Origin of the sequence: Pseudomonas vranovensis DSM 16006, from assembly GCF_000425805.1 — a bacterium.
Classification (GTDB): domain Bacteria; phylum Pseudomonadota; class Gammaproteobacteria; order Pseudomonadales; family Pseudomonadaceae; genus Aquipseudomonas; species Aquipseudomonas vranovensis.
Genome location: NZ_KE384456.1, coordinates 114744 through 171802 on the forward strand (window position 1 = coordinate 114744; position 57059 = coordinate 171802).

The 57059-nt window shown below is 61.6% G+C and carries 49 protein-coding genes, 1 tRNA gene, 1 pseudogene and 1 riboswitch (2 of these 52 cut by a window edge); of the genes and pseudogenes, 35 read left to right on the forward strand and 16 right to left on the reverse strand.

Annotated elements, in window-relative coordinates:
• The 4 genes in view from H621_RS0123045 to H621_RS0123060 are tightly spaced (at most 53 nt apart) and all read right to left on the reverse strand, a layout consistent with a single transcriptional unit that may run on beyond the window.
• Positions 1-483, reverse strand: the 5' portion of a protein-coding gene (locus H621_RS0123045) for a hypothetical protein (RefSeq protein WP_028945640.1). 480 nt of this gene lie to the left of the window's left edge; 483 of the gene's 963 nt are visible here — the first part of the coding sequence; its start codon is at positions 481-483; its stop codon lies beyond the left edge, outside the window.
• A gap of 47 nt (positions 484-530) precedes the next feature.
• Positions 531-1340 (reverse strand): aldo/keto reductase, encoded by an 810-nt coding sequence (locus H621_RS0123050; RefSeq protein ID WP_028945641.1) that lies wholly within the window; start codon positions 1338-1340, stop codon positions 531-533.
• The gene (locus H621_RS0123055; protein WP_028945642.1) at positions 1337-2512 is read right to left on the reverse strand and encodes an NAD(P)/FAD-dependent oxidoreductase; all 1176 of its coding nucleotides are present in this window, start codon (positions 2510-2512) and stop codon (positions 1337-1339) included. The genes H621_RS0123050 and H621_RS0123055 overlap by 4 nt, the downstream gene beginning before the upstream one ends.
• Positions 2513-2565: 53 nt before the next feature.
• Positions 2566-2898 carry a DMT family transporter gene (locus H621_RS0123060; protein ID WP_028945643.1) on the reverse strand — a complete coding sequence of 111 codons (333 nt, stop codon included), beginning with the start codon at positions 2896-2898 and terminating at the stop codon, positions 2566-2568.
• A gap of 87 nt (positions 2899-2985) precedes the next feature.
• Between H621_RS0123060 and H621_RS0123065 the strand changes: the two genes are divergently transcribed.
• Both H621_RS0123065 and waaA read left to right on the forward strand, forming a co-directional pair.
• Positions 2986-3876, forward strand: a complete 891-nt coding sequence (locus H621_RS0123065; protein WP_028945644.1) for a LysR family transcriptional regulator — start codon at positions 2986-2988, stop codon at positions 3874-3876.
• A gap of 14 nt (positions 3877-3890) precedes the next feature.
• A complete protein-coding gene (waaA, locus tag H621_RS0123070) occupies positions 3891-5165 on the forward strand; it encodes a lipid IV(A) 3-deoxy-D-manno-octulosonic acid transferase (protein ID WP_028945645.1) in 1275 nt (424 codons plus the stop codon).
• Positions 5166-5225: 60 nt separating this feature from the next.
• Here the strand turns inward: waaA and H621_RS0123075 are convergent, their stop codons facing one another.
• Positions 5226-6659: a TolC family outer membrane protein gene (locus H621_RS0123075; RefSeq protein WP_028945646.1), complete on the reverse strand. Its 1434-nt coding sequence runs from the start codon at positions 6657-6659 to the stop codon at positions 5226-5228.
• A gap of 142 nt (positions 6660-6801) precedes the next feature.
• A riboswitch (TPP riboswitch) is annotated at positions 6802-6906 on the forward strand.
• 158 nt (positions 6907-7064) lie between these two features.
• On the opposite strand from H621_RS0123075, the gene thiC reads away from it, so the two are divergent.
• Entirely contained in the window at positions 7065-8954 is a 1890-nt protein-coding gene (thiC, locus tag H621_RS0123080; RefSeq protein WP_028945647.1) for a phosphomethylpyrimidine synthase ThiC, read from the forward strand.
• A gap of 151 nt (positions 8955-9105) precedes the next feature.
• Positions 9106-10398 carry a putative hydroxymethylpyrimidine transporter CytX gene (gene cytX, locus H621_RS0123085; RefSeq protein WP_028945648.1) on the forward strand — a complete coding sequence of 431 codons (1293 nt, stop codon included), beginning with the start codon at positions 9106-9108 and terminating at the stop codon, positions 10396-10398.
• Here cytX and H621_RS0123090 read toward each other — a convergent pair.
• Positions 10367-11113, reverse strand: coding sequence for an RsiV family protein (locus H621_RS0123090; protein ID WP_028945649.1), 747 nt, complete (start codon positions 11111-11113; stop codon positions 10367-10369). The two genes, cytX and H621_RS0123090, sit on opposite strands and share 32 nt — an antisense overlap.
• Positions 11114-11299: 186 nt before the next feature.
• On the opposite strand from H621_RS0123090, the gene H621_RS0123095 reads away from it, so the two are divergent.
• From H621_RS0123095 to H621_RS0123135, 9 genes are all read left to right on the forward strand, one after another.
• Positions 11300-11917: an NUDIX domain-containing protein gene (locus H621_RS0123095; protein WP_028945650.1), complete on the forward strand. Its 618-nt coding sequence runs from the start codon at positions 11300-11302 to the stop codon at positions 11915-11917.
• Entirely contained in the window at positions 11908-12360 is a 453-nt protein-coding gene (locus H621_RS0123100; RefSeq protein WP_028945651.1) for a DUF1249 domain-containing protein, read from the forward strand. The genes H621_RS0123095 and H621_RS0123100 overlap by 10 nt, the downstream gene beginning before the upstream one ends.
• A gap of 84 nt (positions 12361-12444) precedes the next feature.
• A complete protein-coding gene (gene cpdA, locus H621_RS0123105; protein WP_028945652.1) occupies positions 12445-13257 on the forward strand; it encodes a 3',5'-cyclic-AMP phosphodiesterase in 813 nt (270 codons plus the stop codon).
• A gap of 102 nt (positions 13258-13359) precedes the next feature.
• On the forward strand, positions 13360-13968 hold the full coding sequence (locus tag H621_RS0123110) for a YqiA/YcfP family alpha/beta fold hydrolase (protein WP_028945653.1): 609 nt from the start codon (positions 13360-13362) through the stop codon (positions 13966-13968).
• A gap of 36 nt (positions 13969-14004) precedes the next feature.
• The gene (parE, locus tag H621_RS0123115; RefSeq protein ID WP_028945654.1) at positions 14005-15909 is read left to right on the forward strand and encodes a DNA topoisomerase IV subunit B; all 1905 of its coding nucleotides are present in this window, start codon (positions 14005-14007) and stop codon (positions 15907-15909) included.
• Positions 15906-16892: an esterase-like activity of phytase family protein gene (locus H621_RS0123120; protein WP_028945655.1), complete on the forward strand. Its 987-nt coding sequence runs from the start codon at positions 15906-15908 to the stop codon at positions 16890-16892. The genes parE and H621_RS0123120 overlap by 4 nt, the downstream gene beginning before the upstream one ends.
• Positions 16889-17407 carry a retropepsin-like aspartic protease family protein gene (locus H621_RS0123125; protein WP_028945656.1) on the forward strand — a complete coding sequence of 173 codons (519 nt, stop codon included), beginning with the start codon at positions 16889-16891 and terminating at the stop codon, positions 17405-17407. The genes H621_RS0123120 and H621_RS0123125 overlap by 4 nt, the downstream gene beginning before the upstream one ends.
• A 10-nt stretch (positions 17408-17417) precedes the next feature.
• A complete protein-coding gene (gene parC / locus H621_RS0123130; protein ID WP_028945657.1) occupies positions 17418-19676 on the forward strand; it encodes a DNA topoisomerase IV subunit A in 2259 nt (752 codons plus the stop codon).
• A gap of 176 nt (positions 19677-19852) precedes the next feature.
• Positions 19853-20557: a PqiC family protein gene (locus tag H621_RS0123135; protein WP_028945658.1), complete on the forward strand. Its 705-nt coding sequence runs from the start codon at positions 19853-19855 to the stop codon at positions 20555-20557.
• 219 nt (positions 20558-20776) lie between these two features.
• On the opposite strand, the gene H621_RS0123140 is transcribed toward H621_RS0123135, so the two are convergent.
• On the reverse strand, positions 20777-22279 hold the full coding sequence (locus H621_RS0123140; protein ID WP_028945659.1) for a HAMP domain-containing protein: 1503 nt from the start codon (positions 22277-22279) through the stop codon (positions 20777-20779).
• A gap of 134 nt (positions 22280-22413) precedes the next feature.
• Between H621_RS0123140 and serB the strand changes: the two genes are divergently transcribed.
• A complete protein-coding gene (gene serB, locus H621_RS0123145; RefSeq protein WP_028945660.1) occupies positions 22414-23628 on the forward strand; it encodes a phosphoserine phosphatase SerB in 1215 nt (404 codons plus the stop codon).
• Positions 23629-23809: 181 nt separating this feature from the next.
• Here serB and asd read toward each other — a convergent pair whose 3' ends face one another.
• Genes asd through H621_RS0123160 form a run of 3 tightly spaced genes read right to left on the reverse strand, consistent with a single transcriptional unit; the run spans position 23810 to position 27082 of the window.
• On the reverse strand, positions 23810-24673 hold the full coding sequence (gene asd, locus H621_RS0123150) for an archaetidylserine decarboxylase (protein ID WP_028945661.1): 864 nt from the start codon (positions 24671-24673) through the stop codon (positions 23810-23812).
• Positions 24674-24690: 17 nt separating this feature from the next.
• Positions 24691-25500 carry a rhodanese-like domain-containing protein gene (locus tag H621_RS0123155; protein ID WP_028945662.1) on the reverse strand — a complete coding sequence of 270 codons (810 nt, stop codon included), beginning with the start codon at positions 25498-25500 and terminating at the stop codon, positions 24691-24693.
• Positions 25501-25546: 46 nt separating this feature from the next.
• Positions 25547-27082, reverse strand: a complete 1536-nt coding sequence (locus H621_RS0123160; RefSeq protein WP_028945663.1) for an HDOD domain-containing protein — start codon at positions 27080-27082, stop codon at positions 25547-25549.
• Between the two features lie 129 nt (positions 27083-27211).
• On the opposite strand from H621_RS0123160, the gene motA reads away from it, so the two are divergent.
• Both motA and motB read left to right on the forward strand, forming a co-directional pair.
• The gene (motA, locus tag H621_RS0123165; protein ID WP_028945664.1) at positions 27212-28063 is read left to right on the forward strand and encodes a flagellar motor stator protein MotA; all 852 of its coding nucleotides are present in this window, start codon (positions 27212-27214) and stop codon (positions 28061-28063) included.
• 3 nt (positions 28064-28066) lie between these two features.
• Complete coding sequence (motB, locus tag H621_RS0123170) at positions 28067-29083, forward strand: flagellar motor protein MotB (RefSeq protein ID WP_028945665.1); 1017 nt, start codon at positions 28067-28069, stop codon at positions 29081-29083.
• A 67-nt stretch (positions 29084-29150) separates the two neighbouring features.
• Here motB and H621_RS0123175 read toward each other — a convergent pair whose 3' ends face one another.
• A complete protein-coding gene (locus H621_RS0123175) occupies positions 29151-29633 on the reverse strand; it encodes a toll/interleukin-1 receptor domain-containing protein (RefSeq protein ID WP_028945666.1) in 483 nt (160 codons plus the stop codon).
• Positions 29634-29898: 265 nt separating this feature from the next.
• Positions 29899-30930, reverse strand: coding sequence for a small ribosomal subunit biogenesis GTPase RsgA (gene rsgA / locus H621_RS0123180; protein ID WP_028945667.1), 1032 nt, complete (start codon positions 30928-30930; stop codon positions 29899-29901).
• A gap of 91 nt (positions 30931-31021) precedes the next feature.
• On the opposite strand from rsgA, the gene orn reads away from it, so the two are divergent.
• Positions 31022-31564, forward strand: coding sequence for an oligoribonuclease (orn, locus tag H621_RS0123185; protein ID WP_028945668.1), 543 nt, complete (start codon positions 31022-31024; stop codon positions 31562-31564).
• A 100-nt stretch (positions 31565-31664) separates the two neighbouring features.
• Positions 31665-32276: a trimeric intracellular cation channel family protein gene (locus tag H621_RS0123190; protein ID WP_028945669.1), complete on the forward strand. Its 612-nt coding sequence runs from the start codon at positions 31665-31667 to the stop codon at positions 32274-32276.
• 3 nt (positions 32277-32279) lie between these two features.
• On the opposite strand, the gene queG is transcribed toward H621_RS0123190, so the two are convergent.
• Positions 32280-33365: a tRNA epoxyqueuosine(34) reductase QueG gene (gene queG, locus H621_RS0123195; RefSeq protein ID WP_028945670.1), complete on the reverse strand. Its 1086-nt coding sequence runs from the start codon at positions 33363-33365 to the stop codon at positions 32280-32282.
• A 63-nt stretch (positions 33366-33428) separates the two neighbouring features.
• Between queG and H621_RS0123200 the strand changes: the two genes are divergently transcribed.
• From H621_RS0123200 to H621_RS0123255, 12 genes are all read left to right on the forward strand, one after another.
• The gene (locus tag H621_RS0123200; protein ID WP_028945671.1) at positions 33429-34289 is read left to right on the forward strand and encodes an NAD(P)H-hydrate dehydratase; all 861 of its coding nucleotides are present in this window, start codon (positions 33429-33431) and stop codon (positions 34287-34289) included.
• On the forward strand, positions 34277-34747 hold the full coding sequence (gene tsaE / locus H621_RS0123205; protein WP_028945672.1) for a tRNA (adenosine(37)-N6)-threonylcarbamoyltransferase complex ATPase subunit type 1 TsaE: 471 nt from the start codon (positions 34277-34279) through the stop codon (positions 34745-34747). Before H621_RS0123200 ends, tsaE begins: the two co-directional genes overlap by 13 nt.
• Positions 34748-34750: 3 nt before the next feature.
• Entirely contained in the window at positions 34751-36175 is a 1425-nt protein-coding gene (locus H621_RS0123210) for an N-acetylmuramoyl-L-alanine amidase (protein WP_209420965.1), read from the forward strand.
• The gene (gene mutL, locus H621_RS0123215) at positions 36172-38079 is read left to right on the forward strand and encodes a DNA mismatch repair endonuclease MutL (protein WP_028945674.1); all 1908 of its coding nucleotides are present in this window, start codon (positions 36172-36174) and stop codon (positions 38077-38079) included. The genes H621_RS0123210 and mutL overlap by 4 nt, the downstream gene beginning before the upstream one ends.
• A 1-nt stretch (position 38080) precedes the next feature.
• Positions 38081-39052 carry a tRNA (adenosine(37)-N6)-dimethylallyltransferase MiaA gene (gene miaA / locus H621_RS0123220; RefSeq protein WP_028945675.1) on the forward strand — a complete coding sequence of 324 codons (972 nt, stop codon included), beginning with the start codon at positions 38081-38083 and terminating at the stop codon, positions 39050-39052.
• A gap of 97 nt (positions 39053-39149) precedes the next feature.
• Positions 39150-39410 carry an RNA chaperone Hfq gene (gene hfq / locus H621_RS0123225; protein ID WP_028945676.1) on the forward strand — a complete coding sequence of 87 codons (261 nt, stop codon included), beginning with the start codon at positions 39150-39152 and terminating at the stop codon, positions 39408-39410.
• A gap of 12 nt (positions 39411-39422) precedes the next feature.
• On the forward strand, positions 39423-40724 hold the full coding sequence (gene hflX, locus H621_RS0123230) for a ribosome rescue GTPase HflX (RefSeq protein ID WP_028945677.1): 1302 nt from the start codon (positions 39423-39425) through the stop codon (positions 40722-40724).
• 96 nt (positions 40725-40820) lie between these two features.
• A complete protein-coding gene (hflK, locus tag H621_RS0123235; RefSeq protein WP_028945678.1) occupies positions 40821-41987 on the forward strand; it encodes an FtsH protease activity modulator HflK in 1167 nt (388 codons plus the stop codon).
• Entirely contained in the window at positions 41987-42856 is an 870-nt protein-coding gene (gene hflC, locus H621_RS0123240) for a protease modulator HflC (RefSeq protein WP_028945679.1), read from the forward strand. The genes hflK and hflC overlap by 1 nt, the downstream gene beginning before the upstream one ends.
• Before the next feature lie 277 nt (positions 42857-43133).
• On the forward strand, positions 43134-44321 hold the full coding sequence (locus tag H621_RS0123245) for an ATP phosphoribosyltransferase regulatory subunit (RefSeq protein ID WP_028945680.1): 1188 nt from the start codon (positions 43134-43136) through the stop codon (positions 44319-44321).
• A gap of 54 nt (positions 44322-44375) precedes the next feature.
• On the forward strand, positions 44376-45668 hold the full coding sequence (locus H621_RS0123250) for an adenylosuccinate synthase (protein WP_028945681.1): 1293 nt from the start codon (positions 44376-44378) through the stop codon (positions 45666-45668).
• A 137-nt stretch (positions 45669-45805) separates the two neighbouring features.
• Positions 45806-47740 (forward strand): methyl-accepting chemotaxis protein, encoded by a 1935-nt coding sequence (locus H621_RS0123255; RefSeq protein WP_028945682.1) that lies wholly within the window; start codon positions 45806-45808, stop codon positions 47738-47740.
• 66 nt (positions 47741-47806) lie between these two features.
• Here H621_RS0123255 and H621_RS0123260 read toward each other — a convergent pair whose 3' ends face one another.
• Both H621_RS0123260 and H621_RS0123265 read right to left on the reverse strand, forming a co-directional pair.
• Positions 47807-49372: an ABC transporter permease gene (locus H621_RS0123260; RefSeq protein ID WP_028945683.1), complete on the reverse strand. Its 1566-nt coding sequence runs from the start codon at positions 49370-49372 to the stop codon at positions 47807-47809.
• On the reverse strand, positions 49372-50385 hold the full coding sequence (locus H621_RS0123265) for an extracellular solute-binding protein (protein ID WP_028945684.1): 1014 nt from the start codon (positions 50383-50385) through the stop codon (positions 49372-49374). Before H621_RS0123265 ends, H621_RS0123260 begins: the two co-directional genes overlap by 1 nt.
• 963 nt (positions 50386-51348) lie before the next feature.
• Between H621_RS0123265 and H621_RS28605 the strand changes: the two genes are divergently transcribed.
• Both H621_RS28605 and H621_RS27495 read left to right on the forward strand, forming a co-directional pair.
• Positions 51349-51708: a fatty acid desaturase gene (locus H621_RS28605; protein WP_156905652.1), complete on the forward strand. Its 360-nt coding sequence runs from the start codon at positions 51349-51351 to the stop codon at positions 51706-51708.
• Positions 51709-51875: 167 nt separating this feature from the next.
• Positions 51876-52783 (forward strand): annotated as a pseudogene (locus tag H621_RS27495) (DMT family transporter).
• 213 nt (positions 52784-52996) lie between these two features.
• On the opposite strand, the gene H621_RS0123280 reads toward H621_RS27495, so the two are convergent.
• Positions 52997-53083 (reverse strand) — tRNA-Leu (locus tag H621_RS0123280).
• 267 nt (positions 53084-53350) lie between these two features.
• Between H621_RS0123280 and rnr the strand changes: the two genes are divergently transcribed.
• The 3 genes from rnr to rpsF form a co-directional block, all read left to right on the forward strand.
• Positions 53351-55945, forward strand: coding sequence for a ribonuclease R (gene rnr / locus H621_RS0123285; RefSeq protein ID WP_028945685.1), 2595 nt, complete (start codon positions 53351-53353; stop codon positions 55943-55945).
• Positions 55942-56694, forward strand: a complete 753-nt coding sequence (gene rlmB / locus H621_RS0123290; protein WP_028945686.1) for a 23S rRNA (guanosine(2251)-2'-O)-methyltransferase RlmB — start codon at positions 55942-55944, stop codon at positions 56692-56694. The genes rnr and rlmB overlap by 4 nt, the downstream gene beginning before the upstream one ends.
• 240 nt (positions 56695-56934) lie before the next feature.
• Positions 56935-57059: the 5' portion of a 30S ribosomal protein S6 gene (gene rpsF, locus H621_RS0123295; RefSeq protein WP_028945687.1), read on the forward strand. The gene runs 301 nt beyond the window's last position; the window shows 125 of its 426 coding nt (coding positions 1-125); the start codon lies at positions 56935-56937; its stop codon lies off the right edge, out of view.

A 57059-nucleotide genomic window follows, 5' to 3' on the forward strand; every position in this document is an offset into this window, starting at 1 on the left:
AGACTGTGGGGTAAGAACAAAAGGCAGAGCTTCTCGGTAGTGCAGGGCGTCAGCGTAGGGTGCTGGTAGCCAGGTGTCGTTGAAACGCCCGCCGAGCCAGCCTTCCGGGGTTTCCAGCAGGCACTCTTCGGCTACCTCCTGGATGGCAGTGTGCAGCGGCAGGTTGAGCTCCTGGGCCGGCACGTAGCCTGAAATCAGTTTCAGTACCACATCGCCTCGGTCCTGGCGGCGCTGGCGGACCAGCACCCAATAGTCGCGATTCTGCCAATGCAGGGTCAGACGTACCGACACCCCCAGGTTGGCCAGCTCGACGGCAAAGCGTTGGCTGTCGGCCAATTGAATCTGCTTGCGCCGTTGCTGGGTCTGGGCAAAATTCAGCGGCATGCCGATGCTCTGGTAGCACAGCCCCTCGGGGCTGGCTTCGACGTGCAGGGGCAGCGTCTTGAAGTTGCTCGGGTTCTTGCGGATCAGCGTTCGCGGCATGTCGGCTCCTTCTTGCGTTGGGGTCGGCCGCGACGGCGGCGCAAGCGTCAGCTATTGAATATGGCGGCAACGGTGGCCACGTTGTGGGCCAGGTGTACAGGATTGATGGTCCCGACAATAGCACTGCTCACCCCAGGGTGACCGAACAGCAGCTCGAAGCTCGCGCGTACCGGGTCTACGCCAGGGCTCAGGCAGACATGTCCACTGGCCAGGGCTTTTTTCACCAGAATCGCCTTGCCATGGTCGGCGGCATAATCGAGTACCGGGCGTTCTGCCTGCTCGTTCAGATTGTAGGTGACCATGGCGCAATCGCCGCGCTCCAGCGCTTTCAAGCCACCGGCTGCAGTTTTGCCTGAAAGGCCGAAGCCGCCGATCTTGCCTTCCTGCTTCAGGGCCTCAAGGGTCTGGTAGACCTCTTCGTGTTCGAGGATGTACAAGTCATTGCCATCGGAATGCACCAGCACCAGGTCGATGTGGTCGGTCTCCAGGCGCTTGAGGCTGCGTTCGATGGAAAAACGCGTGTGAGCGGCGCTGAAGTCGAAGCGAGACTGGCCGCTGTCGAACTCTTCGCCCACCTTGCTGACAATCACCCATTGTTCGCGCTGGCCACGCAGCAATGGGCCGAGACGTTCTTCGCTTCGGCCGTAGGCGGGTGCGGTGTCGATCAGGTTGATGCCCAGCTCGCGCGCTTGCTGGAGCAGCATGCGCGCCTGGTCATCGTCGGGGATGGTAAAGCCGTTGGGGTACTTGACCCCTTGGTCGCGGCCCAGCTTGACCGTGCCCAGGCCCAGCGGCGAAACCCGCAGGCCGGTGCTGCCCAAAGGGCGGTGAAGGTCGTGAAGGGTTGGCAGGCTCATGGCAACAGTTGCTCCCATACCGGCACCGCCATCGGGGGTTTCGGCAGGTCAGGCAAGGCGGTGGTATTGGCGGGCTTGATGCCGTCACGCTCAAGGTTGGCCAGTACACGGTCGGCGAAGTCTGGCGCGAGGGCCAGCTTGGTTGGCCAGCCCACCAGCAGGCGATCCTGTTCGGCGAGAAAGGCGTTGTCGGGTCGCACCAGGCCAGACTGTGCAGGTTCAGCGCGGTCGATGCGTGCGGTCGCCCAACGCACCTGGCTCAGGTCGATCCAGGGCAGCAGGCTGGCGACTTCTTTTTTCGCCGCTGCAATTTGTGCTTCCGGTTCGCGGGCCACGCCGTCGGCTTCGGCCAGGTCGCCACCCAGGTACCAGACCCACTGGCCATCGGCAGCCGGATGGCTGGTAACGGTAATGCGCGGCTTGGGGCCACCACCCAGGCAGTGGGCATACAGCGGCTTGAGGCTGGGTCCTTTAGCCATGACCATGTGCAGCGGCCGGCGCTGCATGGCGGGCTGCTTGAGGCCAAGGGTTTCGAGCAAGCCGGCATTGCCAGCGCCGGCGCTGAGCACGATGCGTTGGGCGCGGACCTCACGGCCATCGACGCGCAAGCCGGCCAGTTCCCCGCCTTCTTGCAGCGGTTCGATCTGCTCGCCGGCCAGCAAGCTGTCGCCGGCCAGTTCCGCCAGGCGGGTCAGCAGGCTCGGCACATCAATGACCAGTTCCGCCAGGCGATAGACCTTGCCCTTGAAGGCACGGTCCTGCAAGGCAGGAGGCAGTTGCTCGCCCTTGACCTGATCGACCCGCCCACGCACCGCCTTGCTGGCGAAAAAGCTGGTGAGGTTGCCGGCCAGGGTGCCGGGTGACCACAGGTAATGGGCTTCAGACAGCAGGCGCACGCCGCACAGGTCCAGTTCGCCATTGCCGGCCAGGGCTTCGCGCCAGCGTCGCGGCATGTTGGCGATCGCTTCGGAGGCACCGGTCAGGGCACCATGCAGGGCGTACTTGGCGCCGCCATGAATGATGCCTTGGGATTTGAGGGTCTGCTCGCCACCGAGGCTGGCGCGTTCCACCACCACCGTCGAGTAACCCAGGCGACGCAGGCGAGCATTGAGCCAGAGGCCTGCGACCCCTGCGCCGACGATCAGGACGTCGGTGGAAATAACGGATGGCATGCATGTACCTCACAAGCTTGGACAGACGCCCAGTATACAGCCTGTGAAGCGGATCAATGGCCGGCGGTTTTCGAGAACACCTGGATCACCACCACGCCACCGACAATCATGGCCATGCCGAGCATCGCCGGGAGGTCCAGTTTTTGCCCGTAGATCACCAATGCCGCAATGCTGATCAACACGATACCCAACCCTGACCAGATGGCGTAGGCAATACCCACCGGAATGCTGCGCACCACCAGGGTCAGCATCCAGAACGCCACGGCATAGCCGCAGACCATCAGCAGCAAGGGCAAGGGGGTGCTCAGGCCCTTCACGGCCTTCATCGAGGCGGTGGCAATGACTTCGGCGCAGATGGCAATGGCCAGGTAGGTATAGGCATTCATGGGGGCGGTCCTCTGTTCTGGCTGGGCATTTTAGAGCAAGCCTGGATGGGGTAAAGTCATTACCTATCTTTTATGGAGATAGGTTGTATGGCCGAACAATGGAGTCTGGAGCAACTTCGCCTGTTTTTGAGGGTGGCCGAGCAGCGTTCGTTCTCCGCTGTCGCCCGCACCCAGCGCAAGGCCCAGTCAGCAGTGAGCAATGCCATTGCGCTACTTGAAGCTGACCTGGGCGTCACCTTGTTCGAGCGCAGCAGTGGTCGCCAGCCGCGGCTGACCGAGGCCGGCGCTGCCTTGCTGGAGGATGCCCGCGAGTTGTTGCGCCAATGCGAGCGGCTCGATGGCCGGGCGCTGGCGCTGATGCGGGGGCAGGAGGCGCAGTTGCGAGTGGCCCAGGACGAGGCCATGCCTTATCAGCCGGTGATCGACAGCCTGGATCAACTGGCGCAGCAGTTCCCCTCGCTGGAAGTGCAACTTGCCAGCGGTGCCCAGGGTGATGTGGCGCGCAAGCTGGTGGAGCGCCGCGCAGACCTGGGCTTGCTGTTCCACCATGAACACATGCCGCCTGCGCTTGAGCGCCGGACCCTGGGGCAGGTGGAAATGGTCACGGTCTGCGCTGTAAACCATCCCTTGGCCGAGTTGTCGCGGGTCAACCGCCAGCAACTGGCCCGGCACCGGCAATTGCTGATTACGCCTCAGGCTAGCGGTTATCCGGGAGGCGAACCCATTAGCCCGCAGATCTGGCGCGCAGACAGCTTCTATGCGATCGCTGAGTTGTTGATGCGTGGCCTGGGCTGGGCGTGGCTGCCCCGGCATGTGGTGCAGTACCCGACCTACCATGCGCAAATGGTCGAGTTGAGCAGCGAGTGGACGCCGCCGCCGCTGGTGGTCGAGCTGGTGTGGCGGCGCGACGAACCCCTCGGGCCAGCCGCGCAGTGGTTGGCCGAGCGCTTCGCAGTGCACTTGCGCGCCATTGGCTAGTACACTTTGGCGCCATGAACAGAACTCTTTATTCCTTGCTGTTTCACCTGGGCCTGCCGCTGGTTGCGCTGCGCCTGTTCCTGCGTTCACGCAAGGCGCCGGCTTATGCCCAGCGCGTCGGCGAGCGCTTTGCCGTGAACCTGCCAGCCATGGCCAAGGGCGGGATCTGGGTACATGCCGTGTCGGTGGGCGAGAGCATTGCCGCAGCGCCGATGATCCGCGCGCTGCTCAAGGCTTATCCACAACTGCCGATCACCATCACCTGCATGACCCCGACCGGCTCCGAGCGCGTGCGGGCGATGTTCGCCGACGAACCGCGGATTCAACATTGCTACCTGCCCTATGACTTACCCTGGGCGGCCGGGCGCTTCCTTGAACATATCCAGCCCCGGCTTGCAGTGATCATGGAGACCGAGCTCTGGCCCAACCATATCCATCAATGCGCCAAGCGCGGTATTCCGGTCGCCCTGGCCAATGCACGATTGTCCGAGCGTTCGGCCCGTGGCTATGCCCGCTTTGCCGGGCTGACCCGGCCGATGCTGGCCGAGATGAATTTCATTGCCGTGCAGACCGAGGCCGAGGCCGAGCGCTTCCGCCAACTGGGCGCACGTCCGCAATGCGTGCAGGTGACCGGTTCGATCAAGTTTGATTTGCGCATCGACGAGCAACTGCTGCCCCGGGCGCGCGACCTGCGCGCTCAGTGGCAGGCCAGCCAGCGCCCGGTGTGGATTGCTGCCAGCACCCATGAAGGCGAAGACGCAGTGATTCTCGCCGCACATCGCCAGTTGCTCGCGCAACATGCCGACGCCCTGTTGATCCTGGTGCCGCGGCACCCGGAGCGGTTCAACACGGTGTTCGAGTTGTGCTGTGCGCAGTTCCCGACCATCCGCCGTTCCAGTGCCGAGCCGGTGAGTGCAGAAACAGCGGTATTGCTGGGCGACACAATGGGTGAGCTGCTGTTCCTCTATGCGCTGGCCGATATCGCATTCGTCGGCGGTAGTCTGGTACCCAATGGCGGGCACAACCTGCTGGAGCCGGCGGCCTTGTCTTTGCCTGTGCTCAGTGGTCCGCACCTGTTCAACTTCCTGGAAATCGCGGCGATGTTGCGCGAGGCAGGGGCGTTGCAGGAGGTGGAGGATGCCCAGGGGTTGAAGGCACAGGTTCAGCGCTTGATCGAGTTGCCGCAGGATGCGCAGCGCATGGGTAAGGCGGGGCGGGCGGTGATGCAGGCCAACCAGGGCGCGCTGCAGCGTTTGCTGGAAGGTTTGGGGCGCTTGATGCAGCGCTGAATCACGCGGCAAGCCCGCTCCTACGGTTGCGGTAGGAGCGGGCCTGCCCCGCGATGCACGTCAAGGCCTGGCGTCGAAATTCGCCTTGGCCGCAGCCGCCAGATCAGGCGGCAGGAAGTCCTTGTCCGGGTTGTAGTCCGGCTTCAGGTACCGGGCCAGGTCTGTCAGATCCTGCGGGCTCAAGGTGCCCGCTGCCTGCTTCAGGCGCAGGTTGTCGAGAATGTAGTCGTAGCGGGTGTTGTTGTAGTCGCGCACCGAGGTGTACAGCTGGCGCTGGGCATCAAGCACGTCGACGATGTTGCGGGTACCGACCTGGTAGCCGATTTCCGTGGCTTCCAGCGCGCTCTGGTTGGAAATGATCGACTGCTTGCGCGCCTGTACTTGCTCGACGTCAGTGTTGACCGCACGGTGCAGGTTGCGGGTGTTTTCCACCACCTGGCGGCGCAGGCTTTCGCGCTGCTGTTCGCTCTGGTTCAAGCGCTGGTACGCCTCGCGCACCTGCGAGCTGATCAGGCCGCCGCTGTAGATCGGGATGTTCAATTGCAGGCCGATGCTGGTCTGCTCGACATCACCGCTGTAGTTCTGTCCGGTCAGGTTGGGGTTGGCAAAGCCCAGGCTATCGTTGTCGCCTTTCTGGTAGCGCGCTACCGCGTCTACCGTTGGCGCGTGACCGGCCTTGCGCTGGCGCAGGGTTTCTTCAGCTGCATCGACTGCGTAGTTGGTCGCCAGGAGGTTGAGGTTCTGCTTGCCGGCGGTTTCGACCCAGGCCTTGGCGTCGTTGGGGATCGGCACCTGCACCGGCAGGGTGTGGACGATGCCCTGTACCGAGTTGTAGTAGCGGTTTGTGAGGGTGATCAGCGCCTCGAAGGCGTCATCGACCTGGCGCTGGGCAACGATGCGGTTGGCCCGCGCGGTGTCGTAGCTGGCCTGGGATTGCAGTACGTCGGTCTTGTCGGAAAGGCCCACGTCGAAGCGTTCGTTGGACTGATCGAGCTGGCGCTTGAAGGCTGCTTCTTCGGCCTTGGTCGAGGCCAGCGTGTCCTGGGCGCGCAGCACCGCGAAGTAGTTTTCTGCGGTCTGCAGGATCAGGTTCTGCTCGGTTGCCGACAGCTCCAGTGCCGCCTGCTCGTTGACCGCTTCGGCCGCTTGCAATTGGAACCAGCGATCGGCTCGGAACACCGGCTGCGCCAATGTGGCCTGCCAGGAGTTGCCGCTGCGGTTGGCGGTGATCGAGGGCGTGTCGATCTTGGTGCGGGTGTTCATCATCTCGGCACCGGCCGAGAGATTCGGCAGCAGGCCGGCGCGGGCCTGGGGTACCACTTCCTTGCGGGCGCCATAGTCGGCGCGGGCTGCGGCGAGATCGGCGTTGTTGTTCACAGCCTCCTGGTAGACGCTCACCAGGTCGGTCTTTGCCGACAAGGGCACATCTGCTGCCCAGGCCATTCCGTTGGTAGCACAAGACACGGCAAGGGCCAGTGAAAGTTTGCGCAGCATAGGGCGATCCTTGAACAATTGAGTGTTTCTGAACCGGTGAGTGTAGATGCGCGGACACTTTGCAACAATCTGCCATTTGCGCCATTTATCGTGCCCGTGCTTGTACTGTTGGCTTTGCGGGTGAGTCCAGTCTAGACTGGACACGTTCTTGTCGGGGTGCCTTGCGTTGAGGCTGAGATCGGATAATCCGGATCCCGTTGAACCTGATCAGGTTAGCGCCTGCGTAGGGAACAAGATTTCTCGCTTTCCCGGCGAGTCTCTTGTGCCAGGTCCGGGAATGTCGAGTCAGCCGTTGCAGCTGCAGGCATCACCGCGCATTTGGCACAGCACCGTCCTTGGTGCGTCCGTGCCTTTCAGGTTCTCCCCCGACATTCCACTGCTAGGAAGCCGTCTGGAGAGCCTGTGATGAGTAAACAAGAAAAATACATTACCAATCTGAGTGAGTCGGCCCAGGTCGATCAACAGTCCGTACAGCCGTTCACCCGCTCGCGCAAAATCTATGTCGAAGGCTCGCGCCCGGACATCCGCGTGCCCATGCGTGAAATCAGCCTGGACGATACCCCCACCGACTTCGGTGGCGAGCCCAATGCCCCGGTGCTGGTCTACGACACTTCCGGCCCCTACACCGATCCTTCGGTCATCATCGATGTGCGCAAAGGCCTGGGCGATGTGCGCTCGGCCTGGATCGACGCCCGTGGTGACACCGAGCGCCTGCAAGGCCTGTCGTCGAACTTCGGTCAACAGCGCCTGGCCGATGCCGAGCTGACCAAGCTGCGCTTCGCCCATGTACGCAACCCGCGCCGGGCCAAGGCCGGCGCCAACGTCAGCCAGATGCACTACGCGCGCCAGGGCATCATTACCGCCGAGATGGAATACGTCGCCATCCGCGAGAACATGAAGCTGCAGGAAGCCCGCGCTGCTGGTCTGCTCAAGCAACAGCACGCCGGGCACAGCTTCGGTGCCAGCATCCCGAAAGAAATCACCGCCGAATTCGTCCGTGAGGAGATCGCCCGCGGTCGTGCGATCATCCCGGCAAACATCAACCACGTGGAGCTGGAGCCGATGATCATCGGCCGCAACTTCCTGGTGAAGATCAACGGCAACATCGGCAACAGCGCCCTGGGCTCGTCCATCGAAGAAGAAGTGGCCAAGCTCACCTGGGGTATCCGCTGGGGTTCGGACACAGTGATGGACTTGTCCACCGGCAAGCACATCCATGAAACCCGCGAGTGGATCATTCGCAACTCGCCGGTACCGATTGGCACCGTACCCATCTACCAGGCGCTGGAGAAGGTCAACGGCGTGGCCGAAGACCTGACCTGGGAGCTGTTCCGCGACACCCTGATCGAGCAGGCCGAGCAAGGCGTGGACTATTTCACCATTCACGCCGGCGTGCTGCTGCGCTATGTGCCGCTGACCGCCAAACGTGTCACCGGCATTGTCAGTCGTGGTGGTTCGATCATGGCCAAGTGGTGCCTGGCGCACCACAAAGAGAACTTCCTCTACACCCACTTCGACGAAATCTGCGAAATCATGAAGGCCTACGACGTCAGCTTCTCGCTGGGCGATGGCCTGCGTCCGGGTTCGATTGCCGACGCCAACGATGAAGCGCAGTTCGGTGAGCTGGAGACGCTCGGTGAGCTGACCAAGATCGCCTGGAAGCACGACGTGCAGTGCATGATCGAAGGCCCGGGCCACGTGCCGATGCAGCTGATCAAGGAGAACATGGACAAGCAGCTGGAGTGCTGCGACGAAGCGCCGTTCTACACCCTTGGCCCGCTGACCACCGACATCGCCCCGGGTTACGACCACATAACCTCCGGTATCGGTGCGGCGATGATCGGCTGGTTCGGTTGCGCCATGCTCTGTTACGTCACGCCCAAGGAGCACCTGGGCCTGCCGAACAAGGATGACGTCAAGACCGGCATCATCACCTACAAGATCGCTGCCCATGCCGCCGACCTTGCCAAGGGCCACCCGGGCGCGCAAATCCGCGACAACGCCTTGTCCAAGGCGCGCTTCGAGTTCCGTTGGGAAGACCAGTTCAACCTCGGCCTCGACCCGGATACCGCGCGGTCGTTCCATGACGAGACACTGCCCAAGGACTCGGCCAAGGTCGCCCACTTCTGTTCGATGTGCGGGCCGAAGTTCTGTTCGATGAAAATCACCCAGGAAGTGCGTGAGTACGCCGCCAACCAGCGCATTGAGACGGTGGATGTAGCGGTCGAGGATGGCATGCGCGAGCAGGCCGAGCGGTTCCGCCAGGAAGGCAGCCAGTTGTACAAGAAGGTCTGACCGGGCTGTTCAAGCGGTGTGCAGTGCACACCGCATCGCCGGCAAGGCCGGCTCCCACAAAAGCGTGCACGCCATGCCCTTGTGGGAGCCGGCCTTGCCGGCGAAAGGGCCCGAAAGAACAATAATTTTCTCCCTGTCGAGACAACTCTTTGTGAGCACACCCAGCCAATTCTCCCCGGATCACCCGGTCACCACCCAGCAGCGCGTCCTCAGCGGCCGCGATCTCTGTTCCCTCTGGTTCTCCCTCGGCATCGGCCTGATGGTCCTGCAGACTGGCGCCTTGCTCGGCCCCGGCCTTGGCCTGGCCAACGCTGTGCTGGCAATTATCATCGGTACGTCCGTGGGCGTTCTGCTGCTGGCGGCCGTCGGCGTCATCGGCAGCGACACGGGGCTCTCGTCCATGGCCGCGCTGCGTCGTAGCCTGGGTCGCGATGGCGCGCGCCTGCCGGCCCTGCTCAACCTGTTGCAACTGATCGGTTGGGGCTCATTCGAAATCATTGTCATGCGTGATGCCGCAAGCCTTTTGGGCGCACGCGCCTTCGGCGAAGACAGCGCGCTGACCAACCCGTTGCTGTGGACCCTGTGCTTCGGTGCTCTGGCAACCCTGCTGGCCGTCAGCGGGCCGTTGACCTTCGTACGCAAGATCTTGCGCAAGTGGGGCATCTGGCTGTTGCTGGGCGCTTGCCTGTGGCTGACCTGGAACCTGTTCGCCAAGGCGGATCTGGCCGCCTTGTGGGCGCGTGCCGGTGATGGCTCGATGTCGCTCGCCGTGGGTGTCGACATCGCCATCGCCATGCCGCTGTCGTGGCTGCCGCTGATTGCCGACTATTCACGCTTCAGCCGCCATGCCAGTCGTGTGTTCATCGGCACGGCACTGGGCTACTTCGTGGGCAACGTGTGGATGATGAGCCTGGGTGTGGCTTATACCTTGGCCTTTGCTCCGGCAGGGGAGGTCAATACCTTGCTCCTGGCGCTGGCTGGCGCCGGCCTGGGTATTCCGCTGCTGCTGATCCTGCTCGACGAATCGGAAAAGGCCTTTGCCGATATCCATTCGGCGGCGGTTTCCACCGGCCTGCTGATTCGCCTGAAGGTCGAACACCTGGCCTTGGCCATCGGCGTGCTGTGTACCCTGATCGCCTGCTTTGCACCCATGGCGCAGTACCAGAACTTCCTGCTGCTGATCGGCTCGGTGTTTGCCCCGCTGTTCGGCGTGGTGCTGGTCGATCATTTCATCGTGCGTCGCCGTCGCAGCGATGCCAGCCCGATCCATAGCCTGCATTGGCGTGCGCTGTTCGCATGGGGCTGCGGCGTTGCCACTTATCACCTGCTGGCACACTACGCCGCGGATGTCGGCTCGACCCTGCCGGCCTTGCTGCTGGCAGGGTGCGTGTACTGGATGGCGGCGCCGTCCGTCAGCCTCGACCGGGAAACAACGCCGGCTTGATGATGCCGTTCAGGCGCGGGTAGGGGATCTTGAGTTCGATGTGGCCCATGGAATAGGGGGCGATGGCATACACTTCGTACTTGAGCACCACCGCGCCGTACGTCAGGGCAATGTGCGGGGTCTGGCGGAAAGGCCAGGTCTTGACGAACTCGGCGTCCTTGTCCATGCCAGTGCTGATCAGCCAGCCCTTGTGGGCTTCCTCGGCAGTCTTCCAGAACGTCGCTTCCTGGCCCGGCACCAGCATGTCCTGCAGGGTCAGGACCTTGTCCTGCTGGCGCGAATAGTTGATGAAGCCGCGCCCGGGCATGCCATGGGCGCCGCCGGTGTCCAGGTAACTCGACAGCTCGATGATCACCAGTCCGTCATGCTGCTCGCGTACCTTGGCTTGCAGGTAGCTGCTGTGGCGGCTTTCGGCGCTGGCCATGAACGTGTCTTCATAAGCCTTGAGCGAAGTCGGAAGGGCATCGCGCTCGTTATCCTGGGTCATCTGGAGCAGACGTTTCTCGACGATCGCGTCCAGCTTGGGGTTGGCCGGGAAGTGAATGGTGTCGATATTGACCAGGGGGCAGTCAGCCGTATTGCAACCGGGCTTGATGTGCTCCCAACGATCGCGCTTGACCTCCAGTGGCGTGCGCATATTGGGCTGGAACAAGCTTTGACAGGCGCCCAGGGCCAGGGCCAGCACGGCCACGGTAGTCAGTTTCACAAGCGTCATGATGATCCTTGTAAGGCAAAGGTAATCGGGCTTGGACCGTCGGCATGGCCTTCAGTTCGCCACTAAGCTCAATACATCAGCAGGCTGCCTATCCTCGCAGCCAGGGCGCTATCTTTAAAGGGGTGAAACGCGACGGTGCGCAGGTTAGGATGGCGCGATGCAGTACACGAGGTTATGAGGATTCCCATGTCAGACACGCTGAACACTGTGCCCAAGGACGTCGAGATCGTCGAGCGGCTGAACTGCTTCAAGGGCTTCTACCAGCTCGATCGGGTGCGCCTGCGCCATGAGCTGTTCGCTGGGGGCATGGGCCGGGAGATCAGCCGTGAATTGTTCGTGCGCCATGATGCGGTGTGTGTGCTGCCCTACGATGCCCAGCGCGACGAAGTCGTGCTGATCGAGCAGTTTCGCGTCGGCGCCATGGGCAAGACGGCCAACCCCTGGTTGATCGAACTGGTCGCTGGTCTGATCGATAAAGATGAAGCGCCGGAAGAAGTTGCACACCGTGAAGCGCAGGAGGAAGCTGGGCTGAACATTCAGACGCTGTGGCCGATGACGCGGTATTTCCCGTCCCCCGGCGGCAGTGATGAATACGTGCACTTGTACCTGGGGCGTTGCGACAGCGCTGGGGCGGGCGGTCTGCACGGACTGGAAGAAGAGGGCGAAGATATTCGCGTGAAGGTCTGGGCGTTCGAGGATGCGCTGCAGGCAGTGCGCGATGGGCTGATCGCCAATGCGGCAACCATTATTGCCTTGCAGTGGCTGGCCTTGAACCGTGATGAAGTCAGGGGGCTATGGTCGTGAATCTGTTGCGCGAGCGCTACCGGGTCGATCTGGTCGGGTTGCAGGCAGCCTGCGAGGCCAACTATGCGCGTCTGATGCGCCTGTTGCCGGATATGCGCAGCGCCCAGAGCTCGCGTCGCATCGGCATGACCCAGGGCGACCAGATGCTCGGTGTGCTGGTCCTGGATGTGGTGCTCGCCTGCCCGTACACCACCACCCTGCGTGTGCGCCAGGAACACAGCCTGCCCTGGTTGCCGGTGCCGCAACTGGAAGTGCAGGTGTACCACGATGCGCGCATGGCCGAAGTGGTGAGCGCCGAGCATGCCCGGCGTTTTCGCAGCATTTATCCCTATCCGAATGCGGCGATGCACCAGCCCGATGAAAAAGCCCAGCTCAATCTGTTCCTCGGTGAATGGTTGAGCCATTGCCTTGCGTGCGGACATGAACTGGCTGTCGTTCGCTGAAATGTGATGCCGGTTGTTTTCGAGTATTTGCTCAAGCCCTGGCAAACGCCATAATCGCGCTGAATCCGCCCAAGGAGTCGGCCCTTGCCGCAACCATCTACCCCTCATGACCACGCGCCGGTGTACCTGGTGCAGCTGACCGACAGCCACCTGTTTGCCGACGCGGACCGTACATTGCTGGGCATGAACACCTGCGAAAGCCTGCAACGGGTCATCGAGCGCGTGCGCGACGAGCAGCCGCGTATCGACTTGCTACTGGCGACGGGCGACTTGTCGCAGGATGGCACGCAAGCATCCTATGCCCGTTTTCGCGACCTGACGTCGAGCCTCCAGGCGCCGTCCCGCTGGCTCGCCGGCAACCACGACGAACCGCTGCCCATGGAGCAGGCTGCACAGGGTTCGCAGGCGCTGGAGCCGGTGGTGGATATTGGCAACTGGCGTATCCTGATGCTCAACTCGGCCGTGCCAGGCGCCGTGCCAGGGGTACTGGATGAGCGCGAGTTGAAGTTGCTTGATCAAGCCTTGGCCGAGGCGCCCGGGCGCCATCACCTGATCTGTTTCCACCATCAGCCTGTGCCGATCGATTGTGCCTGGATGGCGCCGATCGGCTTGCGCAATGCAGACGCACTGTTTGCAGTGCTGGATCGTTATCCACAGGTGCGTGCCTTGTTGTGGGGGCATATCCACCAGGAGTGGGATCAGATGCGCAATGGGGTGCGGCTGTTGGCCTCTCCTTCCACCTGCATCCAGTTCGAGCCAGGCAGTGAGGACTTCAAGGTCGGCGAACAAGCGCCGGGCTATCGCTGGCTTCGCTTGCACCCTGATGGCGCCGTCGACACCGGCGTGTCGCGGGTGAGCGATTTCGAGTTCACCATCGACTACGAAGACGGCTATTAAATGTTGCTGAATGGCTGAAACCGCTCAATCCATGGTCGAACAGGCTAAAATGCGCGTTTTTCAGCCTGGCATGCCAGGTCAGACAGGTGCATCGGGGGCGGTATGTCGGGATCGATTCTCTATATTCACGGGTTCAACAGTGCGCCCTCGTCAAAGAAGGCCTGTCAGCTGGTCGAGGTGATGCAGCAAGTCGGCCTGGCCGGGCAGCTGCGGGTGCCGGCCTTGCATCACCACCCTCGCCAGGCCATTGCCCAGCTCGAGGCCGACATCGCTGAGCTCGAATCGCCATTACTGGTCGGCAGCTCGCTCGGCGGCTACTATGCCACCCACCTGGCCGAGCGCCACGGGCTCAAGGCGCTGCTGATCAACCCCGCAGTCAACCCGCACCACCTGTTCGACGGGTACCTGGGAACCCAGACCAATCATTACACCGGTGAAACCTGGGAGCTGACCCACGACCACGTGCAGGCCCTGGCCGAACTTGAGGTCGCCGCGCCCACCGATGGCGCGCGCTATCAAGTCTGGCTGCAAACTGCCGATGAGACCCTGGACTATCGCCGGGCCGAGCAGTTCTACCGCGCCTGCGCCCTGCGTATCCAGGCCGGCGGCGATCACAGTTTCCAGGGGTTTGCCGAGCGCCTGCCGGCCTTGCTGAGCTTTGCCGGCATCGACCCGCTGCAGTACCAATCGCTCGATTTTTCTGTATTTTGATGACTTATTTTCACCCACGACTGACGACGAGAACCCATGGCCATTCCCAGCGCTAGTGCCTATAACGCAGACGCCATCGAAGTCCTCTCGGGCCTTGACCCGGTGCGCAAGCGCCCGGGCATGTACACCGACACCAGCCGGCCAAACCATCTGGCCCAGGAAGTCATCGACAACAGTGTCGACGAAGCCCTGGCAGGTCACGCCAAATCGGTGCAGGTGATCCTTCACGCCGACCATTCGCTGGAAGTGTCCGACGACGGGCGCGGCATGCCGGTAGACATTCACCCTGAAGAGGGGGTGTCGGGGGTCGAGCTGATCCTCACCAAGCTGCATGCCGGCGGTAAGTTTTCCAACAAGAACTACCAGTTCTCCGGCGGTCTGCACGGGGTGGGTATTTCTGTGGTCAACGCCTTGTCCAGCCAAGTGCGGGTCAAGGTCAAGCGTGATGGCAACGAATACCAGATGACCTTCGCCGATGGCTACAAGGCCAGCGAGCTGGAAGTGGTCGGCACGGTCGGCAAGCGCAACACCGGTACCAGCGTGTACTTTGCGCCGGACCCCAAGTACTTCGATTCCGCCAAATTCTCCATCAGCCGCCTCAAGCATGTACTCAAGGCCAAGGCGGTCCTGTGCCCGGGGCTGCTGGTCAGCTTTGAAGACAAGGGCAGCGGCGAGAAGGTCGAATGGCACTACGAGGACGGCCTGCGTTCCTACCTGGTCGACTCGGTCAACGAGTTCCTGCGCCTGCCCGATGAACCGTTCTGTGGCAGCCTGGCCGGTAACAAGGAAGCCGTCGACTGGGCCCTGCTGTGGTTGCCGGAAGGCGGCGACAGCGTCCAGGAAAGCTACGTCAACCTGATCCCCACCGCCCAGGGCGGCACCCATGTCAACGGCCTGCGCCAGGGCCTGCTCGATGCCATGCGCGAATTCTGCGAGTTCCGCAACCTGTTGCCGCGTGGGGTCAAGCTGGCCCCGGAGGACGTCTGGGAGCGCATCACCTTCGTGCTCTCGATGAAAATGCAGGAGCCGCAGTTCTCTGGCCAGACCAAGGAGCGCCTGTCGTCCCGCGAGGCGGCCGCGTTTGTTTCCGGCGTGGTCAAGGATGCCTTCAGCCTGTGGCTCAACGCCCATCCAGAGTTGGGCATGCAACTGGCCGAGCTGGCCATCAACAACGCCGGACGCCGTCTCAAGGCCAGCAAGAAGGTCGAGCGCAAGCGTGTCACCCAAGGGCCGGCACTGCCGGGCAAGCTGGCGGACTGCGCCGGCCAGGACCCGATGCGCGCCGAACTGTTCCTGGTCGAGGGTGACTCGGCAGGTGGCTCGGCCAAGCAGGCGCGTGACAAGGAATTCCAGGCGATCCTGCCGCTGCGCGGCAAGATCCTCAATACCTGGGAAGTCGACGGTGGCGAGGTCCTGGCCAGTCAGGAAGTACACAATATTGCCGTGGCCATTGGTGTCGACCCGGGTGCGGCCGACATGAGCCAACTGCGCTACGGCAAGATCTGCATCCTCGCCGACGCCGACTCCGACGGCCTGCACATCGCCACGCTGCTGTGTGCGTTGTTCGTCCAGCATTTCCGTCCGCTGGTCGAAGCCGGCCACGTCTATGTGGCCATGCCGCCGCTGTACCGGATCGACCTGGGCAAGGAGATCTACTACGCCCTGGACGAGGCCGAGCGCGATGGCATTCTGGATCGCCTGGTCGCCGAGAAAAAGCGCGGCAAGCCACAGGTCACCCGCTTCAAGGGGCTGGGTGAAATGAACCCGCCGCAGCTGCGTGAAACCACCATGGACCCGAACACCCGTCGCCTGGTGCAACTGACACTGGATGACCTGGACGGCACCCGCGAGATCATGGACATGCTGCTGGCCAAGAAGCGTGCCGGCGATCGCAAGACGTGGCTGGAGTCCAAAGGCAACCTGGCCGAGGTACTGGCTTGATTCGTCTGCTACTGGCAGCGGCACTTGGTGTGTTTGCCCTGTCATTGCAGGCGGCGCCCTGGCCTGAGCTCAAGCTGGTGAGCGAACATCCGGTCGAGGGCATGCGTGGCGGCAACCTCTCGGGCCTGGCCCTGTGCAAGGGCGAACTGTGGGCGGTATCCGACCGCGACGACGACCTCTTGTACCGGATGGATACCCAGGCCACGGTGTGGCAGGCCGTGTCGATACCGCTGGCTGCTCCCCCGGTGCCGGAAAGCGGCTTGCCCTGGGGTTTGCGCTCACGCACGTGGGCCGCTGGCAAGGTGCGTGGTGGCGACCTGGATTTCGAGGCCATCACCTGTGATGCCGCCGGCAATCGCTATGTGGTCAGTGAAGCCCACGCCGCCGTGTTGCAAGTGCCAGTCGACGGTGAGCCGAACTGGTTGAAGATCGATCCGAGCATGGTTCGTCAGGCCCGGGCCAGCGGCATGCTGCTGCATTTCAATGCCTTGTTCGAAGGCCTGGCGGTAAACCCGGCTGGTGATCGCCTGTGGTTGGCGGCAGAGCGCGAACGTCGCGGCTTGCTGTTGATCAATCGCCAGCAAACGGTGTGGAGCTGCGCCGGCGGCTGTGTGTTGCTGAGCGAGGCGGGGGTCGAGATGCAACCCCTGCAGATGCCCGAGGCGCGTGCGCTGCCGAGGGACTTTGCCGACCTCGCCCTGTTCAACAACAAACTTTTCACCCTGGAACGCAATGCCCACCGGATATGCCGTCGTGATGCAGGCAGCGCGAAAATCGAGCGTTGCTGGTCGTTCGCCGCCGATGCGCTGGCCGAGACGCGGCTGTACACCCAGCCGTTCGGCTTGGCCGAAGCCCTGGTGATCGATGCCAAAGGCGCCTGGGTCGGTGTGGACAACAACGGTGCAACGCGTAACGACGGTGAGTCGCGGCCGGTGGTCTGGCGATTTGCTGCCCCTGAAGGCGGCTGGAGCGCCAAGCCGTGAGCCAGCCACCGGGAAAGCGTGCTGGCAGGGTGTTGCTGGTGTTGGCCTGGTCGGCTGGCTTGTTCCTGGCTACACGCTATTTCGGCGATTGGGAGCAGCGTCAGGCCAACCCCAATACCCAGATCAGTTCGCAGCACGGTGAAGGTTTTATCGAAGTGCAGTTGGCGGGCAACGGCCAGGGGCACTTCGTCGCCGATGGCCAGATCAATGGCCAGGCGGTACATTTTCTGCTCGATACCGGTGCCACCGATGTGGCGATTCCCGAAAGGCTGGCTGGCAAGCTTGATCTCGAGCGTGGTGCTCCTGTGACGCTCAGTACCGCCAATGGACGCACCCAGGGCTATCGCACGCGCCTGGACACGCTGCAACTGGGCGATATCCAGTTGCGCGATCTGCGTGCCCTGGTGGTGCCGGGACTGGAGGGCGACCAGGTCTTGCTGGGCATGAGTGCCCTGAAACAACTCGAATTTACCCAGCGTGGTGGCACCTTGCTGCTGCGCCAGAACCTGAAATGATGAGGCCCGCATGAGCGACTCCCTTGATCTCAGCCTCGATGGCGTAGAGCGCCGGTCACTGGCTGACTTCACCGAACAGGCCTACCTCAACTACTCCATGTACGTGATCATGGACCGCGCCTTGCCGCATATCGGCGACGGCTTGAAGCCGGTGCAGCGACGCATCGTCTATGCCATGAGCGAGCTGGGCCTGGACGCCGACTCCAAGCACAAGAAGTCGGCGCGTACCGTCGGTGACGTGCTCGGCAAATTCCACCCCCACGGGGACTCGGCCTGCTACGAAGCCATGGTGTTGATGGCGCAGCCCTTCAGCTATCGCTACACCCTGGTCGACGGCCAGGGCAACTGGGGTGCTCCGGACGATCCGAAGTCCTTCGCTGCCATGCGTTACACCGAGGCCCGGCTGTCGCGCTACTCCGAAGTGCTGCTCAGCGAACTGGGCCAGGGTACTGCCGACTGGGTGCCCAACTTCGACGGTACCCTGGACGAACCGGCGGTACTGCCGGCACGCCTGCCGAACATCCTGCTCAATGGCACCACCGGTATTGCCGTGGGCATGGCCACCGACGTGCCACCCCACAACCTGCGTGAAGTTGCCAGCGCCTGCGTGCGCTTGCTGGATGAGCCCAAGGCCACAGTCGAGCAATTGTGCGAGCACATTCAGGGGCCGGACTACCCGACCGAAGCCGAGATCATCACGCCGCGCTCGGAGTTGCTGAAAATCTACGAAAGCGGCCGTGGCTCGGTGCGCATGCGTGCGGTCTACCGCATCGAAGACGGGGACATCGTTGTCACCGCATTGCCACACCAGGTCTCCGGGGCCAAGGTACTGGAGCAGATCGCTGCCCAGATGCAGGCCAAGAAACTGCCGATGGTCGCTGACCTGCGCGATGAGTCAGACCACGAGAACCCTTGCCGGATCGTGATCATTGCCCGTTCCAATCGGGTCGACCTCGACGAGCTGATGCAGCACCTGTTCGCCACCACTGACCTGGAGTCCAGTTACCGGGTCAACGTCAATATCATCGGCCTGGATGGTCGCCCGCAGCTGAAAAACCTGCGCGCGTTGCTGGTCGAGTGGCTGGAATTCCGTGTGCAGACGGTGCGCCGCCGACTGAAGTTCCGCCTGGACAAGGTCGAGCGCCGCCTGCATCTGCTCGAAGGCTTGCTGGTTGCCTTCCTCAACCTGGATGAAGTGATCCATATCATCCGCACCGAAGAGCAGCCAAAGGCCGCGCTTATTGCCCGCTTCGACCTGACCGAAACCCAGGCCGAATACATCCTCGAAACCCGCCTGCGCCAGTTGGCGCGGCTGGAAGAGATGAAGATCCGCAACGAACAGGATGAGCTCGCCAAGGAGCAAGCCAAGCTGACTGCCCTGCTGGGTAGCGAAAGCAAGCTGCGCAAGCTGGTACGTGCCGAGCTGATCAAGGACGCCGAAACCTACGGCGATGACCGTCGCTCGCCAATTGTCGAGCGCGCTGAAGCCAAGGCGCTGTCGGAAAACGAGCTGATGCCCACCGAACCTGTCACCGTCGTTCTGTCGGAAAAGGGTTGGGTGCGCTGCGCCAAGGGGCATGACATTGATGCCACGGGCCTGTCGTACAAGGCTGGTGATGGTTTCAAGACTGCTGCGGCCGGGCGTTCCAACCAGTTTGCCGTGTTTATCGACTCCACAGGTCGCAGTTATTCGGTTGCCGCCCATACCTTGCCGTCGGCCCGTGGCCAGGGCGAACCTTTGACCGGCCGTCTGACGCCACCACCAGGTGCCGGCTTCGAGTGCGTGCTGCTGCCTGAAGACGATGCCTTGTATGTCATTGCCTCCGATGCTGGCTACGGCTTCGTGGTCAAGGGCGAAGACTTGCAGGCCAAGAACAAGGCCGGCAAGGCCCTGCTCAGTTTGCCAAACGGGGCCAAGGTCATTGCCCCGCGTGCGGTGGCCGACCGAGAGCAGAACTGGCTTGCCGCGGTGACCACCGAAGGTCGCCTGCTGATTTTCAAAATCAGCGATCTGCCACAGCTTGGTAAAGGAAAGGGCAATAAAATCATTGGTATTCCCGGTGACCGGGTAGCCAGCCGTGAGGAATATGTCACTGATTTGGCGGTGATTCCCGACGGTGCGACGCTTGTGTTGCAGGCTGGTAAGCGTACCCTGTCGTTGAAGGCTGATGACCTGGAGCACTACAAGGGCGAACGCGGTCGTCGAGGCAACAAACTGCCGCGAGGCTTCCAGCGGGTAGACGCTTTGTTGGTCGAGAACGTCGGATAAGCCGATCTAGAGACCCCGAATGGGTATTTTCGCGCCCGTTCGGGGTTGAAACACTGGAGTCGAACCGCTATTTCGCGGATGATAGGCCCCTTGCGGCATCAGCGTGGCTGTGTGCCCGGACGAATCTATATGAGTATCACTGCGGTTTGCCTTGTGGCGGCCGCCTGGATGGGATGATGAAATTTCTGCGCCTTCCGTTTGTTCTGCTGGTCGGTGTACTCGGACTGACTGGTTGCAGCATGCACCAGCCGGTATCCCTGTATCAGCTCGACAGTGGCGAGCCTGCCCAGCCCAAGCAAAGTGCGGGCATGGCTGTCGTGCTCGGCCCGGTGTCGGTTGCCGATTACCTGCAGCGCGAAACCCTGCTCCAGCGTCAAGCCGATGGTAGCCTGACCGCGGCGACCGATGGCCGTTGGGCTGGCAGCCTGTCGGCAGACATCGATCAGTTGCTGGTACGTCAGTTGGCCTGGCGCCTGGACAGCCAGCGCGTCGTGCTGGCGCCGGGCAACACGGGCTTCACACCGGATGTACAGGTCCTGCTGTCGATCACTCGCCTGGACTCCGGCGTCAACCAGCCTGCGGTGCTTGACGCCCAGTGGCGCCTGCTTGATCGCCGTGGACAGGTCCGTGACAATCGCATTGTCCACCTGGAGCAACAGCACGAGGGCAGCGCGGCAGCGCAGGTGCAGGCCCAGGGCCAGTTGCTGCAGAAGCTGGCCGAACAACTGAGCGTTGCGCTCAAGCCGCTGGCCAACCAGCCGCCGATCGCTGAAGAGCAACCGAAGAAGGCCGCGCCGGTGCAAGTGCGCAAAGAACCGGAGAAGCCAAAGATTCCATTGGCTACGCCGATTCGCACCGATATGGAAGTGTTCCGCTTCTAGGTGAACAGATACAAGAAAGCCCGCAGCGATGCGGGCTTTTTTATTGGGCCTTGTGGGAACAGGTGAAAGCCGTCCACGTCCACTGTGCGCCCGATAACAGGCTGTACCAGCAGCTACAGAACCAGATGCAACAGGTAGCCGCTGCCGAGGTACGAGGCTGCGATCGACTGCGCAGCAGTCGCCATGCAGTCACTCAAGCAGACTTGCCCGCGCTGGGGATCAGCTCTTGACCCGACGCTCGTGCATCCGCGCCAGTTGACGTTCCAGCATCGACGGGTAGGGCTCCATCAGGCGTTCCACGCAGCAGGCACCCTCGGGGCTTGCGATAGGACGGATACGGGCACGTTGGCGGATCAGGGCGTCGTCGCTGATCTTGCGCTCCACCAGCAGCAGGTTGCGGCTGTGTTGCGACAACGCCAGGGCATCTTGGGCCTTTTCGGTCAGCAGCAGGTCGATCTGGCTCATGCCGTCCAGGCCTTCACCCAGTGCCAGGCCCAGCTGCAGTTGCAAGGTGATGCCACTGTCGGCCACCTCGATCTGCAGGGCGTGGCCCAGCGCGCGCAGCAGTTCGCCGCAGCAGATGGCATTGGTGAGGTAATCCTCGCCGCTGTCCTGCTTGTGGAACAGCATCAGGGTGCTGCCGTCGTTGAGGGTATGTACTTCGCTTTCGTACAGTGATGCGGCCTGGTCGAGGCAATCGCGATAGCGCTCCAGCAGCTCGGTCAGGCGCGCCCGGGGCAGGCGGCGCAGTTGTTCCTGGGAGCCCAGTTGTACCGCCAGCACAGCGCTGGCCTGAGGCTCACGCTTGACAGGCGGAGCAGCAGGTTGCGGGGCATCGTCGTGTTCTTCGTCGAGCAGGTCGGCAAACGCGTCGTCGTTTTCATCGTCCTCCGCTACCGGCTTGTTCACCTTGTTCACCGCAGGCGCTTCGTCGAAGCTTGGGTCGCGCAGATTGCGAACCTTGAATTCAGGCTCATCGTCGTCGAGGTGGTCTTCTTCGACGTCATCTTCCGGTTCGATTTCCCGTGGTGGAGGTGCCAGGCGTGCGTGCAGCTGGCGCGCCAGGTCGCCGATTTCGTCCTGGCGCTCGATCGCCGGGGTGAATTCATTGATGTCGCGCAGCCAGACCCGCAGTTGCAGCAAGGGCGTGGAGATGAAGCGTCCCAGGCGCAGGCTCATGGCCAGGGCCAGGGCCAGCAGAATACCGGCAAGGATGCCCATGCTCTGCAGGCTGATGGTCAGCGGTTGCTGGAACTGGCTCATGTCCAGGCTGATGCGCAGTTGGCCTGCGGTCACATCCTGAAAGGTAATCTTGGTCTGGTACAGGCCTTCGGCCTCGCCCAGCAGGCCGTTTTTCGGGCGCTGGCCGGCTTCGGCAAGGATCCGGTTGTCGACGCTATAGATGGCCGCATGGGCGACCAGCGGGTTTTTCACCAGATTGCCCAGCAGCACATTGAGGCTGAGGATGTCGTTGGACACCAGCAGCTCTGTCGCCGAGGTTGCGGTCTGCGTGGTCAGGCTCTGCCCCAGGGCGTCGGCCTGTTCATGCATGGCCTGCTTGAACTGCAAGCCCATCACGCAGGCATAGATCACCAGGGCCAGTGCTACCAGGAACACGTTATGGCAGGCGATCCGCAGCGCAAGCGGCACACGGCGTTGGCGCAGCGCATGAAAAATCAGCAGGAAGAAGTTGTCGGTCTTAACGGGCGTGGGCCGGTTCACAGAGCGCGGCTCTTTATGTCGGAGAAGTTGCTGCGCAGTATAGCGAGCGCTCAAGGGGCGGCAAAGTATCGGCTGCGCCCGATGGTCTGTGAAAATCGGTAGAATGCGCTTTTTTCTACGAGTCGGAGCCCGTCTTGCGCGAAATCGTTCTGATTAACATCACCGGTGAGGACCGCCCTGGTCTCACTGCGGCCATCACCGGCGTTCTGGCCCAGGGTGGTGTGAACATCCTCGACATCGGTCAGGCGGTGATTCATGACACCCTGTCTTTTGGCATCCTGGTGGAAATCCCGGATACCGAGAAGGCCTCCTCGGTGTTGAAAAACATCCTGTTCGCGGGCTACGAACTCGATCAGCAGGTCCGTTTCACGCCAGTTTCCGAAGCGGATTACCAGAGCTGGGTCGAAGGTCAGGGCAAAGCCCGTCACATCGTCACCCTGTTGACTCGCAAGGTGACTGCCGAGCAGTTGCAGCGTGTCAGCTCGATCACCGCCAAGTACGGCTTGAACATCGACCACATCGACCGACTGTCGGGGCGTGTGGCGCTGGACACGCCGGTTGACCAGGGCAAGGGTTGCATCGAGTTCTCGGTGCGTGGGGAGCCTGCCGACCCGCAAGCGCTGCGTGCCGAGTTCCTGAGCGTGGCCCAGGAACTGAACGTCGATATCGCCTTCCAGCAGGATTCGCTGTTCCGTCGCAACCGTCGCCTGGCGGTGTTCGACATGGACTCGACGCTGATCGAGGCCGAGGTGATTGACGAGCTGGCCAAGGCTGCCGGCGTTGGAGAGCAGGTTTCGGAAATCACCGAGCGGGCCATGCGTGGCGAGCTGGATTTCCGTGCCAGCTTCAAGGAGCGCCTGGCCTTGCTCAAGGGGCTGGATGTCGGAGTGCTGGACGAGATCGGTGCGTCGCTGCGCCTGACCGAAGGCGCCGAGACCCTGTTCGCCGAACTCAAACGTCTGGGCTACAAGACGGCAATTCTGTCCGGTGGCTTCACCTACTTCGCCAAGCAACTGCAGGCCAAGCTAGGCATCGACTATGTCTTTGCCAACGAGTTGGAGGTGGTTGACGGCAAGGTGACCGGTGTTGCGGTCGAGCCGATTGTCGACGCCCAGCGCAAGGCCGACCTGCTTGGAGAGCTGGCGCGCAAGGAAGGCTTGCAGATGGAGCAGACCATCGCCGTAGGTGATGGCGCCAACGACCTGCCGATGCTGGCCATTGCCGGCCTGGGCGTAGCGTTCCGTGCCAAGCCGCTGGTCAAGCAGTCGGCCAAGCAGGCGATTTCGACCCTGGGGCTGGACGGTGTGCTATACCTGTTGGGCTTCCGGGATCGTGACGGTCGCGTCTGACCGCTGGGGCTGACTTGCCAGCGATGCGGCCAATGCAGTTGAGTGTGGGCCGGTTTACGGCCGCTACGCGGCCGATCGCGGGCAAGCCCGCTCCCACAGCGCCTATGCAAGACAGTGTTTCCAACAGTGCGCCAAGACAAGCCAATTAAAAAGCCCGCATCGCTGCGGGCTTTTTTTATGCTCAAGCCTGGGCAGGCATCGCCAGGCCTTGGCCCATGCTCACCGCAGACCCTGCGCCGAGCGTTTCAGCCCATTTGACCTGATCCGGGCCGAACAGTACGACGGCAGTCGAGCCCAATTTGAAGCGACCCAGCTCCGCACCTTTTTCCAGGTGGATCGGCGCCCGGCTGGCTTCGTCGTAACGGAAGGTCTTGAGCTCACGCTTGGGTGGCGTCACCAAGCCAGCCCAGACGGTTTCGATCGACGCGACGATCATTGCGCCCACCAGCACCACGGCCATCGGGCCGCGCTCGGTGTCGAACAGGCAAACCACGCGCTCGTTGCGGGCAAACAGCTCTGGCACGTTTTCGGCGGTGGTCTGGTTGACCGAGAACAGGCGGCCCGGGACGTAGATCATTTCGCGCAGGGTGCCGGCCAGCGGCATGTGTACGCGGTGGTAATCCTTGGGCGACAGGTAGATGGTGGCGAACTCACCGCCCATGAACGGCGCAGCGTTGGCTGGATCGCCACCCAGCAGCTCCAGGGCGCTGAAACTGTGACCCTTGGCCTGGAAAATGCGGCCGTGTTCGATCGGGCCGAGCTGGCTGACGGCACCGTCGGCCGGGCAGAGAATGGCCCCCGGGGTTTCATCCAGCGGGCGCGCGCCGGGTTTCAGGGCGCGGGTGAAGAAGGCATTGAAGTGTTCATATGCGGTGATGTCTTCGACCAGGGCCTGGGACATGTCGACCTGGTAGCGCTTGGCGAACCAGTTGGTGAAAGCATTCTTGAACCAGCGCACGCGGCACTCGGCAATGCAGCCGGCCAGGCGCGACAACAGGTGATGCGGCAGCAAATACTGGCTGATGATAAACAAGCGGGATTTCATTGGGTTTCCTTGATTCTTCAATGTTCTACAGGCGTGTCCGGGTGGTTGCCCCACTCGCCCCAGGAGCCGGCGTAGGCCTTGACTCGCGGGTAGCCCAGGGCCTTGGCTACCAGGTAGGTAAAGCCGGAACGGTGATGTGTCTGGCAGTGGGTGACCACTTCCTTGTCTTTGCTGATGCCCAGCTGTTCGAGGATTTCGGGCATGTCTTTGCGGATGCGCAGGTGATCGTTCAGGTCCATGCCGGCAGTCCACTCGAAGTTGACCGCGCCGGGAATGTGGCCACCTTTGGCGGCCAGGACTTTTTCACCCCGATACTCCCCCGGGCTACGCGCATCCCAGATGGCCAGGTCGGCAGCGCCGAGGCGGCTTTGCAAGTATTCGCGGGTGGCAGTGGGCTCTTCGTGCAGGACGAGGCTCACCGGACCGCCAGCACTGGCGGGTACTTCGGTGCTGAGGTTGTTCGCCGGCCATGCCTGTGCGCCACCATTCAGGTAGTGATAGCGCTTGTGGCCGATCACATCGAGCAGCCAGATAAAGCGCCCGGCCCAGCCACCGCCTTCGTCGTCATACACTACGTACACGGCGTTGGCATTGTGCCCCAGCTCACCGAACAGCTTTTCCAGGTCGGCCTTGGCCGGCAGCAAGCCCGGTGCCGGAGGTTGACCCAGCTGGGTGCGCTTGGGCTCGACGAAGCGTGCCCCGGGAATATGACCACTGCCGTAGCGATTGGCGCTGGTCAGGTCAACCAGGATCAACTCTGGCGCATCAAGCCGGGCTTGCAGGTCTACCGGCTCAATTACCAGGGGCAAGCCAGAAAAATCAGTCATCCAGAGTCTCCATGTCAGGGCAGGGGGAGCGATTGTAGCGCATGGGTCAGGCACTGCGGTGGCTGAAGGTGGTCAGGGACCGTTCGATGCACTGCGCGGTTTTGCCGAAGGCCTGCACACTGACGTCGGCCAGCGGTTTGCCGCTCTGGTCAGCCACCAGCAGCATCACGACTCGGCCATTGCTGGACAGTGAACGAAGCAACAGGTGTTCGCTGCGAAACAGTGCCTGCAGGGCCGGCGGAAGCAGTGGCGAGAACTGCGCCTGGTTCTCGGGTGTCAGGCGCAGTTGCGCAGCTTTGCTCATCAAACGCTGCAACAACTTGTTGTGTTCGACAGGTAGCACCAGGCCGGCAGCCTCGCGTGGCAGCCCGGCCAGTTGATGGACCCGCAACAAAGACTGCTGATTGTCGGTCATCAACAGCATCACCCGCTGCATACCACAGGCCACAAGGGTGTCACGGGCTTGGGTGGTCAAGTGAAGGGCGTTGGTGAAGGGGCTGGGCTCGGCCAGCAACTGCGCACAGAGCTTGCGCCAGGTACCCAGGGCCTGGGCCGAGGGCGGTGATGGCGCAACCTGGCCGGGGTGCAGGCGCTGCTGATTCCAGGGCCAGAGCAGCGCTTCGGCCGGATGGAACAACTGGGTGCAGGGATGTTTGCGAGCGCTGATGGCTGCTTGCTGATGAACCAACTGCTGGACGTCGTCCAGGGAAGTCTGCAGGTACAAGCTGCAGAGCATCTGCCAGCGCGCTACGTGGCCGTTGGTCCAGCCCACTTGTGCGGCGAGTGCCAGCCCATTGGCCAATAGCACGGTATTGGAAGGTTGGTTGAACCAGCGTCGCAATGCCGGCTGCGCGTCCAGCCGCTGTTGTTGGCGCAGGCTATTCTGGTCGCGGGCGATGAGCAGGGCCTTGGCCAATAGTCGGCGTTCCTCCTGGAGCAGGTGATAGCCGCGAGTAACCCACTCCGGCAGGCACCAATGCTCGGCCAGTGCCTTGCACAGGCTCAACACGCGCACACCAAACAACTCTTGTTCCACCCGCAGCGCCGACTCGCCCTTGTGCACCACCCGCAGCTCCCAGTCCTCGAGCAGCTTGGGGTGAGTCAAGGCCAGTGGCCACAGGGGCGACAGAAACAGCAGGCTGCCCCAGTGGATTTCTTGCCAAAGCCGCGCCAGGCGACTGGCGAACAGGCCGCTGGCCTGCTGACTGGCGTGCTGGCTGACCAACTGCAACTGCCGCAGTGTCGGGGCGATCTGGTGCTCGGGAAGTACAGGCAGGCGCTCCAGCAGCGCTGTTGTGCGCGCGAGCCCCAGTCGGTTGAGGGCAACCTCCAGGCTTTCAGCGGGTTCGCCGAGGCTGGTGTTGGTGTGGTGGTTGGCCTCGCGCATCACGCTGAGCACCAGGGCCGGGCTTCCTTGCATCAATTCGGCGATGTCGCGCAACGAGCGGCGGCTGTCGGCCATCGCCGCTTTTACCCGCTCGTAGCTGGCCTGCGGAATCGGCAGGCGAACGCTGTCGAGCAGTTTGACCCAGGCATCGAGTGATTGTGGTGTTTGACTTGGCACAGTGGTTTCAATAGGCATGCTGGAGGGGCCGAACTGGCTTTTCGCCTTGACTGACTATAGTCTGGCGCAGATCTGCCGATAAGTAGAAGAAGAGTTTTATTAACGTCCGCTCACGACCCTGACCACGACTGTAAGTGCTTTCTACCTATGGCTAAAATTATCGGCATCATCGTCGTATTCGCGAGCGTGCTCGGCGGATATGTTCTCTCTCACGGCAAGATTGCAGCGCTGATCCAGCCTTTTGAAGTGCTGATCATTGGCGGTGCGGCTTTTGGTGCGTTCCTCCAGGCCAACCCGGGTTACATGACCATGCATGTAATCAAGAAGTCCCTGAAGATGTTCGGTACGCGCTTTACCCACACCTTCTATATAGAAGTGCTGGGGCTGGTCTACGAGATTCTCAACAAGAGTCGGCGCGAAGGCATGATGGCGATCGAAGCCGATATCGAAGACGCCGCTGCCAGTCCCATTTTTGCCAAATACCCGGCTGTACTGGGCGATGACCGCATGACCGCATACATTTGCGATTACCTGCGCATCATGTCCACCGGCAACATGGCACCGCACGAACTCGAAGGCCTGTTCGACATGGAACTGCTGAGCATGAAAGAAGAGCTCGAGCACCCGTCCCATGCGGTGACCGGCATCGCCGATGGCATGCCAGGTTTCGGTATCGTTGCAGCTGTGCTGGGTATCGTGGTGACCATGGCCTCGCTGGGTGATGGCGACCAACAGTCCATCGGCCTGCACGTAGGTGCTGCGTTGGTCGGTACCTTCTTCGGTATTCTCGCCGCATATGGCTTCTTCGGCCCGCTGGCAACGGCCCTGCGCCAGGATGCCAAGGAAGAGCTGAATGTCTATGAAGCGATCAAGGCGTCACTGGTGGCCTCGGCTTCCGGCATGCCGCCGTCGCTGGCCGTAGAGTTCGGTCGCAAGGTGCTGTACCCGGCCCACCGTCCTAGCTTCTCCGAGCTGGAACAAGCGGTTCGCGGACGCTGAGTCATGGAGAACAATCAGCCCATTATCGTCAAGCGCATCAAGCGCTTCGGCGACGGCCATCACGGTGGCGCCTGGAAGATCGCCTTCGCTGACTTTGCCACGGCGATGATGGCGTTCTTCCTGGTGCTCTGGTTGCTGTCCACGGCCACGCCGGAACAGAAGATCGCCATTGCCGGCTACTTCAAAGACCCGATCGGGTTCTCCGAGAGTGGCACGCCTTATGTGATCGACCTGGGTGGCTCGCCCAAGCTCGCGCCGGAAAAAACCATCAACCCGGAAGAAAAGTCCGAGCACACGCCCGACACCAGTATCCAGTTGGACAAGGAACAGGTCGAGAGCATGGCCGAACAGGTCGAGCGTGAGCGACTTGAGCTGTTGCTGCAGGAGCTGCAGAACAAGGTCGAGGAAAACCCGCAGTTGCAGAAATTCAAGGACCAGATTCTCTTCGAAATTACCCAGGATGGCCTGCGTATCCAGATCATGGATGCCGAGAATCGGCCGATGTTCGATCTGGGCAGCGCACATTTGCAGCCTTACTTTGAAGACATCCTGCTGGCCATGGCCGATACCATCAAGGCGGTGCCCAACAAGATCAGCATCAGCGGCCATACCGATGCCAAGCCTTACGCGGGTACAGGCGAGTACGGCAACTGGGAGCTTTCGGCCAACCGTGCCAATGCGGCGCGTCGTGCACTGGTTGCCGGTGGCTACCCTGATAGCCAGGTAGCACGTGTAGTCGGCTATGCTTCTTCGTCGTTGTTTGACCGAGCGAACCCGCTCAATCCGGTAAACCGGCGCATTGATATCATCGTGCTGACCAAGAAGGCCCAGCGCACCATCGAAGGTGAGCAGCCCCAGCCAGCAGCGCCTGAAAACAATCCGCCGGCTCCTGTCACGCCTGCGCCTGCAGCGCCATCGCAAACAGTTCCCGAAGCCGAGCCGATGCAGCCGCGTGAGTTGCGCGAGAAGCTGAATATCTTCGAAGACGGTGTATTGAAGATGGATCAGAGCAAGGAGTGATTCCGCTTCATGATCGAAACGCCCGTGTGCAGTGATGTCCACGGGCTTTTTGCTTTAGGGGGATAGGTCAGAAGCCACGACGGATCTTGGCCTTGAGGTCGGCATGGAAAAAGTCCGCATTGGCGCGATTGGTGGCCTGGGCGTCAGGGTCTTCACGGGTGATCGAGCGCTTGAAGGTCCGTTCATCGTGATAGGCATGCACAAACAGGTCGATATGCTCGCGTGTGGTCATGATCGGCCATTTCTCCAGGTAACCCGATGGCGCGCTGCCTGCGTATTGGTACAACGACATGCGCCTGTTGGTCAGGGTGCCAGCGCCCAGTTGGAAGGGTAGCCACCACGCATGGGGCGTATCTTGCGATAGCACCACGATCAGATGGCTGCAGCTATTGACATGACGCGTGATGAGGCCGCAGATAGCGTCAGTGGTCTGTTGATCATCGTTGTCGAACAGGTCCAGCTGAGTGGCGATGCCTTCGAGTTTCAGGCGTTCGTTGATAGTGAAGGCGTCAAGCCGATCACTGTGGCGGTAGCTGATAAAAACAGGCATCAGAAGCACCCTCCGGGCAAGGTGCAGAGGCAGCGGATGGGCAAGGGTTGGATTGTCATAGTTGATTCCTTTCATGCACAGGGCATGGGGTGGCTCGCTTGGTGATGGCGAATCTGAAAGGTGACAATCTGCGAAAGTATTTCTGGCAGCAAGGGACCACGGCGAATAAGGAATTACCCCGCAATAGCCGGTAATTTCCCCTACAAAAATGCCGCTGTTTTGAGAGGTGAGGCTCGTTGCGAGCCTCACGCGGCGACTGAAAGTTTCAGTATGTGTCTTGAGGCAGGCTGGCGATGATCGAGCGGTAGCTGTTCATGCGCTGTTGTTGCACGCGACCATCCTCCAGGGCCTTGAGCAACGCGCAACCGGGTTCGCGGTCGTGCTTGCAATCGCGAAAGCGGCACGTGCCAATCAGGTCGTTGAACTCGATGAACCCGGCCTCGACATCGGCCCGACTGACATGGCCCAGGCCAAATTCGCGGATGCCGGGGGAGTCGATCAGCTCGCCGCCGCCAGGAAAGTGGTACAGGCGCGCGGTGGTGGTGGTGTGGGTACCTTGGCCGGACCACTCGGACAAATCGCCGACCCGGGTCTGCACTTCGGGCAGCAGGCTGTTGACCAGCGACGATTTGCCGACGCCCGACTGGCCAACGAACACGCTGATATGGCCATCCAGGCGTGCTTGCAGCTGCTGCATGCCGTCGCCGTGGTGGGCCGAAACTTCCAGTATCGGGTAGCCCAGTTGACGATACACCGCCAACAGCGCGTTGAGCGCCGGGGCGTTCTCCTCGTTGATCAGGTCGGCCTTGTTCAGCAGCAACAACGGATGAATGCCGGCATGTTCGGCTGCGACCAGGTAGCGATCGATCAGGTTGGCGTGAGGTTCGGGGGCCGGGGCAAAGACGATCACGATCAGGTCGACGTTGGCCGCCACCGGCTTGAGTTGGCCGCGACTGTCGGGCCGGCACAGCTCGGTGCTGCGTGGCATCTGCGCAACGATTACGCCGATACCCTGGTTGCCGGCGCGCCAGACGACACGGTCGCCAGTGACCAGCGCTGGCAGGTTGGCGCGCAAGTGACAACGAAATACCTGGCCGGCACCCTCGCCATCCTGGGCCTCGACCTCGACCTGTACGCCAAAGTGGGCGATGACCAGGCCGAGTTGCTCCGGCCCCAGGTCGCCGCCTTCGAGTTCCTTCAGGGTCTGTTGTTCGCGTTTGGCGGCGCGGGCAGCGCGTTCACCCTGGATTTTTTCGATCCGCCAGTTTTGGCGGCGATTGAGCTGGCGTTTGGCCATGAAGGTTCCGTGTTCGGCATGCATTATTAAACGGCGAGGAGTTTAGCACGCTCCACTAGGCTAAACTGCGCACCTACCGAGGAGCAGAATCATGCAGAACCCACAGAACCTGATCTGGATCGATCTGGAAATGACCGGCCTGGATCCGGACCATGACGTCATCATCGAGATGGCCACCATTGTCACCGACAGCGACCTGAACACCCTGGCCGAAGGCCCGGTGATTGCCATTCATCACAGCGATGAAGTGCTGGCGCGCATGGACGACTGGAATACCCGTACCCACGGTGCCTCGGGCCTGACCCAGCGGGTCAAGGACAGCAAGGTCAGCATGGCAGAAGCCGAAGCCCAGACCATTGCCTTCCTCGAACAGTGGGTGCCCAAGGGCAAGTCGCCGATCTGCGGCAACAGCATCTGCCAGGATCGACGCTTCCTGTATCGCCATATGCGCAGCCTGGAAAACTACTTCCACTACCGCAACCTTGATGTCTCTACCCTCAAGGAGCTGGCTGCACGCTGGGCGCCAGAGGTTCGCGACAGTTTCAAGAAGGGTGGAACCCACCTGGCGCTGGACGATATCCGCGAGTCGATCAACGAACTGCGCCATTATCGCGAGCACTTCATCAAGTTCTGACGGCTTCGGCGCAGGGTTGTACAGACAATCCATGCTGCGCCCCCTTTTGGTGCCTGTGGCAACTGGTTAGACTGCGCGCCCCCTTGCACGGATCTGCGCCATGTTGTTGATGCTCTACCTCATTGCAATCACCGCCGAAGCCATGACGGGCGCGTTGTCTGCGGGACGACGCGGCATGGACTGGTTCGGCGTGGTGTTGATCGCCTGCATCACCGCCCTGGGCGGCGGCTCGGTGCGCGATGTGCTATTGGGGCACTACCCGCTGACCTGGGTAAAACACCCGGAGTACCTGGTACTGACCAGCTTTGCCGCGTTGATGACCATCTTCATTGCGCCACTGATGCGGCATTTGCGCTCATTGTTCCTGGTACTCGATGCACTGGGGCTGGTGGCCTTTACTCTGATTGGCTGCATGACGGCGCTGGAGATGGGCCAGGGTATGCTGGTGGCATCGATCAGTGGGGTGATCACCGGGGTGTTTGGCGGCATCCTGCGGGATATTTTCTGTAACGATATTCCGTTGATCTTCCGCCGCGAACTCTACGCCAGTGTTTCCTTTGCGGCGGCCTGGTTCTACCTGGGGTGCGTCTATTTCAAGGTCCCGGGCGAGCAGGCCATCCTGCTCACGCTATTTGGCGGGTTCCTTCTGCGCCTGTTGGCCATCCGGTTCCATTGGGAAATGCCGAAGTTTCATTACAACGACGAGCATTGATTATCACGGAGCAGGTGCGGGCTTGCCCCGCGCGGCGTGTTGTTCGAGCGCCCATTGCACGTGCTCACGCACCAGCTCCGACGGATAATCCTGTCGCGCCTTGAGCGCCTCCAGCACCGGAATGGTCGAAGGCGCATTCCCCAGCCCGACCGCCAGGTTGCGTAACCAGCGCTCATAGCCGGCGCGGCGCAATGGCGAGCCTTCGGTGTTGCTGAGGAACGTGGCTTCGTCCCACAGAAACAACTCGGCAAGCCCGGCGTTATCCAGGTTGTGCCGCGGTTTGAAGTCATTCTCGCTGGTGGGCCGGGCGAAGCGGTTCCAGGGGCAGACGATCTGACAGTCATCGCAGCCGAATACGCGGTTGCCGATCAATGCCCGCAGCTCTTCGGGGATGGCGCTTTTCAGCTCGATGGTCAGGTAGGAGATGCACCGGCGCGCGTCCAGTACATACGGACCGACAAATGCCTGGGTCGGGCAGATATCCAGGCAGGCACTGCAGCGGCCGCAATGTTCGCTGGCCTGCGGTGGGTCGACAGGTAGCGGCAGATCGACGAACAACTCGCTGAGAAAGAAGTAGCTGCCGGCCTTGCGGTTGAGCAGCAAGGTATTCTTGCCGATCCAGCCCAGACCGGCCTGCTCGGCAATGGCTTTCTCCAGTACCGGGGCGCTATCGACGAACGCGCGGAAGCCAAACGGGCCGATCTCTGTCTGGATGCGTTCGGCCAGGTGTTGCACGCGCTTGCGGATCAGCTTGTGATAATCGCGGCCCAAAGCGTAACGGGAGATGTAGGCCTTCTCTGGATGAGCCAGTTGCTGGGCCATGCGGGTGTCCCCCGGCAGGTAGTCCATGCGCAGCGACACCACGCGCAGGGTGCCTGGCACCAGTTCGTCGGGGTGCGAGCGCTTGCTGCCATGGGCGCCCATGTAGTCCATCTCACCGTGGTAGCCCGCGTGCAGCCAGCGTTCCAGGTGTTGCTCGTGCTCGGCCAGATCCACCCCGGCGATGCCGACATGGGCAAAGCCGAGTTCTTTGCCCCAATCCTTGATCGATTGGGCCAGTGCGGGAAGATCGGGGATGGCAGCAGACATGGGAAATAAGGCAACGCAGACTCAGGTGCGTATAATTCTGCCAGACATCGGAGCCTTTGACCCATGCCTCAGACCAAACACCCTCCTGGCCAGCTGGAACTACTGACCAGTATCGGCCTCGCGCCACTACCACCCCGCGCGCTTGCGGCCCAGAAAGGTGACTTCGGCCACGTGCTGGTGGTAGGTGGCGACCGAGGTACCGGCGGTGCCGTCCTGCTCAGCGCCGAAGCAGCATTGCGCTGCGGGGCCGGGCTGGTATCGCTGGCCACCCGCAGTGAGCAGGTACCCGCTGCCCTGGCGCGCTTGCCGGAGGTGATGGCCCTGGGCGTTCATTCTGCCAACCAGCTGATGACACCCATCGAGCGCGCATCGGTACTGGTGGTAGGGCCGGGCCTGGGGCAGGCCGCCTGGGGGCGTAGCCTGTTGTCGGCAGTCGCTAATGCCAAGGTGCCGCAAGTATGGGACGCCGATGCCTTGAACCTGCTGGCCCGAGCACCATTGCCGCTGCACGCGGGTTCCCTGATCACGCCGCACCCGGGGGAGGCAGCCCGGTTGCTGGGGATCTCCACCGAGGCGGTCCAGGCGGACCGTCCCGGGGCTGCGCGCAAACTGGCGCGCAAATATGCGGTCGTGTGTGTACTCAAGGGTGCTGGCACCCTGATTGCGGACCCGGTCGGGAGCGTGGCGCTGTGCAAGCGCGGGCATCCCGCCATGACGGGCGCGGGCCTGGGGGATGTATTGAGTGGGGTATTGGCCGCCCTGTTGGCCCAGAAGATGTCGAGCTGGGACGCAGCGTGCCTGGGTGTCTGGCTTCACGCCTGTGCCGGCGAGCGGCTGGGCGCGCAAGGCCGCGGGCTGGCGGCCAGTGATCTGGTCCCGGCGATTCGTCATTTATTGGAGGAGCATTCAGCGTGTCAGGCGTAACCCTGTTTTTGGCCGACGAAGAGGCCATGGTCCGCTTCGGCGCCCGCATTGCCGAGGTGACCAGAGGTCACGGCGTGATATTTCTTGAAGGGGACCTGGGGGCGGGCAAGACCACCCTGTCGCGGGGCATCATTCGTGGCCTCGGGCACACTGGCGCAGTCAAAAGCCCGACCTTCACGGTGGTAGAACCCTATGAAATCGGTGAGGTTCGCGCCTTCCATTTCGACCTCTATCGCCTGGTCGATCCAGAAGAGCTGGAGTTCATGGGCATCCGTGACTATTTCGAAGGTGATGCCCTGTGCCTGTTTGAATGGCCCCAAAACGGGGCGGGTGTTTTGCCAAAGCCCGACCTGACCATTACCATAAGCCCCCAGGCGAGCGGACGTTCGCTGAACCTGTCGCCGCAGGGGGCACGTGGCGAAGCCTGGTGTGCCGCTCTGGCCTTGGAATTCAAATAGAAAATGGGGATAGGTATGCGCTTTCGCGCACTGGTTGCGGTCGTAGGATTGCTGCTTACGGCGGTAACTGTTGATGCACTGGCCGTCACGCAAGTCAAAAGTATGCGTTTGTGGCGAGCGCCGGATAACACACGGCTGGTGTTCGACCTTTCCGGGCCTGTGCAGCACAGCGTATTTACGCTGACGGCACCCGATCGCCTGGTCATCGACATCAACGGTGCGACCCTGGCCGCGCCCCTGACGGTCTCGACCTCCAATACGCCGATCACGAGCGTGCGCTCGGCCCAGCGTACGCCTACCGACCTGCGCGTAGTGATCGACCTGAACAAATCGGTCACCCCCAAGAGTTTTACCCTCGCGCCCAACGCCCAGTATGGCAATCGCCTGGTCGTCGACCTGTTCGACCAGGCGGCCGACGCCGTCTCGCCGCCGCCCACCCCTCCGGTCGCTACCACCCCGGCCGTACCTGTGACGCCTACGCAGCCGGCGATCAAGCTGACCCCCGTGCCCAATGGCAAGCGTGACATCGTGATCGCCATCGATGCCGGCCACGGCGGTGAAGATCCGGGGGCTTCAGGGTCTCGGGGGCAGCATGAGAAAGACATCGTGCTGTCGATTGCCAAGGAGCTGCAGCGTCAGATCAACGGCGAAAAAGGTTATCGCGCCGAGCTGACCCGTACCGGCGACTACTTCATCCCGCTGCGCAAGCGCACCGAGATTGCCCGCAAGAAGGGCGCCGACCTGTTTATCTCGATCCATGCCGACGCCGCGCCCTCCAAGGCCGCTTTCGGTGCCTCGGTGTTTGCCCTGTCTGACCGTGGTGCTACCTCGGAAACCGCGCGGTGGCTGGCTGACAGCGAAAACCGCTCGGACCTGATCGGGGGCGCTGGCAACGTCAGCCTGGATGACAAGGACCGCATGCTCGCCGGCGTGCTCCTTGACTTGTCGATGACGGCCTCGCTGAGTTCGAGCCTGAACGTCGGACAGAAAGTGCTGGGGAACATGGGCCGGGTCACGCCGCTGCACAAGCGCCGCGTCGAACAAGCAGGCTTCATGGTGCTCAAGTCCCCGGATATCCCGTCGATCCTGGTAGAAACCGGCTTTATCTCCAACGCCAATGAGGCAGCCAAGCTGGCCACGTCGAGCCACCAGCAATCCCTGGCTCGCTCGATCCATAGTGGCGTGCGGCAGTTTTTCCAGCAGAACCCGCCACCAGGCACCTATATCGCGTTCCTGCGTGACAGTGGCAAGATCGCCCAGGGGCCACGCGAACATAGCGTGCGCCCTGGCGAAACCCTGGCCATGATCGCGGTGCGCTATCAGGTCAGCGTAGGCAGCCTGCGCAGCGCCAACAACCTCAAGAGCGATGAGCTCAAGGTTGGACAGGCCCTGAACATTCCGACCACTGCCCTGGCGGCTCAGCAATGACCGACAGCGCCCGGATCGAACTGCTCAGCCCACGGCTGGCGAACCAGATTGCCGCCGGCGAGGTGGTCGAGCGTCCGGCATCGGTCATCAAGGAGCTGCTGGAAAACAGCCTGGACTCCGGTGCCCGGCGCATTGATGTGGAAGTGGAGCAGGGCGGCGTCAAGCTGCTGCGGGTACGCGACGACGGCAGCGGCATCGCTGCCGATGACCTGCCGCTGGCTTTGGCCCGGCACGCCACCAGCAAAATTCGCGATCTTGAGGATCTTGAGCGGGTCATGAGCCTGGGGTTCCGGGGTGAAGCCCTGGCTTCGATCAGCTCGGTGGCGCGCCTGACCCTCACCTCGCGCACCCGCGAAGCCGAGCAGGCCTGGCAGGTGGAAACCGAAGGCCGCGACATGGCTCCGCGGGTGCAGCCGGCGGCCCACCCAGTAGGGACTTCGGTGGAAGTGCGCGACCTGTTTTTCAACACCCCTGCTCGTCGCAAGTTTCTCAAGACTGAAAAAACCGAATTCGACCACTTGCAGGAAGTGATCCGGCGCCTGGCGCTGGCGCGTTTCGATGTGGGTTTTCACCTGCGTCACAACGGCAAGAGCATACTCAGCCTGCACGACGCCCATGACGACACGGCCCGCGCCCGGCGCGTGGCGGCAATCTGCGGCCCGGGCTTCCTTGAACAGGCCTTGCCGATCGAAGTCGAGCGCAATGGCTTGCACCTCTGGGGTTGGGTAGGGTTGCCGACGTTTTCACGTAGCCAGGCCGATCTGCAGTACTTCTTCGTCAATGGCCGTGCCGTGCGCGACAAGCTGGTCGCCCATGCTGTGCGCCAGGCCTACCGTGACGTGTTGTTCAACGGTCGGCATCCCACCTTTGTGCTGTTTTTCGAGGTCGACCCCACCGGGGTCGATGTCAACGTTCACCCCACCAAGCACGAAGTCCGCTTTCGTGACGGGCGCATGGTCCATGATTTTCTCTACGGCACCCTGCACCGTGCCTTGGCCGATGTGCGCCCTGAAGACCAGTTGGCAGCGCCCGCGGCGACCAGCGAGATCATTCGTCCCAGCGGCATCCAGGCAGGTGAGTTCGGCCCCCAGGGCGAAATGCGCCTGGCTGCCAACCTGCTCGAGCAGCCGGTGGCTGAACCGGGCATGCGCCCAGCGACCGGCAGCGCTGCTGGTGGAGCGGGTGCAGGCTATCAATACCAATACTCTCCGCGCCCGGCTCAGGCCGTCCCGGCTGCCGAGGCGCGGAGTGCCTATCGCGAGTTCTTTGCCCCGCTCAGTGACGCCACGCCGGCCGCTTTGCCTGAGGGCCAGGGAGACATTCCGCCGCTGGGCTATGCCCTGGCCCAGCTCAAGGGTATCTATATCCTGGCCGAAAACGCCGTGGGTCTGGTGCTGGTAGACATGCATGCGGCCCACGAGCGCATCATGTACGAGCGCCTCAAGGTGGCCATGGCCAGCGAAGGCCTCAGTGGCCAGCCGCTGCTGGTACCCGAGTCCCTTGCCTTGAGCCAGCGTGAGGCCGATTGCGCCGAAGAGCACGCGGAGTGGTTCCAGCGCCTGGGCTTCGAACTGCAACGCCTGGGCCCGGAAAGCCTGGCGATCCGACAGATCCCGGCACTCCTCAAGCAGGCCGAGGCCAATCGCCTGGTTCAGGATGTACTGGCCGACCTGATGGAGTACGGTACCAGTGACCGTATCCAGGCCCACCTGAACGAACTGCTTGGCACCATGGCGTGCCACGGCGCCATTCGCGCCAACCGACGCCTGGCCGTAGCCGAGATGAACGGACTGCTGCGCGACATGGAAAACACCGAGCGCAGCGGCCAATGCAACCATGGTCGACCAACCTGGACCCAACTGGGCCTGGACGATCTGGACAAACTGTTCCTGCGCGGTCGATAAGATGAGTGGTAAACCTCCCGCAATATTTCTGATGGGCCCGACTGCGGCGGGCAAAACCGATCTGGCTATCGAACTGACGAAGGTGCTGCCTTGCGAGTTGATCAGTGTCGACTCGGCGCTGGTCTATCGCGGCATGGATATTGGTACGGCCAAGCCCTCCAAAGAGGTGCTGGCCGCTCATCCACACCGGTTGATCGACATCCTCGACCCGGCCCAGAGCTATTCCGCTGCCGACTTTCGTCGTGACGCCCTTGAGGCAATGGCTGACATCACCGCACGGGGCAAGATTCCGCTGCTGGTCGGCGGCACCATGCTTTATTACAAGGCGCTGCTTGACGGCCTGGCTGATATGCCGGCGGCTGATCCACAGGTGCGTGCGGAGCTTGAAGAAGAGGCGGCGCGCCTCGGGTTGCAGGCTTTGCACCAGCAATTGGCGGCAGTCGATCCTGAATCGGCGGCGAGGATTCATCCCAACGACCCCCAGCGCCTGATTCGCGCGCTGGAAGTTTACCGGGTCAGTGGCATGAGTATGACGTCACATCGCCAGCGTCAATCCGCTGAAAGTAGCGCAGCAGGCGCTTCGGGGGCGGGACATTTGCCCTATACTGTCGCCAGCCTGGCCATTGCGCCAAACGATCGTCATGTGTTGCACGAGCGGATTGCGTTACGATTCGGGCAAATGCTGGAACAGGGCTTCGTTGACGAGGTCCGATTGCTGCGAGCCAGAAGTGACTTGCACGCGGGGCTGCCGTCTATACGGGCGGTTGGTTATCGCCAGGTCTGGGATCACCTTGATGGCAAGTTGACATCGCTGGAGATGAAGGAGCGCGGCATTATTGCTACTCGCCAATTGGCGAAACGGCAATTCACCTGGTTGCGTAGTTGGGCTGACCTGCATTGGCTGGATAGCCTGGCTTGCGACAATCTGTCTCGCACCTTGAAATACCTTGGATCGGTCTCCATATTGAGCTGAGTCTTTGTAATTGCCGTCTATCCTTGGGGGTGGGGCGGCTTGAGCCATCAGTTTTTCTTTGATTTTTTTACTATTGATCCTTACAGGAGTGCGGCATATGTCAAAAGGGCATTCGCTACAAGACCCTTACTTGAATACTTTGAGAAAAGAAAAAGTTGGGGTTTCGATTTATCTGGTCAACGGTATCAAGCTGCAAGGCACGATCGAATCTTTCGACCAGTTCGTGATCCTGCTGAAAAACACCGTCAGCCAGATGGTTTACAAGCACGCCATCTCGACAGTTGTTCCTGTGCGTCCGATCCGTCTGCCAAGTGCATCCGAATCCGAGCATGGCGACGCTGAGCCAGGTAACGCCTGATAGGAGTCTGCTTTGTTCTTTGAGCGCCACGGTGGTGGTGAACGAGCGGTCCTCGTTCACTTGGAAGGTCAGAACCCTGAGGCGCGCGAAGATCCGCAGGAGTTTCAGGAGCTGGCATTGTCGGCTGGGGCCGATATTGTCGCGTTCGCCAATGTGGCGCGACATCAGCCCACCGCCAAATACCTGATTGGCAGCGGCAAGGTCGAGGAATTGCGCGACCTGGTCCATGCCGAACAGGTAGATCTGGTGATTTTCAATCACACCCTCACACCCAGTCAGGAACGTAACCTCGAACGCATCTTCGAGTGTCGCGTGCTTGATCGTACCGGTCTGATTCTCGATATCTTCGCCCAGCGGGCGCGTACCCATGAAGGCAAGCTGCAGGTCGAGCTGGCCCAGCTTGAGCACATGAGCACGCGGCTGGTTCGAGGCTGGACGCACCTTGAACGGCAGAAAGGTGGTATCGGTCTGCGCGGCCCGGGTGAGACCCAGCTGGAAACCGACCGGCGACTGCTGCGTGTTCGCCTGCGTCAGATCAAGGCTCGCCTTGAGAAGGTGCGCAGCCAGCGCGAGCAGGCACGTCGGGGTCGCAAGCGGGCAGATATTCCTTCAGTTTCCCTGGTCGGCTATACCAACGCCGGCAAATCGACCCTGTTCAATGCCCTGACCCAATCCGAGGTCTATGCGGCCGACCAGCTGTTCGCCACCCTCGACCCGACCTTGCGCCGGCTCGAGATCGACGACGTCGGGCCGATCGTGCTGGCAGACACCGTAGGCTTCATTCGCCACCTGCCGCACAAGCTGGTCGAAGCTTTTCGGGCTACGCTCGAAGAGTCGAGCAACTCCGACCTGCTGCTGCACGTGATCGACGCCCATGAGCCTGATCGCATGGAGCAGATCGAGCAGGTGATGGCGGTACTGGGGGAGATTGGTGCAGAAGGCTTGCCGATCCTCGAGGTCTATAACAAACTCGACCTGCTTGAGGGCGTCGAGCCGCAGATTCAGCGCGATGCCGACGGCAAGCCGCAGCGGGTCTGGGTTTCAGCGCGTGATGGACGCGGCCTGGAGTTGGTGGGGCAGGCGGTAGCCGAGTTGCTGGGGGATGACCTGTTTATCGGAACCTTGCGCCTTGAACAGCGTTTTGCGCGGTTGCGTGCGCAGTTCTTTGAACTGGGCGCGGTGCAGAGCGAGGAGCATGACGATGAAGGCAGCAGCCTGTTGGCGGTGCGTTTGTCCCGGGTCGAACTCAATCGCCTGGTCAGTCGCGCGGGCCTGAAGCCGTTGGAGTTCATCGAGCAACATACTTTGCAATAAATGCCCGGCGACGCGGTCGGGCAGCCGTGACAGGCATTCTGTAGCATTGGTCGGCGCGCCGTGGGTGCGTCTTTGCTTTATCAGATGGAGAGCGCTATGGCTTGGAATGAGCCGGGTGGCAACTCGAATAATCAGGATCCTTGGGGTGGGCGCCGTGGTGGCGGCGACAAGAAAGGGCCACCGGATCTCGACGAGGCCTTCCGCAAGCTGCAGGACAGCCTGAACGGCATGTTCGGCAGTGGCAAAAAACGCGGTGGTAACGGCGGTATCGGCAAGGGCGGTGGCTTCGGCCTGCTCGGCGTCGGCCTGGCCGTGCTGGCAGCTATCTGGCTGTACAGCGCCGTGTATGTGGTCGATGAACAGGAGCAGGCAGTGGTGCTGCGCTTCGGCAAGTACTACGAAACCGTAGGGCCGGGCCTGAACATCTACTTCCCGCCGATCGATCGCAAGTACATGGAAAACGTCACGCGTGAGCGTGCCTATACCAAGCAGGGGCAGATGCTCACCGAAGACGAGAACATCGTCGAGGTTCCGCTGACCGTGCAGTACAAGATCACCAACCTGCAGGATTTCGTGCTGAACGTCGATCAGCCTGAAGTCAGTCTGCAGCACGCGACCGACAGTGCTCTGCGCCATGTGGTGGGCTCCACCGCCATGGACAAGGTACTGACCGAAGGTCGTGAGCAGATGGCTGTGGAAATCAAGGAGCGCCTGCAGCGTTTCCTCGACACCTACCGTACCGGTATCACCGTCACCCAGGTCAACGTACAGAGCGCAGCAGCCCCGCGTGAAGTGCAGGAAGCCTTCGACGACGTGATCCGTGCCCGTGAAGACGAGCAGCGTGCCCGCAACCAGGCCGAGTCCTACGCCAATGGCGTGGTGCCGGAAGCCCGCGGTCAGGCCCAGCGGATCATCGAGGACGCCAACGGTTATCGTGACGAAGTCGTCTCCCGCGCCAAGGGTGAGGCCGACCGCTTCACCAAGCTGGTAGCCGAGTACCGCAAGGCACCTGAAGTGACCCGTCAGCGCCTGTACCTGGACACCATGCAGGAAGTCTACAGCAACACCAGCAAGGTCCTGGTTTCCGGCAAGGATGGCCAGAGCAATCTGCTTTACCTGCCGCTGGACAAGATGGTCGAAGGTAGCCGCGCCAGCAGCACCCCGGTCAGCAGCGCGCCGGTATCGGCCAACGATGCGGCCAATCGTGCGGCGGCGGAGCTGCAACAGCAGCAACAGCAGTTGCGTTCTAGGGAGAGCCGCTGATGAGCAATAAATCGCTGATCGCCCTGATTGTTGGCGTCGTGCTGGCGATCGTGGCCTGGAACAGCTTCTACATCGTGGCCCAGACCGAGCGTGCGGTACTGCTGCAATTCGGTCGTGTGGTCCAGGCCGATGTCCAGCCTGGCCTGCATGTGAAGGTTCCTTACGTCAACCAGGTGCGCAAGTTCGACGCTCGCCTGATGACCCTGGATGCCCCGACACAGCGCTTCCTGACCCTGGAAAAGAAAGCGGTCATGGTCGATGCCTACGCCAAATGGCGGGTCAAGGATGCCGAGCGCTTCTACACCGCGACCTCAGGCCTCAAGCAGATTGCCGACGAACGTCTGTCGCGTCGTCTGGAAAGCGGCCTGCGTGACCAGTTTGGTAAGCGTACCCTGCACGAAGTGGTCTCCGGTGAACGTGACGCGCTGATGGCTGACATCACTGCATCGCTGAACCGCATGGCCAGCAAGGAGCTGGGTATCGAAGTGGTCGACGTTCGCGTCAAGGCCATCGACCTGCCCAAGGAAGTCAACCGCAGCGTCTTCGAGCGGATGAGCACCGAGCGTGAGCGTGAAGCTCGCGAGCACCGCGCCAAGGGTAACGAGCTGGCCGAAGGTATTCGTGCCGACGCCGACCGTCAGCGCCGTGTACTGCTGGCTGAAGCCTATCGTGAGTCGGAAGAGACCCGCGGTGACGGCGATGCTGAGGCTGCGTCGATCTATGCCAAGGCCTACGGCCAGGACCAGGAGTTCTACGCGTTCTATCGTAGCCTCAAGGCCTACCGTGAGAGCTTCGCGAACAAGAGCGACGTGCTGGTGCTTGACCCGAGCAGCGAGTTCTTCCGCTTCATGGACAAACCAAAGCCGTAAGGATGCACACCCCGCCGGGCGGCTAAAATGCCTGGCGGGGTGATCCCGCGAGAAAACGGGTGTATGATGCGGCAGCCGGGAAATTCCCGGCTTTTTTGCGTCTGCGAGATCGAACGGCCGCTAGCGGTCCCCGGTCTACAGAGCAGCCCAAGGTATTCGAGGGTATTGGCACGGCGGTCGCGCTGGAATCAGTGCTGCGCGCTATTGTTTGCCGATACCTGCTCCACTCAAGGCTCGCCCGTGGGCAGGCCGCCCGGACCATAGGGGAAATGGCGTAATGGCAACGGTAGACCGCTGGCTGCTGCCAGATGGCATCGAAGAAGTACTGCCACCTGAGGCGGCGCGCATCGAGATCGCGCGTCGTCAGGTGTTGGATCTGTTCCAGAGCTGGGGTTACGAGTTCGTCGTTACCCCGCATATCGAGTACCTGGAATCGCTGCTCACCGGTGCCGGCCAGGACCTGGATCTGCGCACCTTCAAGGTCATTGACCCTCAGTCGGGCCGGCAGATGGGCTTTCGTGCCGATATCACCCCGCAGGTTGCGCGCATAGATGCGCACACACTGCGCCGTGAAGGCCCGAGCCGCCTGTGCTATGCCGGCAGCGTGCTGCATGCCTTGCCACGTGCACTGTCGACCTCGCGCAGTCCGATCCAGTTGGGTGCCGAATTGTACGGCGACGCCAGCCCGGTCAGTGATGTCGAGGTGATCAGCCTGATGCTGGCCATGCTGCAACTGGCCGATGTGCCGGACGTGCACATGGACCTTGGGCACGTCGGTATTTACCGTGGCCTGGCCCGTGCGGCCGGCCTGTCTGGCGCGGTCGAGCAGCAGTTGTTCGACGCCCTGCAGCGCAAGGCCATCGATGAGGTGATCGAGCTGACTGCCAACCTGCCAGCGGACATCGCCGGCATGCTGCGTTCGTTGACCGAGTTGTGCGGCGGTCGTGAAGTGCTGGCCGAGGCGCGCGTGCGCCTGGGGCGTGCGCCGGCTGCGGTTCTGGCTGCCCTGGACGACCTGATGGCCATCGCCGAACGGCTGGCTACGCGTTATCCCGAGCTGCCACTGTATTTCGACCTGGGGGAGCTTCGCGGTTACCACTACCACACCGGTGTAGTGTTTGCCGTGTTTGTCCCGGGTGTTGGTCAATCGATCGCCCAGGGCGGTCGTTACGACGACATCGGAGCGGACTTTGGCCGGGCACGCCCGGCCACGGGTTTCTCCACGGATTTGAAGACCCTGGTCACACTGGGGCGGGCCGAGGTGGTATTGCCGTCTGGCGGGATCTGGATGCCCGACAGCAGCGATGCGGCACTCTGGCAGTTGGTCTGCCAATTGCGCAGTGAAGGTCAGCGGGTGGTCCAGGCCTTGCCTGGCCAGCCACTGACGGCCGCCGTCGAGGCGGATTGCGATCGGCAATTGATTCAGCAAAACGGGCTTTGGCAGGTTCTGCCGCTGGCCATTTGAGTTTTCCCGCCGGTACGAACCGGCGCCAAGTTTGCGCGAATGAGGACAAGTGTTATGGGTAAGAATGTCGTAGTCCTGGGCACCCAGTGGGGTGATGAGGGCAAAGGCAAGATCGTCGATCTGCTGACCGAACATGCTGCCGCCGTAGTGCGCTACCAAGGTGGCCACAACGCGGGCCACACCTTGGTGATCGACGGTGAAAAGACCGTGCTGCACCTGATCCCGTCGGGCGTTCTGCGCGAAGGCGTGCAGTGCCTGATCGGCAACGGCGTGGTGGTTGCACCCGACGCTCTGCTGCGTGAGATCAACAAGCTGGAAGAGAAGGGTGTACCGGTGCGCGAGCGCCTGCGTATCAGCCCATCCTGCCCGCTGATCCTGTCCTACCACGTTGCCCTGGACCAGGCTCGCGAAAAAGCCCGTGGCGAACAGAAGATCGGTACCACCGGTCGCGGTATCGGCCCGGCTTACGAAGACAAAGTGGCTCGTCGTGGCCTGCGCATCGGTGACCTGTTCCATCGCGAACGTTTCGCTGCCAAGCTCGGCGAACTGCTGGACTACCACAACTTCGTGCTGGTCAATTACTACAAAGAGCCTGCAATCGACTTCCAGAAGACCCTGGACGAGTGCATGGAATACGCCGAGCTGCTCAAGCCGATGATGCTCGACGTCACCGCAGAGCTGCACAACCTGCGTCGCGCCGGCAAGGACATCATGTTCGAGGGTGCCCAAGGCTCGCTGCTGGACATCGACCACGGTACCTACCCGTACGTGACCAGCTCCAACACCACCGCTGGCGGCATCGCCACCGGTTCCGGCGTTGGCCCGATGTACCTGGACTACATTCTGGGTATCACCAAGGCCTACACCACTCGCGTGGGTTCGGGCCCGTTCCCGACTGAGCTGTTCGACGACGTCGGTGCCTTCCTGGCCAAGCGTGGCCACGAGTTCGGTGCTACCACCGGTCGTGCCCGTCGTTGCGGCTGGTTCGATGCTGTCATCCTGCGTCGCGCCATCGATGTCAACAGCATCTCGGGCCTGTGCCTGACCAAGCTGGACGTGCTCGACGGCCTGGAAACCATCCGTATCTGCGTTGGCTACAAAAACGAGAACGGTGCTGTTATCGACGCCCCGACCGACGCCGACAGCTACATCGGCCTGGAGCCGGTGTACGAAGAAATGCCGGGTTGGACCGAATCGACTCTGGGTGCCAAGACCCTGGAAGAGCTGCCGGCCAACGCCCGTGCCTACATCAAGCGTGTAGAAGAGCTGGTCGGCGCGCCGATCGACATCATCTCCACCGGCCCGGACCGCAACGAGACTATCGTTCTGCGTCACCCGTTCGCCTAAGCTGCGCTGATGTGAACACAAAGGCCCCTTCATAGGGGCCTTTGTCGTTTCTGGCTGCTGTTCGGCACAACCTTTGCTGTAAGAATCGCTCCAGGGTAGCCATCATTTTAATGGCCCCAGAAGTAGAGGGTTCTTTTGTGTCTGCCGTTCTCTCACTGTTACGAAGCCGCCTGTTGCGGCCGGTCTTTGTTGCCCTTGGTATCGCTCTTTTGGTGCAAGTGCTGGTCGCGGTTGCGCTGACGCGGAGCACAGTCACCGCGCTTGAAGCGGATTTGGGCAAGCGCCTGGGGGCGGACAGCCAGAAATTGTCCGCCGAGCTCGAGCAGGCCGGGCAGGAAGTCAGCTCGGGTCTGCAAAGCCTCTCCGCCAGCACCCGCCAGCGATTGACCGCCGGTCTGTCGACTCGCCTGCAGGGCGAGCAGGCCCAGTTGCGGGAAGCCCTGGAGAAAAACCTCAAAGACTCGGCCAACGATATGGCGCAACTGCTGGCCTCCGTGGCGCCGCGAGCGATGTGGGACAACGATGTGCCCACCCTGTCCGAATTCTCCCGGCGCGCCCAGCGCAATCCCAATGTGCTGTTTGTGGTCTACGACGATGCTCAGGGCCAGCACCTGACCCGTTACCTGAACCGGCAAAACCCGATCAACCAGGCGCTGCTGGAAAAGGGCCAGGGCGAGCGGGCGCTGGACAAGGTGCTGGATGCAGCTCGTAACGACCCGTCGGTGTACTTCATCGAGGCACCGATCAGCCCCAATGGAGTGGAGATCGGCAAGGTCCTGATGGGGGTTTCCACCGCTTCAGTGGATGCCGAGCTGGTGGCCCTCGACAAACGGTTCTCGGCACTGATCGCCAGTGGCGATCAGCTCGTGGGCGACAGCCTGGTTGGCGCAGCTGCCGACAGCAACAAGGCCTTGCGTGCCCGTCTGGAAGCGGCGCAGGCCAGTGCCGCGGGTATGCAGGCCGGAACCTCGCAGAGCGTCCAGGAGGCAGCGACGACCTTGCGTTGGAACATCGGCCTGGGCCTGGCCCTGGTCGGTCTTGGCGTACTGCTGGTGGTGGCGGTGGTGCTGGGGCGTCGGGTGGTCAGTAAGCTGCGCTTGCTTATTGCGGCGCTGAATGATCTGGCGGCGGGTGAGGGCGACCTGACCAAGCGCGTGCCCATCGACAGTCGTGATGAGATCGGCGACATGGCGGCGGCGGTCAACCAGTTCGTCGACAAGCTCCAGCCGATCGTGCGTGAGGCCGGGGAAGTGGCTCAGCGTACCGGTATCGAGATCGGTGTCATGGCCCAGCGCAATGCCGGTGCGGATGCCGCTGCCGAGTTGCAGCGTGATGAGGTAGCGGCCAGCCTGCGTGATCTGTCGACCATGGCCGACGAGGCGCAGGCGGAAAGCCAGGCCATGCAGTCGGCCTTGCAGCAGGTAGTGGATATTCGGCAGGCCACCGATGAAAACACGCGTACGTCGACTCAAGTGGCCAAGTTGATCGAGGACCTGGCCGGGCAGGTGGAGACCGGTTCGAAAGTGATCGAGCGGCTGGCCCAGCAGAGCGAGCAGATCGAAGTGGTGTTGACGGTGATTCACGGCATCGCCGAGCAAACCAACCTGCTGGCGCTCAACGCGGCCATCGAGGCGGCGCGGGCGGGTGAGACCGGGCGCGGTTTCGCCGTGGTCGCCGATGAGGTGAGGGCTCTGGCCAGCAAGACCCAGAGCTCGACGGGTGACATTCAGGCGCATATCGGTGCATTGCAGCAGGGCGCGAAGGAAGCGGTGGCGGCAATCAGTCAGGCGGGGCGTCAGGCCAGCGAAGGCTTGCTGGTATTGCGTGATAACGCACGCTTGCAGCAGTCCGTTCAGGCGTCGGTGGAGCAGGTGCATGCGGCAATCGGGTTGGCGACGCGTGCGGCCGAACAGCAAGCCCAGGGGGCGCAGGCAGTGCGTGGGCGCGTGCAGACCATTCATGCCCAGGCTGAACGGGCTGCCGAGGTGGTGATGCAGACGACTGCCAGCAGCAAAGTGCTCGACAACCTGGCCGACCAGCTCAAAGCCAGCCTCGGGCAGTTCAGGGCCTGAGCATGATCGCGGAGCAAGCCCGATCCTGTGGTAGGAGCGGGCTTGCCCCGCGATGTTCCTACAGCTTCAGGCGCGGTTCAAATACATCCGCGTCGTCAGCAAATACACCGGCAACCCCGACACCACGATCAACAGTGCTGCGTAGGGCGCCGCCGCGGCGAACTCGACATTGGCGGTGTGTGCCCAGACTTCCGTCGCCAGGGTAGTCATGCCAGTCGGGCTGAGCAGCAGGGTTGCCGTCAGTTCCTTCATGGCGTCCAGGAACACCAGGGCGAACGCCGCGGCCAGTGCAGGGAAGATGATCGGCAGCGTTACCCGGCAAAACGCCTTGAACGGCGTTGCGCCCAAGGTGCGTGCGGCTTCTTCGAGTTGCGGCGCGGCCTTGTTCAGGGCGGTGCGAACCGGTGCTTGTGCCAGTGGCAGAAACAGGAGGGCGTAGGCCAGCAGCAACAAGCCGGTGGTCTGGTAAAGCGCCGGCACGTAGTGCAGCGCGAAGTACACCAGTGTCAGGGCAATCACTAGGCCGGGCAGGGCGTGCAGCAGATACGGCAGGCGCTCGGCCCAGATCGCCAATCGGCCCTTGTAGCGCACTACGAGAAAGCTCACCGGCAGCGCCAGTAACAGGCTCAGCCCCGCGCCGCCGAGTGAAAGCGACAGCGAGGAAAACAGCGCCCGGCTGATGTCTGCGACCGGGAAGGCTGCGGAGGAGCCAACGCTCAACCAGTAGCCGAGCATGCCCAGAGGAATGCCGCTGCCCAGCAAGGCCAGCACCAGGCAGAACGCCTGGCCCATCGGCATCCAGCCGCGCAGTCGAATCGGTGCTGCTCGACGTGCCACGCCCTGGCCGATACGGATATGGCGTGCCTTGCCGCGCACGCGCAGTTCCAGCCAGAGCATCAACAGGCACATGAACAGCAGCACCGCTGACAGCATCGCCGCATTGGCGTTGCTGAATTCCAGCTCGAACTGCTGATAGATCGCCGTGGTGAAGGTCTGCAGGCCCAGGATCGACAGCGCGCCGAACTCCACCAGCATATGCAGGGCAATCAGCAGGCTGCCGCCGAGAATCGAGGGCCAGAGCAGCGGCAGGGTAATTCTGAAGAACACGCCCCAGCGATTCTGCCCCAGCGTGCGGGCCGACTCTTCGAGCGAGGTGTCGAGGTTGCGTAGGGTGGCGGCCACTGGCAGGAACACCAGCGGGTACTTTGACAGGCTCATCACCAGGATCGCGCCGCCCAGGCCCTCGAAGCGAGGGCTCAGGGATACCCAGGTAAAGCCACTGACAAACGCCGGTACGGCAAATGGCAGGCACAAGATCACCCCCCACAGTCGCCGCCCTGGCAGGTCGCTGCGCTCCAGCAGCCAGGCCAGGGCCAGGCCGAGCACGGCACAGGCCAACGTAACGCCCACCATCAGCATCAGCGTGTTGCGCATCAGGCCCCAGACGAATGGGCGCCAGAGCAGGCGAAAGGCTTCATGCCAGCCGGCTTGCCAGGCCTTGAGGCCGACATAGGCCAGCGGCAGCAGGCTCAGGCCCACCAGCAGCAGCACAGGCAGCACCACCCAGATCGACGGGCGTTTGCGCCGTGGCACAAAGCGACCAATCAGTGGTTCGGGCAGGGCGGCACTCATCAGAGCAGGCCGACTTCGCGTTCAAGCTCCAGGGCCTCTTCGGAATTGCCCAGGTCGGCCGGGGTGATCTTCGGCGGACGCAGGTCCTCGAATGGCTTCAGGCCCTGGTCGGAGACCATGCCTTTGTGCAACGGGTATTCGGCGGTGGTCTGGGTGATCAGGCGCTGTCCTTCTTCGCTGGCCATCCAGGCGAGCAGGTCTTGAGCCTCTTTCGGGTGCTTGCTGGCCTTGACCGCTGCTGCGCTGGAGATGGTCACCAGGCCGCCGGCGTCACCGTCGGCGAGGTAATAGAGTTTCGAGTCGAGCTGGCCGCGCTCTTTCTTCAGTGCATACCAGTAGTAGTTGTTGACCAGTACGGCAGCCACTTCACCGTTTTCCACGGCTTTGAGGGCAACCATGTTGTTGGTGTAGGTCTTACCGAACGCCTTGAGGCCAGTCAGCCATTCTTCGGTAGCTTCGCGGCCGTGCAGCTTGAGGATGGCCACGGCCTGTTCCTGGAAGGCGCCGCTGGTGGGTACGAAGCCGATCTTGCCTTCCCACTCCGGATTGGCGAAGTCCATGACGGAGGGCGGCAGGTCTTTCTCGTCAATCACCTTGGGGTTGAACGCAACGACCCGTGTGCGAGCGGTGACGCCCATCCAGGTACCGTTGGCCGCCACGTATTCCTTGGGCAATACCTGCAGGGTGGAGTCATCGATCTTCGCCAGCAGGCCCAGCTCCCCCAAGTTGTTCAGTGGGGGCGATTCTTCGGTGTAGATGACATCGGCAGGCGAGCGATCGCCTTCTTCGATGATCTGGCTGGCGAGTTGGTTACTGCTACCCTTGCGGATATTGATGTGAATACCGGTCTTGGCCTCGTAGGCCTTGGCGATGGCTTCACCGATTTCCTTGTGCTGCCCGTTGTACAGGGTCAGTGACACCGGGTCGGCTGCCAGGGCGGCTGGCGTGCCCAGCACCAGGGCAAAAAAGGAGACGGCCAGGCCGCGCAACAGGGGGTTATTGCGGAACGTCATGCGGGTACTTCCTCGCTTGCGGCTACATATCTGGAAACAATGATAATCGATATTGTTTCTCAGATGCGCTTGCTCCCAAAAATTAATGAGCAGGCTATCTTTCTGTGCTCTCCAGGAAGGTCGTTTTAACGGCTGGCTCTTCAGGCGACAACCTTTCAATTGCCCAGCTGGAGAAGGTTGAAGCAGACACCTCTCGATCAAGGGCCAGCACCGGCTGATTCAACATGCGGAAACAGCCAAAATCGTGAACGTTCCGGGCTGAGCGTGCAAAGAGAGGAGATGCTGCTAAGGCATCGAGCGGCGCTATACGACACCGAAGGGAATATTGCGCTTTTTGAGCAAGAACAGGCTGGTCAGCAGGTCGCTGCGAGTGATTCGCTACGCAGCGCATCCCTATCAAGAATTTGGCTTGGGGCGCGGCAAGGTAGTCGGTCTTACGAAAAGTCCTAATGCGTCCTCAGAACTACCCCGCCACGTTGTCAGTGCGATCGGGATTGTTGTGCCGTCATCAGAGTTCTACCATCGAGTAACAGTCTTACTTGATGTTAAGAATGGCCTTTACCGTCAGGCATTTTATTGTAGGTGTATATTGAGAAAGGTGCGCGGCGGTTATATGCATGGGCAGCTGAACCTATTCTTCGGTGGTTTCGGTAATAGGCTGGCAGTTGTCTCGGGATGGGGCGGGTCAGGGTGATTATTTAAATCATAATGTGAAATTGTATCAAGTCAATGTTGCACCTTGCTTAATAGTGCGCCGGAAATTCAGGCGCCCGTTTTCAAAAGATATTAAGGGCCAAATCAAGAAGCTGTACCTGTATGGCAACTACCATGGCCCTCTCGCCTTGCTGCAGAACTTGTTCTGGATCAGTCTGGCAATTTATCTTGGAGAGGCCAGTCCCTGGCTAATGCCCCTGGCGACGCTGCTGATCGGTTCATGGCAGCGGGCGTTGGCCACGTTGCTACATGAGGCGGCACGGGGCTTTGTGTCGTAGTAAACGGCTGGGAAAGTTTCTCGGCACCTGGTGCTCCGGATACCTGGTCTTCCAGGGTTGGGTCGGCTACAAGTGCTCGCATACGGTGGATCACCACCACAAGTTGGGTGACCAAGATCGCGACCCTGACTACCGGTACTATCGACAGTCTGGAGTGTTCGAGGCACGTTCGACGCTCGGATTCATGTTCGCACATCTGATAAAACCGATGTTCTTCTTGAGTGCACCGGAAAGCCTGAGGTATCTGTTGGTTAACCGACTGATGCTCAGTCCCAAAAAGGAGAGTTACTTTCAGTGCTGGCTTGTCAGGGCCTGCTCGCGTTGTGTTTGACGCTGGTGTTAGGGGTAAAAGGTTACCTCTATTGGCTGTTGCCGTACCTCACCACCTTTCAAGCTTTAACTTGGTTCATCGAGCTTGCCGAGCATCCTCGAATTTTGTACCGTCGATGTGGGCTGATATTTTATCGAACGACAAAGCAGCGACAGAGGCCGTCATAACTGCAAGCCAACTTCAGAAAAGGCATCATTTTTGCAGCTCTCTGCTGCTGCGCTGAACGCAACAATCGGTGTGCTCAGTAAAGTGCTCATGAGCAATGGTTTTACAGCCAGTAGTGTTGTCGTTATCAAGACTATCCTGGGTTGCCTGTTACTTTCGGTCTTGTTGCTGTTTCTCAGGCGCCAAGCGACGGCAGCCAAATGGACCCGTGCGGCGATCTGCGCGTTCCTCGGCATCTTCGTATTGTTCCATTTTGAGACCTCAGCCTATCGGCATTATGCGGCGGCGGGCGTAGTGGTGGTGCTGATGGCGAGTGCTTCCATCTCGTCAATCCTGCTTGGGCGAATATTCCTTAAAGATGCCATCACCGCGAATGCAACCGTGGGTGCCACACTGGCTATTGCCGGGATTGCGGTGATTTTCGGCGCAGATTTGCAGCAGGGGTTCACCCTGCAAGGCGCGACGCTTGCTTCCATTGCTGGATGCGGTTACGGGGCATTTTCAGTCGCGATGAAGCGGATGGGGGTGTCCGGGGGGGGGGGGGCTGCACTTCACCCGCCAGTTACTGTTCTTCGGAAGCCTCTATTTGCTGATGCCTGCCGCAGCCGATGGTTTCGTGATTGGTGAGCTGTCGCTGATGGCAATTGCTGCACTCTTGGCGCTGGCCGCACTGCCGACCATCCTCGGCTTCTTTTGCACCACCAAGGCAATCGAGTATCTCAAGCCATCTCAGGTGCAGGCGTTGGAGTTGACCGAGCCATTGTTCGCTGCGCTGCTGGCGTTCATGGTACTCAATGAGGTGCGGCCAGAAAGCCTGTACGCGGGGGCAGCACTGATCATTGTCGGGTTGTGCTTTTCCAATGAGCTGATTTGCTTGAGCAGGAAGGCGCCAGTCGCCTCGAGCGAGTGAAGTGCTGGCGGAGTTCTGGGCCTGTGATTTAAGGATGGTCTGATATAGCCGGGTCTTTTCCGGCTATCAGCGGTCAGCACTTCAAAAAAAGCGGCTGTTGGCGCGTTGAGCGAGGCGGACCTAGTCGAGGTCAGTCGCTTCTGGGATTGGCTGGTGCGAAAATCCAATCGCCAGAAACGAAAAAACCCGCTTTCGCGGGTTTGATCTGAAATATGGTGCCCAGAAGAAGACTCGAACTTCCACGACCGTAAGGTCACCAGCACCTGAAGCTGGCGTGTCTACCAATTTCACCATCTGGGCATTTCGCTAAGGTCACATGATGCTTCACATCACGTTACATCTCAACTATAACGACGGTGTCCGTCGTTGTGGTGCGCACTATACGGATGCCTCTGATAGCTGTAAAGCCCCGTTCAGAAAAAATCTTAAAAAATTCAAGTCGTTGTTCCTTATGATGGTTTTGGCGCTATCCAGGGGGCTCTGACAGGGCTGTCCAAGCCTGAAATTTCCGGTTTCAATACGCCTATGCCAAACTAACCCTTATATAGACAAGGTGAACCCCTCCTAATGGCCGATTGGCAGACCCTCGATCCCGAGGCCGCTCGTGAAGCGGAAAAATACGAAAACCCTATTCCTAGCCGTGAGCTGATCCTGCAGCGCCTGGACGAGCGCGGCTCGCCGGCTGCGCGCGAGCAGTTGGTCGAAGAGTTCGGCCTGACCACCGAAGACCAGATCGAAGCCCTGCGCCGCCGTTTGCGCGCAATGGAGCGTGACGGCCAGCTGATCTATACCCGGCGCGGCACTTATGCCCCGGTAGACAAGCTGGACCTGATCCTGGGCCGCATTTCCGGGCATCGCGACGGTTTCGGCTTCCTGATCCCTGACGATGGCAGCGACGACCTGTTCCTGAGCCCAGCGCAGATGCGCCTGGTGTTCGATGGTGACCGGGCCCTGGCTCGCGTATCGGGTCTGGATCGCCGCGGCCGCCGCGAAGGCGTTATTGTCGAAGTGATCTCCCGTGCCCACGAGACCATCGTTGGCCGTTACTTCGAAGAAGGCGGTATCGGCTTCGTCACCCCGGACAACCCCAAGGTCCAGCAGGAAGTGCTGGTTACCCCGGGCCGCAACGGCGGTGCCAAGATCGGCCAGTTCGTCGAGGTGAAGATCACCCACTGGCCGACCCCGCGCTTCCAGCCCCAGGGCGATGTCACTGAAGTGATCGGCAACTACATGGCCCCAGGCATGGAAATCGACGTTGCCCTGCGCAGCTACGACATTCCGCATGTCTGGCCGGAAGCCGTGATCAAGGAAGCTCGCAAGCTCAAGCCGGAAGTCGAAGATAAAGACAAAGAGCACCGTATCGACCTGCGGCACCTGCCGTTCGTCACGATCGACGGTGAAGATGCACGCGATTTCGACGATGCGGTCTACTGCGAGAGCCTGGGCAAGTTGCGCCTGTTCTCCGGTGGCTGGCGCCTGTACGTGGCGATCGCCGACGTTTCCAGCTATGTGCGCCTGGGCTCTGCCCTGGATAACGAAGCCCAGGTACGTGGCAACTCGGTGTACTTCCCCGAGCGTGTCGTACCGATGCTGCCTGAAGAACTCTCCAATGGTCTGTGCTCGCTGAACCCGCACGTCGACCGTCTGGCGATGGTCTGCGAAATGACCATCAACAAGTCAGGGCAGATGGTCGATTACCAGTTCTACGAAGCGGTGATCCACTCCCACGCCCGCCTGACCTACAACAAGGTCAGCAGCATGCTCGAGCACGCCCGCACCCGCGAAGGCAAGGCCTTGCGCGAGCAGTACAGCGAAGTGGTGCCGGATCTCAAGCAGCTCTATGCCCTGTACAAGGTGCTGCTGGCGGCTCGTCATACCCGAGGTGCGATCGACTTCGAAACCCAGGAAACCCGGATCATCTTCGGTTCTGAGCGCAAGATCGCCGAAATTCGGCCAACCGTGCGCAACGATGCCCACAAGCTGATCGAGGAGTGCATGCTGGCGGCCAACGTGGCCACCGCCGAGTTCCTCAAGAAGCATGAAATTCCGGCCCTGTACCGTGTTCACGATGGTCCGCCGCCTGAGCGCCTGGAAAAACTGCGCGCCTTCCTCGGCGAGCTGGGCCTGTCGCTGCACAAGGGCAAGGACGGTCCGTCGCCCAAGGATTATCAGGCGCTGTTGGCGAGCATCGCCGACCGTCCGGACTTCCACCTGATCCAGACCGTAATGCTGCGCTCCCTGAGCCAGGCGGTGTACAGCGCCGACAATAATGGCCACTTCGGCCTGAATTACGAGGCGTACACCCACTTCACCTCGCCGATCCGTCGCTACCCGGACCTGCTGACCCATCGGGCGATCCGCAGCGTGATCCGTTCGAAGCAGGAAACACCACACGTCAAGCGTGCCGGTGCGATGAGCATTCCCAAGGCGCGCATCTATCCATACGACGAAGCGACCCTGGAGCAGCTCGGCGAACAGTGCTCGATGAGCGAGCGGCGTGCCGACGAGGCCACCCGCGACGTGGTCAACTGGCTCAAGTGCGAGTACATGAAGGACCGCGTGGGCGAGAGCTTCCCGGGTGTGATCACCGCGGTGACCGGCTTTGGCCTGTTCGTCGAGCTGACCGACATCTACGTCGAAGGCATGGTTCACGTCAGTGCCTTGCCGGGTGACTACTACCACTTCGACCCGGTGCACCATCGCCTGGCGGGTGAGCGTACCGGTCGCAGCTTCCGCCTGGGCGACACGGTCGAAGTGCGCGTGATGCGCGTAGACCTCGAGCAGCGCAAGATCGACTTCGAGATGGCCGAGAACACCCTGAAGGCGCCGATTGGCCGCAAACAGCGTTCCGAAGGTGTACGTCCCCAGGACGGCAAGCCTGTACCGGTGCTCGACAAGTCCGAAACGGCAGCCAAGGCTGAGCCTGCGCGTCGCAGCAAAAAGAGTGAAGCCGCCGAAGCGTACTTCCCGTCCCACGCCGCGGCCAAAAACGCCGAAGTGCGCAAAAGCCGGGAAATGAAGAAGGCGCTGATGTCGGATGCCAAGCATTCCAGCAGCAAGCCTGCCTCCAAGTCGGGCAAGTCGTCGGAGAAACCGAGCAAGCATCGCAAGGGGCCGCCGAAAGCGAGCTCTGGATCACGTAAACCCAAGGCCAAGTCATGAGTCAGTTGGAAAAAATCTACGGCGTTCACGCCGTAGAAGCCCTGTTGCGTCACCACCCGAAGCGGGTCAAGCAGATCTGGCTGTCGGAAGGCCGCAGCGAGCCGCGGCTTCAGCCTCTGCTGGAGCTGGCCGCGCAAAATCGCGTGGCCGTCGGCCAGGCAGAGCGCCGCGAGATGGATGCCTGGGTCGAGGGCGTGCACCAGGGCGTCGTGGCTGAAGTCAGCCCGAGCCAGGTCTGGGGCGAGGCAATGCTTGAAGAACTGCTCGACCGCACCGAAGGCGCTCCGTTGATCCTGGTGCTCGACGGTGTTACCGACCCGCACAACCTTGGCGCCTGCCTGCGTACTGCCGATGCGGCTGGCGCGCTGGCGGTGATCGTGCCCAAGGACAAGTCGGCAACTCTGACCCCGGCGGTGCGCAAGGTAGCTTGCGGTGCCGCCGAGGTGATCCCGCTGGTGGCAGTCACCAACCTGGCGCGTACCCTGGAGAAACTCCAGCAGCGTGGCCTGTGGATTGTCGGTACCGCTGGCGAGGCCGAGCAAGAGCTGTATCAGCAAGACCTGACCGGGCCGACCATCCTGATCATGGGTGCTGAAGGCAAGGGCATGCGCCGCCTGACCCGTGAGCACTGTGACTTCCTGGTCAAGTTGCCGATGGCGGGCAGCGTCAGCAGCCTGAACGTGTCGGTGGCCACCGGCGTGTGTCTGTTCGAGGCTGTTCGCCAGCGTAACGCCAAGCAGAAGGCTTGAGGTGCTCGCGGGGCAAGCTCGCTCTCACATGATCGGTGGGAGCGGGCTTGCCCCGCGATGTTCTCCAGCTGTTCAAATATTCACCAATTCCCTTGCTTGTCCCACGGCGCTTCTCTACAATTGCGCCCCTTGCCATCTTGGCAGGCGCTCACGCGCCTTTTCCCAGGGCAAGACTTATAAGTGTCATTCACTCCTTGTCTGACCACCCTGGTGGCAGACTACAACCCGTAAGGAGCATTCATGCGTCATTACGAAATCATCTTTCTGGTCCACCCTGACCAGAGCGAGCAAGTCGGCGGCATGGTTGAGCGTTACACCAAGCTGATCGAAGAAGACGGCGGCAAGATCCACCGTCTGGAAGACTG

Excerpts from the sequence above, each read along its gene's own strand:
- H621_RS0123050 (WP_028945641.1), bottom strand. The coding sequence starts at position 1,340 with ATGAGCCTGCCAACCCTTCACGACCTTCACCGCCCTTTGGGCAGCACC.
- H621_RS0123055 (WP_028945642.1), bottom strand. The coding sequence starts at position 2,512 with ATGCCATCCGTTATTTCCACCGACGTCCTGATCGTCGGCGCAGGGGTC.
- H621_RS0123060 (WP_028945643.1), bottom strand. The coding sequence starts at position 2,898 with ATGAATGCCTATACCTACCTGGCCATTGCCATCTGCGCCGAAGTCATT.
- H621_RS0123065 (WP_028945644.1), top strand. The coding sequence starts at position 2,986 with ATGGCCGAACAATGGAGTCTGGAGCAACTTCGCCTGTTTTTGAGGGTG.
- waaA (WP_028945645.1), top strand. The coding sequence starts at position 3,891 with ATGAACAGAACTCTTTATTCCTTGCTGTTTCACCTGGGCCTGCCGCTG.
- H621_RS0123075 (WP_028945646.1), bottom strand. The coding sequence starts at position 6,659 with ATGCTGCGCAAACTTTCACTGGCCCTTGCCGTGTCTTGTGCTACCAAC.
- thiC (WP_028945647.1), top strand. The coding sequence starts at position 7,065 with ATGAGTAAACAAGAAAAATACATTACCAATCTGAGTGAGTCGGCCCAG.
- H621_RS0123090 (WP_028945649.1), bottom strand. The coding sequence starts at position 11,113 with ATGACGCTTGTGAAACTGACTACCGTGGCCGTGCTGGCCCTGGCCCTG.
- H621_RS0123095 (WP_028945650.1), top strand. The coding sequence starts at position 11,300 with ATGTCAGACACGCTGAACACTGTGCCCAAGGACGTCGAGATCGTCGAG.
- H621_RS0123100 (WP_028945651.1), top strand. The coding sequence starts at position 11,908 with ATGGTCGTGAATCTGTTGCGCGAGCGCTACCGGGTCGATCTGGTCGGG.
- H621_RS0123110 (WP_028945653.1), top strand. The coding sequence starts at position 13,360 with ATGTCGGGATCGATTCTCTATATTCACGGGTTCAACAGTGCGCCCTCG.
- parE (WP_028945654.1), top strand. The coding sequence starts at position 14,005 with ATGGCCATTCCCAGCGCTAGTGCCTATAACGCAGACGCCATCGAAGTC.
- parC (WP_028945657.1), top strand. The coding sequence starts at position 17,418 with ATGAGCGACTCCCTTGATCTCAGCCTCGATGGCGTAGAGCGCCGGTCA.
- H621_RS0123135 (WP_028945658.1), top strand. The coding sequence starts at position 19,853 with ATGAAATTTCTGCGCCTTCCGTTTGTTCTGCTGGTCGGTGTACTCGGA.
- asd (WP_028945661.1), bottom strand. The coding sequence starts at position 24,673 with ATGAAATCCCGCTTGTTTATCATCAGCCAGTATTTGCTGCCGCATCAC.
- H621_RS0123155 (WP_028945662.1), bottom strand. The coding sequence starts at position 25,500 with ATGACTGATTTTTCTGGCTTGCCCCTGGTAATTGAGCCGGTAGACCTG.
- H621_RS0123160 (WP_028945663.1), bottom strand. The coding sequence starts at position 27,082 with ATGCCTATTGAAACCACTGTGCCAAGTCAAACACCACAATCACTCGAT.
- motA (WP_028945664.1), top strand. The coding sequence starts at position 27,212 with ATGGCTAAAATTATCGGCATCATCGTCGTATTCGCGAGCGTGCTCGGC.
- motB (WP_028945665.1), top strand. The coding sequence starts at position 28,067 with ATGGAGAACAATCAGCCCATTATCGTCAAGCGCATCAAGCGCTTCGGC.
- H621_RS0123175 (WP_028945666.1), bottom strand. The coding sequence starts at position 29,633 with ATGCCTGTTTTTATCAGCTACCGCCACAGTGATCGGCTTGACGCCTTC.
- rsgA (WP_028945667.1), bottom strand. The coding sequence starts at position 30,930 with ATGGCCAAACGCCAGCTCAATCGCCGCCAAAACTGGCGGATCGAAAAA.
- orn (WP_028945668.1), top strand. The coding sequence starts at position 31,022 with ATGCAGAACCCACAGAACCTGATCTGGATCGATCTGGAAATGACCGGC.
- H621_RS0123190 (WP_028945669.1), top strand. The coding sequence starts at position 31,665 with ATGTTGTTGATGCTCTACCTCATTGCAATCACCGCCGAAGCCATGACG.
- queG (WP_028945670.1), bottom strand. The coding sequence starts at position 33,365 with ATGTCTGCTGCCATCCCCGATCTTCCCGCACTGGCCCAATCGATCAAG.
- H621_RS0123200 (WP_028945671.1), top strand. The coding sequence starts at position 33,429 with ATGCCTCAGACCAAACACCCTCCTGGCCAGCTGGAACTACTGACCAGT.
- H621_RS0123210 (WP_209420965.1), top strand. The coding sequence starts at position 34,751 with ATGGGGATAGGTATGCGCTTTCGCGCACTGGTTGCGGTCGTAGGATTG.
- mutL (WP_028945674.1), top strand. The coding sequence starts at position 36,172 with ATGACCGACAGCGCCCGGATCGAACTGCTCAGCCCACGGCTGGCGAAC.
- miaA (WP_028945675.1), top strand. The coding sequence starts at position 38,081 with ATGAGTGGTAAACCTCCCGCAATATTTCTGATGGGCCCGACTGCGGCG.
- hfq (WP_028945676.1), top strand. The coding sequence starts at position 39,150 with ATGTCAAAAGGGCATTCGCTACAAGACCCTTACTTGAATACTTTGAGA.
- hflK (WP_028945678.1), top strand. The coding sequence starts at position 40,821 with ATGGCTTGGAATGAGCCGGGTGGCAACTCGAATAATCAGGATCCTTGG.
- hflC (WP_028945679.1), top strand. The coding sequence starts at position 41,987 with ATGAGCAATAAATCGCTGATCGCCCTGATTGTTGGCGTCGTGCTGGCG.
- H621_RS0123245 (WP_028945680.1), top strand. The coding sequence starts at position 43,134 with ATGGCAACGGTAGACCGCTGGCTGCTGCCAGATGGCATCGAAGAAGTA.
- H621_RS0123250 (WP_028945681.1), top strand. The coding sequence starts at position 44,376 with ATGGGTAAGAATGTCGTAGTCCTGGGCACCCAGTGGGGTGATGAGGGC.
- H621_RS0123260 (WP_028945683.1), bottom strand. The coding sequence starts at position 49,372 with ATGAGTGCCGCCCTGCCCGAACCACTGATTGGTCGCTTTGTGCCACGG.
- H621_RS0123265 (WP_028945684.1), bottom strand. The coding sequence starts at position 50,385 with ATGACGTTCCGCAATAACCCCCTGTTGCGCGGCCTGGCCGTCTCCTTT.
- H621_RS28605 (WP_156905652.1), top strand. The coding sequence starts at position 51,349 with ATGAGGCGGCACGGGGCTTTGTGTCGTAGTAAACGGCTGGGAAAGTTT.
- rnr (WP_028945685.1), top strand. The coding sequence starts at position 53,351 with ATGGCCGATTGGCAGACCCTCGATCCCGAGGCCGCTCGTGAAGCGGAA.
- rlmB (WP_028945686.1), top strand. The coding sequence starts at position 55,942 with ATGAGTCAGTTGGAAAAAATCTACGGCGTTCACGCCGTAGAAGCCCTG.